The following is a 44687-nucleotide window of genomic DNA, read 5'->3' on the forward strand; positions in this document are numbered from 1 at the left end:
ACCACGCTGCGCTCGATCTCGTCGTCGATGAACCAGCTCGATGCCGCAACCCAGCAGAACGCCGCCATGGCCGAAGAGACCACCGCATCGGCAGAAACGCTTGCAGCCGATACCGAGGACCTCCTCGACCTCATCCGCGGCTTCCGCGTCAACAATGGCAGCGGTGCTGCTCAGGCGCCGCAGCAGAGACGCAGGGCGGCTTAATCACGCAGAACACTCAAGGCGATTTCAGCACGAAACAATTAAGGGGCCGCTGGAGAAATCCGGCGGCCTTGCCTTTTGGGGCGATCCCTTGTGCCGGCGATCGGCGAACTCATCTTCACGGAATGGGGTCTGCCATCAGGTCTCAATAAAAACGACAGAACGATCGGCCGTCTCCAGAAGCGTATCTGCGACTGCACCGTAAGATAGATTGTCACCGGCACGCTTGCTGACGCCAAGGACAATCAGATTAAATCGCCCGTTGCGCGCATGTTTAAGAATTGCAAGCTCCGGCGACGAACCCTGGGATGCGACTTTTTCCACCTCGACGTCATAGAATGACGCGATCTGGTCGAGCTGATGAAAGGCGGCACGATGGGCGTTGCTCGTATCGCTCACTCTCGAAGGCGATGCTGCCAGGCTGGGGTCACGAAAATAGACGGCAGTGATATCGGCGCCACTCGCTTTCCCAACGACAAAGGCGAATTCCGCGGCCTTCATCGACCGCTCGGTCCCGCTGACAGGGACGAGAATCCGCAGCTGCTGATCGTCATCGGGCAGACGACCGCGGGCAGCGACGATTGCCGATGTGCCCTTGAATGCCGAGATCATTGCGGCAAGCCGAGGGCTGTAGCCGCCCCGCTCGCCGGTTGTCGGCTCAATTCCGACGAACATGATGTCATGTCCCTTTTCGGCGCTCTCGGAAAGCACTTCCCTGAGATCACCATCCCTCTTTTTCACGGAGACATGGATAATGTCATCCTCACCGGGTTCCTTTGTCTCCGCTTGAGCTTCCGCCGCCTTTTCCGCGCTCGATTGAACGCGTTCGCTGATCTCGTGGGCGCGGCTGTCCGCGGATTTTTCAGCACTGGCATCGGGGCCTTCGCTCTCGTCTTCTGCCAGAACATCGAGGACAGTGACAGGCATCTTTCTGACGGCTGCGAAGTGACCGGATATCCTTGCGGCCAATTCGCTCGAGGCGGAGTGATCGATGGCGAGCAGGATGCGTTCGAATCTGGACAGAAAGCTCTTCTCTTCGAAGGCTTCCAGCTCGAGACGGTCCTTTTCCTCCTCACGCATTGGAAGTCTCGCCAGCGCCCAGCGCAATGTCGGCGGCATGGCCATTGTGGTGACCACCGCCATCGCGACAATCACGGAAAACAGGCGTTCGTCCAAAACACCAACGGAGAGGCCGATCGACGCAACAATGACTTCGGTTGAGCCGCGGGCATTCATGCCGCATCCGAGTGCAATCGCTTCCGGGTTGGAAAAACCACTGAGCCTGGCGCCGGCAAACGCTCCGCCGAATTTTCCGAGGCTGGCAATCAGGATGAGCCCGACGGCGAGAAGCAAAGTCGATGGATCGCCGAGAACGCTGAGATCGGTTTGAAGTCCCGTAAGCCCGAAAAATACCGGCATGAACAGTGCAGTTGTCAGGGCGCGCAGCTGACCCTCGATCTGTCGGGTCAGAATGGGCGACTGCCCGACCAGGATACCCGCCACAAAGGCCCCGAGCACCGTGTGGACGCCGATGGCATCAGTGACAATCGCCATACCGCCCATGATCGCGATGATGGCGCTTAAAACAGGCAGGTCACTTTTGAACTTGTCGTTTGTCCAGCGAATGATCTCAAAGACGATGCGGCGGCCGATCGTGAAACTGAAAGTCATGAAGAGGACGGTGCCGATCACGCTTTGCGCCAGGGTGGCAAGATCGACTGCACCGTTCTTGGCAAGGCCGAACGTCACCGCGATGATCACCCAACCGAGCGTGTCATCGATAATGGCTGAAGCCACGATGAGCTGGCCGATATTGCGCCGCATGAAATCCATTTCCCGAACGACCGACGCAACGATTTTCACGGACGAGATCGAAAGGGCGGTGCCTAGGAAGAGCGATGTCACCAGTCTCGTGTCGGGGTTGGGAAGCAGGCTCGATGGGATGAGCTCGCCAAGGCCAAAACCTAGCGCAAAGGGGACTGCGATGCCGGTCAATGACACACCTGCGGCGGCTCGCCGCAATCGAAGTGCGAGGGCCAGGTCTGTTTCCATGCCAGCCAGCAAGAGCAGGAAAAGAATGCCGAGCTGCGCCACCGCATCGGCCATTGACTTTTGCGTATCCAGCTGCGGGAACAGCGCCGACTGAGCTGCTGGCGCCAGCAGACCGAACACCGACGGTCCAAGGATAATGCCGCCGATGATCTGCCCCATGATCGAGGGCTGGCCGAGACGGACCATGGCTTCGCCGAGCAGCCTGCCGACGACGACGAGAACAATGATCTGGACGAGGAACAACGCCTCGGAGGGACCGGCTGATTTGCCCCCGGCGGCGAACGCCACATCACAGGTGATGAAAGTGCAGGAAGCCAGCGACAATGCCCATGGAAAGGCCCGCGCACTCATCATCTTCGTTGCCATAAATGACGATACCCCTCGTGAATGTCGCGGAGAAACGAGCCAAAACGGCTTTCTGTTCCTGCTCTGCTGCCTCTTCCTCGAAACGCCATCTGATCGAGCTGACGACATGAACAGGGCATTCTGACCGCAGTCGATCTGCAATCAAAAGGCCGATTGCACGCATGCGCTGATGGACCTTTGCGGGAACCATCCTCGCTCGCGCGGGTTCTTAGGGTGTGCGCCAACGGAGGTAGAGATGAAAAATGTTTTGACCACAGCCGTTATGATGTTTGCTCTTTCGGCCCCTGTATTTGCCCAGCAGAGCGTGATCGTTACCAATCCACAGCCGACCGGCTCTACGGTCGTCGTGCCGGGTGACGTGCGGACCTATGTGACACAGCAGAGCATCCCGTCGATCGTCTATGATGGTGACATTGCAGTCGGTGATACGTTGCCGGGCGCTGTTGTCGTTCACACCGTTCCTGATAGCGACGGCTACGCTTATACGATCGTCAATAAGCGCCGTGTCATCGTCGATCCGCAAACACATCGCATCGTGGATGTCCTGAACTAGACGCGGCACTGTCAATATTGAGGCCGGGCCGCCTTCGAGCGGCCCGGTCTTTTCGTGTGGCTCCAATTGCGTGAATTTCCGTATCGGTTGCAATATATGGGGCCACCTGGCCAATAGCTAATATCGCCCAATGCGTCATCCGAGACAGCAGCACGTCGCCGGCGAGCCGTTTCCGATACCGCTGGCGTCGCCACGATAGCAACAGACTGGCGTCGGGACGCTTGCAGCGAAGCGAGACGATAAGCCGTGGTCCCAAAGCGTCTGCTCCAGCTCCGAGTTGTTCTTCTCGCCTTGGTTGCTGACCGATCTCGCGTGGACGAGCAAGGGGAGTTTCTCCATGGAGACTTGCGTGGTTGCCGGCCAAGGGGGCACGGCGGTCAAAACTCCCGATTGACAGATCGCGCCTCGCTTGTTATTTAACAAGTATGTTAAATAACTTAATGGCTAAATATGATGGATCGACTGAACGAAACCTTTGCTGCCTTGGCCGACCCGACGCGCCGCGCAATCGTCATGCGGCTTGCCGAGGGCGAAGCGACGGTCAATGAGCTCGCCGCGCCGTTCGACATCAGTCTTCCGGCAATTTCCCGCCATCTCAAGGTTCTTGAAACAGCGGGGCTGATTACGCGCGGTCGGTCGGCCCAGCTGCGCCCCTGCAGGATCGAGGCGGGGCCGTTGAAGGAGATCGCCGATTGGGTGGAACGCTATCGTGGGTTCTGGGATCAGAGCTTTGATCGCCTGGATACCTATCTTTCTGAACTTAAAGGGAAAGGTGATGACAATGCTGACCGGTAATCGCCAAGAAAGACATGAACTTCTTATTCTGCGAATCTTCGCTGCTCCCCGAGATCTGGTGTTCAAAGCGTGGACCGAACCGGAATGCATGCTGCACTGGGCCGGGCCGAAGGGCTTCACGGCGAAGGGAGACCAGCTCGATGTCCGCCCCGGCGGCAATCACCGGGCCTGTCTGATTGCCCAAACGGTGAGGAACATTGGGTCAGCGGCAAATATCTGGAAGTGCTTCCACCTCGCCGGCTTGTCTTTACCCATGCCTGGGAGCTCGCGAACGGGGAGCGCAGCCCGGAAACGGTCGTCACTGTCGATCTCACGGAGAAGGATGGCGCTACTCAGATGAGATTCCACCAGGCATTCTTCGAGAGCGTAGCCTCTCGAGACGGTCATGAAGGTGGTTGGACCGAGAGCTTTGAGCGGTTGGCACGGTTCCTGGACACCGATTTTAGCGGAGCAAGCAAACCATGACGGCGCCGATGAAGCTCTTTTATTGCGAAACGCTCAATCCGAGAAAAGCCTGTGCGGCCGCCCGATTTCTGAATGCGGACGTCGAGTTTGTTCGGATCGATCTCGGCCGTGGGGAACAGAGGACGACGGAATTTCTGGCGCTCAACCCGAATGGCAAGGTTCCGGTCTTGCGGGATGGGGAGAAAACGCTTTGGGAAGCAAACGCGATCATGTGTCGCCTTTCCGACAGTGTCGGCGCGGACTTCTGGCCTCACGACGAGCGCCAGATCGACGTGATGCGTTGGTTGAGCTGGGACGCGAACCATTTCACGCGGTACGGTGCTGAACTCTGGTTCGAAAAAGAGATCAAGCCGCTCTTCGGGCAGGCGCCCGATCGGAAAGTCGTGGAAGATGCCGAAAACAATCTTAGATTGTATGCTCGGGTATTGAATGACCATCTGGCCGAACGCCGCTACGTCGTCGCAGAGAGCGTCAGCGTTGCCGATTTCGCGCTGGCGGCGGCACTGCCCTATGCTGCCTCGTCGCAACTACCGCTCGATGAATTCGGCCACATCATGCAGTGGCACGATCGATTGAACGAGCTCGAAGCGTGGCGCGAGCCTTTTCCGGTCTCCGATCGGTGAGAAGCACAAGAAAGGGGCGGTGATGGAGAACCGAACCGGCATCCAACAGCGAAGCATAACGGCCCGCCGACCCAAGTCGCCGCGAATACCGTCACTTCCGGGCTGCTAAATGCTAAGCGATCGAGATGATCTCCAGCTCATTTTCGCCGACCACGACGAAGTCACCGACCGATTTGCCGGCAAGCGAGCGAGCAACAGGTGAAACATAGGAGATCGTTCCCTGCTTGGGTTCGGCTTCGTCTTCTCCAACGATACGATAAGTCTGCACGCGCCCGTCATCACGGTTGAAGGTGACGGTGCTGCCGAAGGCGACAGTCTCGTTTGACGCCGGCTTTGCTATCACCTCAGCGCTTCGAACACGCTCGGAGAAATAGCGCAGATCACGAAGCGGGACCGCCGATTGACGCCGCCTCTCATTCACATCGTCAATAGCATTTGCGGCTTGGTACTGTTCGCGAGCGTCCTGCATCGCAACGTTCAACGCCTTCCATCCTTCTTCAGTGACCAGGTTGGGATGGGAGGAAATCGCGCGGTCCGGAAGCTGCGTTTCCGCCGCGGTTTCCGCACTTTCCTCTTTTGTGAACGCGACTGCCAAAGCAAACTCCGTAAAACAACTGCCCGATCGAATGGATATAGTCCGGGATGTCATGAGTGCAACAGTGACCGCGAAATGACCGCAGGCTTTAACTCCCTCCTTGGCTCTAGGCCTTGGAAGGGTGGTCATGATCCTTCCAATTGTCATGCCTCGTAGCCCCAATCGTCAGAGATTTGGAAAAGCAGGCAGGTACGAGCGGCTCGTCGAGCGTCGGGAGAGTAAGCCCTTCTGGCAACCGATGCCAGCAGGAGGTTGCCTCAGATCGGAAGCAGGCGCGTTGCATGCCGTAGAAAAACGTCATGCAATGCGAGCGAGACCGTTATACTTGCCGGAATGGTAGAGCAGCGGTGCCTTGTCCGCGGCCGAATTGGCCTCATGCAGAGCGCAGACGCATATGATGTGGTCGCCGGCAGGTATAAGGGTTTCGACGGCCGCTGAGATAACGGCCATCGAGCCGGCCACCACAGGTGCTCCGGCTACTCGGTCTATTTTTATCTGCCCACATTCGCCGAATGGCCGGTTGGAAGCGAAAAATCGGGCCTGCTCCGCTTGATCTTCGCCAAGAAACGAAAAACCAACCTTCCGACCCGGTTCGAGGTAGAGCCTGCTTCTCGATTGGTTGGCAACGCAGAACAAGGCAAGAGGCGGATCCATTGAAACCGATGTCAGCGATGTCGCGGTGAAACCATGGACGTCGGAACCGGCATCAAAGGTGATGATGGCGATCCCCGAGGCAAGGGCGCGGAAAGCCTGCTTGAACGGATGTGCTATTCCGTTGTTTGGAATGTTCAATTCCTGGCTGTTTCGTCCGATCGAATTTGTCCCGCTAGAATCGCAGACTATGTTCGGATCTGTCAGCACCTCGGACATGGACGTGGTTTCCTCAAGAGGCGGCCTTCCGAAAACCGCCTGCGACGTTGTTGAGCTGGACGGGCCCGTGCAGGGTGCGGGTCCGTCCAGTCCTGCGCGTGACCTAGATGATCTGATCCTGGGAGGACAGGACGCTTTGCAACTTGCTCATCGGCAGTTCGCGCGGTGTGCCGTTACCTTTGACAGACAGAGCTGCCGCCGTGCCGACTGCTTGTCCCGTCACCATGCTGGCGGCCTGGGAGCGGACACTGCCGAGTGCGTTGTATTCGGCAGAAATGCAGCGACCGGCCACCAGGAGATTTTCGATGCCCTTCGGAATAAGGCTGCGGAAGGGAATATGGAACCAGCCGGAGCCGCCGACCGCGACCAGGCTGACCGACTTCTTGCCCGACTTGTCATGTACATCCATGACGCTGCCGTAGCGTCCAATACCGTCCTCGAAGGTCCTGCCGTTCAACACGTCGTCATCCGTCAGGGTGTAGTCGCATACGATGCGACGCGTATCGCGAACGCCGACGGATTGGGCTGTATAGGCAAGATAGGAATCTTCGTAGCCGGGAACATATTTGCGATAAAAGATCGCCATCTTATTGGCTAGTTCGCGCATTGCCAGTGTCGCCTTCGACATCTCGACGCGGTCGGTCCCGTCGATGTTATAGGCCATGTCCATGTTGTGATAGGTGAAGTCGTAGCGGAATTTGCCGTTGCGGAACATGGTGCGCGTCACATACATGATGGCATCGGGATCAACGGTCTTCAGCCCATAGGGAATGGGGTATTCGCCGTTGGCGAGCGCCTTGCGGATCTGCTCCTTGAAGGCAATCATGGTGAAGGGCTTTTGTTCGCTGTGAAGCTGCAGCGACTTTTCGACGTAGTCCCGGCCGAATTCATCCGGATGCTCGCGCATATAGGCGAGCGTCTTGTCGAGATTGACGCCGCCGATGGCGAAATACAGGCTGAGCGGCTGATGCTTGCCGTCTTCGGGCGATCCCATTTCATATTGCGCGCCGGCCGCAGCGGCGATCTCTCCGTCACCCGTCGTGTCGATGGTGACGCCTGCATGGATTTCGATGCTGTCGTGCAGGCTTTCGACGGTGACGCCGACGATCCTGTTGCCATCCATCAGTACGTCGCTTGCCTGTGTATTCAGCCAGACCTCGACGCCCGCCTCCTGAACCATCTGCTCGATGACCCACTTGGCAATTTCCGGGTCGAACATCTGGCGGGTGGCGGCCTGACCTTTTTGACCCCATGCGGAACCGATGGCGAGCATGCGGTCGATATATTCCTGGGCGATCGAGCGGACCAGCTGCTCGTCTTCGAAAGAGCTTTCATAGCCGGTGACCATGAGCTTCTTTTCCTGAAACGTACTGGGCGCCCGCATGTGGCGCATCGAGCGGATCATCATCACCATGCCGCCGGAATGCGTTCCGCCGAGGTGATCGTGCGCTTCGAGAAGCAGAACGCTGGCGCCATTCCGCGCGGCCGCGATCGCCGCCACGAAGCCGGCTGTTCCGCCGCCGACGACGAGAACATCCTTACGCACGACCTGCTTTTCCTTATTCATCTTAATGGGCATGTTCGCTCCTCTCGAGTTGCCTTTATGAGATGAAGGCGCCGCGCCCGATCATTGTTCGGATCATTGGACGGGCACGACCTTGCAAAGAACATTGGGAAGAGAAAATTGTTTATTTCTGTTCCAGACAACGTTATCTTGAATAAGACAACGTTGTCTCAGTTGAATTTGTTTGTCAAGGTTCATTTGGCCGCAGCGACTGGGATAAGATACAAGGCGATCGAGCCCCGTTTGATCGCGACGGGTTAGCAGCTAAGAGTCGAACCGGAATGGCAAACGCGGGAGCAGACCGAGTGGGACGAGACAACGCCAGAAAAGGAAATGCACCGACGCTTGCCGACATAGCGCGCGTGGCGGGCGTTTCCGTGAGTACGGCGGGTAGGGTGATGCGGCAGCAGGATTGGCCGGTCGACGAAGAGCTTAAGAAACGCGTGCTGCAAGCCGCAGCCGAACTGGCCTATGTCCCGAACGTCATGGCCCGAACGTTGAGGGCCGGCGCTCCGGCCCTGGTTGGCCTGGTCGTCGGGAATATGCTCGATCCCTATTACGGCGAAATCGCCGAGGCGGTCACCAAGCACGGCGAGGCGACCAACAAGATGTTGGTGATGGTCTGCAACATGCAGCGCGATCCGATGCTCGAACTCGATTATTGCCGGCGCCTGTGGGAGCATCGCGTCGCCGGCCTCATTCTGGCGGGAGGTGGTTTCGACCAATTCAGCCACAACGGAGAACTGCTGGATCTGCTCGACCGGATGGAAAGGAGCGGGGTCGTCATTACCACGCTCAGCCCCCGCGACATTCCCGTTCCGGCCTTCTGTATCGATAATGAGGAGGCGGGCAGGATCGCGGCCACCGATCTCGTCGGGCATGGCCATCGTCGCATCGGGATTTTGACGGGCGCAATCCAGAACAGGGTCGTCGAGCAGCGTCTGAGCGGCATTAGATCGGTCTTTTCCAAGAGCGGCGTCGATTATCGAATCGCAGATAGCGGCTCTGGAGCCGAATGGGCCATTTCGTCCGTTGGTCATCTGTTTGATGCCGATCCCGATATCACCGGCATTGTCGCCGTCTCGAGCGCGACGTCCGCCAACGTCCTGCATGCCGTCGAAGCGACGGGGCGGACGGTGCCGGACGATGTCTCGGTCGTAAGCATCGGCGGCTCGATGCTCGGCGAATGGAGCACGCCGAAATTGACGCGGGTCGATATCGCTCTTGATGAATGTGGCCGCGGTGCGCTGGACTATATCGCAGCGCGGGTCAACGAGGACGACGCCCCCGTCGCGGGACCTTATCTTCCCCGGCTCATTCGCGGCGGATCGGTGACCTCACGACACTGAGGTGGCAAGCCTGCCAGCCGCCATTATCTCGACGCTCCGATATCCGTGGCCAAGCCAGCTATTCAGCTGGCTTGGCCACAGAAACGGAATGGCGCAGCGAGCGCATCCAGAAGAACAGCTGCGCGAGCACGAGAAACAGGGCAATCGCCAGCACCGTCGCACTGATCGGTCCTTCGATGAAGGTCAGGAAGTTGCCACCGGAAATCTCAAGCGCGCGACGGAAGTTTTCCTCGATGAGCGGCCCAAGCACATAACCAAGCAGGATCGGCGAGATCGGAAAGTCCAGGGCCATGAGAATTGCGCCGGCGACACCGAATACCAGGACCTCGTTCACTTCGAACAGGCTGTTGTTGGTGCTGTAGACGCCGATGTAGATGAAGAACATAGCAACCGGAAAGAGATAGCGGTAAGGAACCCGCAAGAGCCTGACCCAGACTCCGATCAAAGGTACATTGAGTAGAATGAGGAAGACATTGCCGACCCAGAAGCTCGCAATCAGCCCCCAGAACAAATCCGCATGTTCGGTGATCAATTGCGGCCCCGGCTGGATGCCTTGAACGAGCAGCCCGCCAAGAATGAGAGCCATGACCGGATCGCCCGGGATGCCAAGGCTCATGGTTGGAATAAAGTCGATCTGCGTCTTTGAATGCGAGGACGCTTCAGGGGCGGCGACCCCCTCCAGAGCACCCTTGCCGAAACGCTCGGGCGTTCTCGATACCCGCTTCTCGAGAGCATAGGCGATGAATGTCGTAATCGTCGCTCCCGTTCCGGGCATGGCGCCGAACAACGTGCCGACCAGGGTTCCCCGCAGCATCGGGAAAAAGGCCTGCTTCAGATCCGCCATGCTCGGGCGCATATCACGCATTGACAGCTTGCCTGTGGTTATGACCTCCATATTGTTGATATTGCGAAGAAATTCTGCAACGCCGAAAAGGCCGAGCGCGAGTGCGACCAGTTGCACACCGCTAAACAGCATCGGAAAACCGAATGTGAAGCGCATCGTGCCCGTGTTGATGTCGGTCCCGACCATGCCGATCAGCAATCCCAGCGTGGTCATTGCCACACCTTTCAAGGGTGTTCCGCGTGCCATCGTCCCACCGCAGATCAAGCCGAGCAGCATGATGGAGAAAATCTCCGCCGGCCCGAACTTGAAGGCGACGCTGACCAGCAACGGAGAGGCAAAGACCATCACGATGATGCCGATCGATGCGGCGAAGAACGAGCAGAGCATGGTAATGCCGAGCGCGACGCCGCCCTTACCCTGCTTTGTCATTGGATAGCCATCGAGACAGGTGACGGCATGTGGCGGATGGCAGGGCAGATTGAGAAGGATAGCTCCGATCGCCCCGCCATATTGCGAACCATAGAAGATGCCCGCCAACATCAGGATCGCCGGGATCGGCGACATGACATAAGTCAACGGCAACAGGATCGACATGGCCGAAAGCGGCCCCAGACCGGGCAACACGCCGATGAGGTTACCGATGAGGACACCGACGAACGACCAGAGGAGATTGTGAGGCTCGAGCGCGACGCTAAAGCCGTGAGAGAGATCGAGAAGCGACTGGATCATGGTCAACCCCAGCTAAAGAGAGGAAACTGCACTTGCAGCGCCCACCAGAAGACGACGGTTGCGACGACGACCATGCCGAGCGCCACGACGAGTGCATTGAGCAGCGAATTCTGGCGATCACCGAGAGCCGCGATGAATACGCTTGCGAAAGTGGCCGGCACCAGGCCGCCATATTCGCCAAACACAACGAACGCGATGACGCTGAGCAGAATGCAGATCCACCCCCGCCACTGTGGGCGCGACGCGGGAGCCGTCATCTGGTTGATCGTCTCGCCGATACTGTCGTTTCTGCCTCGCAATGCGATCGCGATTCCGATCAACGCCAGAACGACCCCAAGCGCAGCCGGAAAGAAGCCCGAGCCCATTTCCGACAGCGACCCGACCTTATACTGGATGCTCTGGATGATGGCGGCGATCCCTATCAGGAACATGAGGCCGCCGCCAATGTAGTCCTTTATATGCTGCTTCATCGATCAATCGCTCCCGTGAGCCCATCCACTGCTTCCGCGACAGGGAAAGCCTTGCTGGGACATGGTCGTTTCAGTCCGGAGGAGCCGGGTTTGATTCAAGGCGTCGAGCGGCGACTTGGATCGGCGATCCCGGCTCGTCGCAGTATCAGTTCTCGGATGGCGCCTTGGCGAGAACGGCGCTGTCGATCTTGAATTCTTCCTCGATCATCTGGTGGAAATGGTCGGGCGTGTCGGCGGCAATGATGTCGTCGATCTTATTCAGATCGGTCTTGACCGGATCCTTGGTCAGGATATCGACGATATTCTGGTTGAGCTTGTCGATGATGTCCTTGGGCGTTCCCTTCGGCGCGACGAAACCATACCAGCTCGAGAAATCAAATCCATCGACGCCGGCTTCCTTGAGGGTCGGTACATCAGGCAGTTCGGTCAGCCGTTCGTCGGCGCCGACACCCAGTGCCCGCAGCTGACCACTCTTGATGAAGGGCAAAAGAGCGAGCGGGCCTGTCATGAATACTTGGATACGACCGGCAACCAGGTCAGGAACCGGGGCCGCGCCGCTCTTGTAGGCGACCTCGACCATCTTGGTTCCGGTCAGCTTCTGAAACAGCATCGAGGCGACGAATTGCGACGAGCCCAGACCGCCATTACCGACTTTCAATTCGCCCGGATGCGCCTTGGCGTAACTGATGAGTTCAGCCACCGTCTTCACCGGCAGGCTTGGATTGATGACAAGAATTTCCGGCGTGTGGATCGCCATGGTGATGGCTTCGAAATCCGTCTTCGGATCATAGGGGAGGTCGGGCTGCAGCAGCTTGTTGGTCGACAGCGTACCGGGTGTGCCGATCCCTATCGTATAGCCGTCCGGCTTTGCCTGGGCGATCATCGTGGTGCCGATGGCGCCGTCTGCGCCGGTGTTGTTTTCGACGACGATCGGTTGCCCCAGTCGCTGGCTGAGTATGGTCGCGACCTTGCGGGCAACGAAGTCCTCGTTGCCGCCGGGAAGCGACGGGACAATCAGGCGGATCTGGCGCGACGGATACCCATCCTCGGCGTGCGTGCTTCCCGCAATCGCCAGTCCGCTCATAAAGGTGCAGGCTAACAAAACGACGCTATAGTTCGATTTCATCGAATTCTCCTCCCTGGTTTTTGCTCCATGCTGCGGCAGCTGAATAGCCGCCTCCAAGCTGCGACCATCTCGGCCTCGCTTGCCGCGAAACCGACTCCTCCTGGTCGTTCCAAAGACCAATCCGCTCCTACTCGGATGGCAAAATCACCAATTGCGATTGTACCCGGCCTCTGAAAATCAATGTATCGAATTAAATTTTACACGCAAGGCAAAAGTTTTGAATTCAAAATATGGATGCATCATCGATTCAGGCTTGCTGCAATCTTCAGCCAATTGCGACGATTGTCTATGAATGGGCAGATCACTCCGCCGAATTCGAAAAACCGAGATGCTCGAACACCGCATAGCGCTTGTTGCGAAGGTGATTGAATAAAATGTCGCTGAGCTCGCGACCTGCCTTGCGACGCAGCGCATCGAGGATGGCTTCGTGCTCCCGCATCGCCTCGCTCCACCTGTCGTGATGCTGGTCGAGATTGGCAATATAGCGGACCCGGCGGATGCGGTTGCCGAAGCTGAAATAGGTGGCGGTCAGGATCTTGTTGCCGGCGATCTCGACGATGCGCCGGTGGATCGCCTGATTGCAGCGGAAATATCCGTCCAACTCGCGGCGCAGATAATAGCCGTACATCTCGTAGTGGATCTGTTCGATTTCATTGATCTCGTCCGCAGAGATATTTTCGCAGGCGAGCCGGCCGGCCAGCGATTCGAACCCGCCCATAACATCGAAAAGCTCGCGCAATTCATTGGCATCAAGTCCCTTCACGCGTGCGCCGCGGTTGGGCAGCAGTTCAACGAAACCCTCGGAGGCCAGCACCTTCAGCGCCTCCCGCAAGGGCGTTCTCGACACTCCGAAGAGGTCGCAGAGTTCCCGCTCGGGAACGCGCGCACCATCCTTAAGATGGCCTTCGATAATATAATCGCGCAATCGGCACAGGACTTCGCCGTGCAGCGATTGCCCGGCCAAGGACGACTCGGCATCTGCCGCGTCGGGGCTCGGCGCGCGCTCTGAAAGGCCGGAAGCTGGTTTGAGCGACGGTTGGATGTTGGTCATTGTCCCTCATGCATAGGACAGGATCTGCATTATGTCGAGAGGCGATGCCGGCATACGGAATTCATCTGTGATATTGCAACGGCAAAAAATGAATGCAATATTGCCGTCAGCCGTCGCGTTGACCATAGGATGGCAGGGAGGATTTTCACATGAACAGCCAAGGTCGTCATTTCCTGCAGATTCCTGGACCGAGCCCGGTGCCCGAGCGCGTGCTGCGGGCCATCGGTATGCCGGTAATCGACCATCGCGGTCCGGAATTTCAAAAGCTTGGACGCGAAGTCCTGGACGGGTGCAAGTCGATCTTCAAGACGTCCGGACCCGTCATCATCTATCCGTCGTCGGGCACGGGCGCCTGGGAGGCGGCCATCGTCAATACCCTATCGCCAGGAGACCGGGTTCTCATGGTCGAGACCGGTCATTTCGCGACGCAATGGCGGCAAATGGCCGCTCGATGGGGGCTCGAGGTCGACTTCGTCGATGGAGACTGGCGTCACGGCGTTGATCCTTCCGTCGTAGAAGCCCGCCTTGCCGAGGATCGCGCGCACGCGATCAAGGCCGTGATGGTCGTCCACAACGAGACCTCGACGGGCGCGACCAGCCGCATCGCCGACGTTCGGAAGACTATGGATCAGGCGCATCATCCCGCTCTTCTGATGGTGGATACCATCTCCTCGCTCGGCTCGTGCGAATACAAGCACGATGAATGGAATGTCGACGTGACCGTCAGCTGCTCGCAAAAAGGCCTGATGCTGCCACCGGGCCTCGGCTTCACGGCGGTCTCGAAGAAGGCACTCGCTGCCTCGAAGAGCAACAAGCTGCCGCGCTCCTATTGGGATTGGGAGGATATGCTGAAGGCGAATGCTGGCGGCTCGTTTCCCTATACGCCGTCAACCAACCTGCTTTACGGGCTGCGCGAAGCAATCGCTTTGCTGCTGGAGGAGGGCCTCGACGCCGTCTTTGACCGGCATCAGCGCCTTGCGGCCGCAACCCGCGCCGCCGTTCGCGCCTGGGGGCTTGAGGTCCTCTGCCAGGAGCCGCTGGACTACTCGCCGGTGCTGACGGCCGTGCTTTTGCCTGATGGACACGATGCCGACAGATTTCGAAAGATCGTGCTCGATAAATTCAACATGTCGCTGGGTGCAGGGCTTTCCAAACTTGCCGGCAAGGTGTTTCGCATCGGCCATCTCGGAGAATGTAACGAATTGACCCTGATGGCGGCGCTGTCCGGCATCGAGATGGGACTGGATCTGGCCGGCATCCCACATCAGGCAGGCGGTGTGACGGCCGCGATGGCCTCCCTGAGGGAGCTCGGAAATACCCGGGAGAATACGCTCAAGGTGGCGATGGCCTGACGCCATCGTCGCCGACATTCCGATCGCCCGGGTCACTGCGACGAGCCCAATTTTACAGTGAGGCAATTGTGCATGTTCTGGTAACCGGCGCAGCCGGGATGATCGGGGGCAAGCTCGCCGATCGACTTTTATCTGATGGCAGCATCGGACCGGCCGAGATGACGTCGCTGAAGCTGACGGATGTGGTCCGTCCTCCCGGGATCTATGCCAGTCACGTTCGCGTCGAGACCGCCGCCGCAGATATAACGGTTCCTGCGGAGGTCGAGACGCTTATCGCCGCGCGGCCTGATGTCATTTTTCATCTGGCCGCGATCGTATCGGGAGAGGCCGAGGCTGATTTCGACAAAGGCTACCGCATCAATCTGGAAGGCACACGCAATCTCTTCGAGGCAATCCGTCTGGCGGGACTTCGCGAGCCCTACCGGCCGCGGCTCGTCTTTGCCTCATCGCTCGCCGTCTTCGGCGCTCCATTTCCCGACAGGATCGGCGACGAGTTTCATCAGACCCCGCAGACGAGCTACGGCACCCAGAAGACGATAGGAGAGCTGTTGTTGGCGGATTACAGCCGGCGCGGCATCTTCGACGGCATCGGCATCCGGTTGCCGACCATCTGCGTGCGTCCCGGCAAGCCGAACAAGGCAGCCTCGGGCTTCTTCTCAAGCATTCTTCGCGAACCATTGATCGGGCAGGAGGCGATATTGCCGGTTTCCGAGCATGTCCGCCACTGGTTCGCCAGCCCGCGCAGCGCCATCGGATTTCTGGTGCATGCAGCGACTATCGACCTTGAGGCGGTCGGCCCGCTGCGAAATCTCAACATGCCGGGCGTTTCCGCCACGGTCGGTGATCAGATTGCCGCCCTGCGGCGGATCGCCGGCGACAAGGCGGCCGGATTGATCCGCCGTCAATCGGATGAAACCGTATTGCGGATCGTCAGCGGTTGGCCGCGCGATTTCGACGCTACGCGCGCACGCGCCCTGGGGTTTACGACCGATGGATCCTTTGACGAAATTATCAGGGCTCACATCGAGGATGAACTCGGTGGAAAAATTGGGATGTGAAAGATGCTGTTCGGTGTCTTGCCTGCGTCCTTCAGGTCCACCAAGGTAAACGGGCGTCTCGGGCGTGGGGCGCAGCATCGCCGCGCCCCACCGATTGTGTGAAGCTCACCAGGATAATACGCCCTTGTCATTGATGAAGGTCGCCGTCCGACCATCGCTTGAGGCCACAAGCTGGACGATGATCTCCGCCGCCTGCTCGACCGTGCGGTAGCCCGTGTTGCCGTTGAAGTCCGTCTTCGTGTATCCCGGATCCGCGCTATTGACCGTGATGCCGAACGACGCAAGCGCCTTGGAAAATGACACTGTTACTGCGTTCAGGGCCGTCTTCGAGCTGTTGTATCCGAGACTATTGACCCCATAAAATTCGCTTTTCGGATCAGTCAGGGCACCGAGCGAACCCAGTTCACTGCTGACGTTGACGACATTTGCGGACCCGGCGGCTTTGAGCAACGGCAGGAGCGCTTGTATGATGCGGATTGGTCCGAACACGTTGATCTCATAGACCTGACGGATATCCTCCACGGTCTGCTCCGTCGGACCAACGAAGGTCCCCGGAATGCCCGCATTGTTGACGAGAGCATCCAGCTTTCCATCTTCCCCGCGAATGCGTTCGGCGGCGGCATTCACGCTTGCATCGTCTTCGACAGCGATCTCGATGAAGCGCACATCATGCCCGAGTGCACGCAGTGCCTGTGCCGCTGCCTCGCCGCGGCCAAAATCGCGCGCACCGAGCCATACGCGATAACCCATTTCTCCGAGCCGCCGGGCGGTTTCAAAGCCGATGCTCTTGTTGGCACCGGTGATCAATACATTCTTCGACACGATCGTTCTCCATTCTGATTGCCCCGCCAATATGAGATACCGGCCCGCCCATCGCGTGCCAAATACTACCGGACTCTTGCCCGATCCTGCCGAAAGCCTTGCGCAGATTGGAGCCCGTTACAATTTAACACCCATGGAAAACGGCGACGAACTGAAGTATCTGGTCAAACGGCATTCGCGCGGCAATCGCACGCCGACTGCGATTCCTCGTGTCGGTCTGATGTATGCAGAACGGACAACCGAGCCGACCGCGGGCATGACGGAACCCATCATGTGTCTGGTACTCCAGGGAGCAAAGGCGATCACCTGCGGCGAGAATGTCTTGCACTATGCGACGGGCAGCTACTTCGTCGCCTCTATCGAGGTACCTGTCTTCGGCAGAATTTCCGAAGCAAGCCACGTGAAACCCTTTCTCGGCGTCTCATTCAATTTTCATCCTCGCCAGATTGCCGACCTGGTGATCGAAATGCCGGAAATGGACGATCCGGAATTCCTGTGTGGCCTTGGCGTCAGTCCGTCCGATCCGCAACTCGAAGACGCCTTTCTACGAATGCTGCGGCTTCTCGACAGACCGGACGAAATTTCCATCATGGCACCCCTGATCGAGCGAGAGATCCTGTTTCGGCTGTTGCAGGGACCTCAAGGCGCGAAATTTCGGCAGATCGCACAGGTCGACGGGCGCCAATCTCAAGTCAGGCGGGCACTCGCCTGGATTCGCGACCACTTTACGGAACCATTCAAGGTCGAAGACCTGGCGCAGATGACAGGGATGAGCATCTCGGTGTTCCACCGCCATTTCAAGGCGGCGACGACAATGACACCCATTCAATATCAAAAACGGTTTCGCCTTCATGAGGCGCGTCGACGCCTTCTGGAGACCCCGGGCGACGCCGCTGGCGTCGCTTTCGCCGTCGGCTACGAAAGCGCGTCTCAATTCAGTCGGGAATACGCACGCCTATTTGGACTTCCGCCCGCCCGTGATGCAAGCCGACTTCGGGCAAAGGCGTCTGCACACTCGGCGTCGGAGACGTCCGATGATACTGAAAAGAAGGTAGAATTCGCAGATTAAGCGACCCGATCGTCTGCAAAGAGACTACAGTTCGAACTTTTCAGGACGCAGATTTGCTCTTGCTGCGCTTCAGCGCCGTCAGCAGATAATCCTGTATGACGGCCTGCAGATTGTCGGTCGAGTCGCGGACCTGCTTCATCGAGGCTTGGATCGCCGCCTCGTCGAGGGGCGAGGCGGCCATCGCAGACGCCAGACCGGCGCGGGCACGGCGGAGGTCCCGCAGCGCCGCGAAGGTGCGCGGCCGGTTTTCGCGCATGACGCGGCGAAATTCCTGCCTCACATCGGGCGGATAGATGCTGGCGACGCTATCGACGAGGCTGCCGGCTGATGCGCCTTCACGCAGGCCGTGAGCGGCATAGCCGACCAGGAATACGTTCAGCGCGACCGAAAGGCCGAGCAGGATGAGGACCACCGTCCAGATCGATCGCCGCGTCATAGCGCATTCTCCATGCCGTCATGGGTGGAAAGGTCAAGAAACTCGGCGCTTGCCGGCGCACCCGTTGCCAGCGCCAGCAGCTTCGCGTCGAAAGCATCACCCTCGGAGGCCGCTAGCTGATAGCCGCCAGCCGCGAGAGCCAGGACGAGCAGTGTGCTGCACGCCGTGATCGCTGCCGGCCGCAGCAGAAAAGTGGAAAGCCGCGTGCCGAGCCTCCGGTCGTGGTCGGCGTCGATGCGCGCGAGTACCTGGGTTGCCATGCGCCGCTCGTCGACATTGTTCAGCGCCGCTTCCAGAACCAGGTGATCGAGAGCCTCGTCTCGATCAGGCAAATCATGCGTTCCCGCGAGCAGAAAAAGCGCCTGCTGCCGGTAGGGCGCCGGCCATTCCGCAACGTCGTTGCCAAAGCGAAGCGTCAGTTGCTTGAATTCGTCCTCTGTCATCACACGTTCCTTTCGCGGCCGTCGGAGGCCGCCACATGATCCCGCAGACCGCGGCGGGCGCGGACGAGCAACTGTTCGGCCGAGCCAATACTGGTACCCATGACCTCGGCAATGGCCGGGACGTCAAGATCCGCCACCACCTTCAAGAGCAACGCCATGCGCTGCCGCTGCGGAAGCGCAGCGATGCCGTCGCGCACGGTCGACAATTCCTGCCGGTCCGCAACCCTTGCTTCGGCATCGGGCGCTTCCGACGCCGGATCGCTTTCAAGATCGTCGAGCCAGATGAAATTGCGCAGGAATCGCCTCCGGCGCTGGTCGATACAGCGGTTGGCAGCAATCTTGTAGAGCCATGTCGAGACGCGTGCCTTTTGCGGATCGTAGCGGCTGGCATTTTTCCAAGCGGTCACGAACACGTCCTGCACGACATCCTCCGCATCGCTGGAATTGCCGAGATAGCGTGCGGCAAAGCTTTGCAGGCCGCGGCCGTGGCGGGCAATAAGCTCTGCAAGCGATCGCTGACTGCCAGCCGCAATCCGCGCCATCAGGTCATCGTCTTCGCGTTGCATCGGTCTTTCCACGACGACAGATTCCTCGGCTTTAACGGCGAAAACGGCGAAAACCAACCCAGTGCCGACCGCCGGGACCAGTAAAACTGCCCACGGACCGTGTCCGGAATGGTCCATGCGCCGACAGCCGCTGGCCGGAAAAGGTCTTGCCATTTGCGGTGACACCGGAATAGCTCCTGGAGCAGCGTGTCACAATGCCCGCCCCACAGCTGGAGCTGGAGGTATAGCTGCCGCCCTTGGCGCCGGTCCGCGTCGTCATGCCCGAATAGACGCCGTTGCCCTCATTGGTCACGCTTCGACTAATCTGGCCGCCCGCTGCCGTCGTCCTCGTCCATTCCTCGGCACCGGCCGACCCCGCGGTCGAAACGACGAGAATCGTAGCGAGCAAGAGATGAGAGAATTTGAAATGGGTCAGCATGTTTGGAGCTCCTTCGTTTGAGACTCCTGCGGATCAGCGGTGCCGATCCGCAAAGAGATTGTGGACGAGGACGGCTTCATCCGGAGTGATCTTGCCATCGCCGTTCCGGTCGGCGAGATCGAAAAGAGACATGTCGGCTAAGAACTCGTCGGCCGAAACCTTGCCGTCGCCATTGGTATCCAGACGCCGCATCGCAATGCTGAGCCTTGCTTCTGCCGCCTCCGCCCGCGCCATGATGGCGTCGCTTGCGCCGTCGATTTCATCCTGGTCGATCACGCCGTCGCCATTGCGGTCGAGCCTGGAAAACAGGTGCTGGCGGGCGGCAAGAGCCTCCTCTTTCGAGATCACGCCGTCACCATTGGTATCGGCCGCTCGGAAGATGCGATCGCCGGTTGCGTCCTGCGCGTGGGCGCTAAGCGGCGCGAACCCGATGAGCAGCGCCGCGAGGATGGTCGAAGTCCTCATGATAACAATCCTTCCTATCGGTTTGGCCGCTCCGTCGGCGACCTCATCTGCCGATACGTCATCCCGCCGCTCCTCCTACGTCGTCATCAAAAAGAATCCCGCCCGACATTTCGGCAGCCTCGGCTTCCCCGCCGGTCAAAGTTCGGTCGCCGCGCGTAGGAGCAAGACCGGCGCTGCGTAGAGGCTTGCGGAAAGACGGACCGTGGTGGGCCGCCTCTCTTCGCAATGGAGACGAGAATGAGAAGAACGATCGCAATCCTTGGATCGCTGTTGCTTGCGAGCTGCAGTGCGATGGCCTCCGATCGGGAGCGTGCGCGGGACATGTTTCGCGAACTGGACACGAACGGCGACCACAAGCTCGAATTCAGCGAGATCGAAGCGGCGAGAGCGAGACTGTTTGATCGGCTGGATGTCAATCGCAACGGCATTCTCGATCCGCAGGAGATCCAGGCGGCGGTCGAGAGCGCGAAGTCTGCAAAGGGCGCCGGCGCCGGTATGCAACTCGCCGATCTGCAGCTGCGTAAAGCCATGATGGACAGAAATGGCGACGGAAAGATCTCGCGTGACGAATTCGCCAGCTTCATCCCCGACGGGTTGATCAAGGCCGATGCCGATGGCGACCAGGCACTCTCGCTGAGAGAATTGCGGTCGTTGCGCCGGTAACGGGCACGTCTCGTATTTTGGACAGGATCAGGACCATCACGATGATGAAAGTTTCAATGATGACCGGCGCGGCTCTGTTGACGCTGGCTACCTTAATGCGGCCCGCCGAGGCGACCCCACTGCCACTGATGCCGAACGTCGTCGTCGGCACGGGGAAAGTGACGGAGGTCTATTTTCGTCGCGGCTTCTATGCGGCCGGCGGCTTCTATTACTACAATGGATACAGAGGGGTCTACGGCTTTCGGCCGGGCTATCGTTACTATAACGGCTACTGGTTCCCAGCGACCGCCTTTGTCGCCGGCGTGGCGGCAGGAGTGGTCGCGGTGGCCCCGCCGCCGCCATTACCGCCGCGTCTCCCGGCGGCACATGTGCAATGGTGCTACGACCGCTATGCGTCCTATCGCGAATGGGATAACACCTATTTGCCCTATGGCGGACCTCGTCGACAATGCTGGTCACCCTACGATTGATCATCGATCTCCGGCAGACAAGAGCCGCACGACAGTTGCCTTCATCCCTTGATTTGTGAGGAATCGTCTCCGCGTAGGCGGATGGCAGATGCGACGTGGGCCGGGATAACCGGCCCATCCACCGCTAATCCTATTCCACCGGAGCCGATACGGCAGCCGCGCCGTTCCGGTGCCCGAGGCGATCTGCCACCAGCATCGACAGCATCATTTCCACGAGCCCATTGCTTGCGCCCTTCTCGCCGCCGGCACCTCCGACCTGGATTTGCGGGACAAGCGGCAGCCTGCCGTTTTCGATCGCTTCGGCGAAGCGCATGAGGACCTGCGAGTTGAGCTGGTAGTCCGGGCCACCGAAGGCTGCGACCTTTTTCTCAGTGGCTTCGGCTTCCGCCAGACCAACGGCGCGTGTCTTTTCGGCATCCGCAAAACCGGTCGCCTTGATGCGTTCGGCGTCGGCAAGCGCGATGGCCTTGATCCGGTCGGCCTCGCCGAGGCCGGCAAGGCGCACCTTTTCGGCTTCCGCCTTCGCGGTAACCTGAATGGTTTCCGCCTGCTGGCGAGTACGGGCGAGCTGCGCCTTGCCCTCGTTCTCGCTGATTTCGATAGCGAGCGCCGATGTGGTGATCTGGGTCTGCTGCTCGGCGAGCGCCTGCTTTTCGCGCAAGGTGCGCTCCTGGACGGCGGCTACCTCCTGCAGCTTGTAGGTCTCGACCTTCTCGACGGCGATCTGGCGCTCGCGCAGCTGGATCAGGATCTGCTCGATGCTGTTCTGGCCCTGGCTGGCGCGCGGCGTGCCGATGAGCACCTCCTGGAGTTCAAGGCTGTAGGAGGCGAATTTCTCCCGCATTTCCTCGCCCGATTTGCGTTGGATTTCGCTGCGCTCCTGCAGCAGCTGGATCAAGGTCTTGGTTTGGGCAATATTCTTGAAATAGGCCGAGACCATCGGATCGAGTGTCTGCTCGACCAGCCGCTTGATGTCCCCGAAACGCTGTACGACCAGCGGCGCCTTCATATAGTCGATATGCACGACGACCGAGAGCGGAAGCATCGGCTCGAAGGCGTCCTTGGTGATCAGCGAGACTTCGGATAGGTTTTCGTCGAGCCGGTGCTCACCGAACTGCTCCTTGGTCCATTTGAGAACGAAGTTGGTGGTGGGCACGATGACGATATTGCCGGCATAGGTATTGAAGGCATATTTGCCTGGCAGCAGCGGTGTCGACCAGACGCCTCGTGCACCGGTTTCCACCAGCTCGCCGTGGCGATAGGACTGGCCGGAAATATCGGCGCCGCGCTGGCCTGTATAAGAGACCACGACGCCTACCGTGCCGACCTCGACGATCGTTTTCTCGACCAGTTCCACGGTCGCGAAGATGCGATTGAGGAAATAACTGCCGTCGGCAAGAACCTGCAACTGCCGGCCGCGATAACCGCCGGCATTAAGAAACTTTTCCGGATCCTGGAAATTGTTGTGGAAGTTCGGATCCTTGGGATCGTCGGCGACGGTCGGCGCGATGATTTCTCCCACCGGCAGCGCCGGACCGTCATGGATGGTGACGATGCCGATCATGTCCTCGGCATTGTGAATGACAACAGGTTCGAAGCCGTTCCGCTCCGTGATGAGCTGCGACATATCCTCGAACAATCTCTGTTCGGAAGCGCTAAGATTGATGGAATGCGTTGATTGCGCGGTCAATACGATGAACTGCGCGAGATTGATGGCATAGGTTCCTTCGCGCAGAATCTTGCGCTGCGGTCCCTTCTGGCCACCCTTCGTCAGAAAGCCGCGCACGTCCTGAAAGTCGTCGGCTTCGACATTGGAGGCAAGCGTTTGGGTCGGAGGTAGCGGAACGCCGTCGCGGGCGAAGACATAGCCGATCTGACCTTGGGGGATCGTCACGAGATTGGCACGGTGCATCGAATACTGAAACGGCATGAAGAGATGCAGGCCGCCGCGCACGACTTCCGGCTGAAAACCAGCCTCGCCGTTGAGCGCAATGAAGCCGTTGCGAACGGAGCCGCGAAAGCTCCAGAGTTTTTCGAGGATGCCGAGCCGGTCATTGGGGATATAGCGGACCACGCCGCTCCATCGAAACAGGATTACCAACACCACGACCGCAACGGCGATCGCGATTGCCTTCCATTCCATCGCACTAAGATATTGTAGGGCTTCCATCTTTTCTGTCCTATAGGCGTACGGGTTCGTCCACCCGACAACCGCCCGGTTGGTGTTTCATAAGACGGGGAGATTGCGCACCTCAGCGTTCGACGCAGCATGACAATGTCGGACGACAGATCTGCTCAATGTTTGGGAAAGTTGCAGCGCGTCCCAGGTCCCCCGCCGGGACGCCGCAGGTCGTGAGTGTTCTCACATCGGTGTTGCCTTGATAGACATAACGATGAATGAGGTAAGGATTACGTCTTCAGGTTTAAAGATGTCCGGGGCGGAAAGCGAATAAATACTTCCAACTGCGTGATCATTTCGAGCATTCAATTCTATTGAGTTGCATCGCCTCAGCAGCATCGTCTCATCAGGCAGGGCGGCATGGTTCCGCATATTTCAATTCCCGTTCGCCCGCCGCAGAAAAGTTGCTGCGCAACTGGCTTGAGAATATCGTCTTCGAGTCCTTTTCGGGACATATCTTGCCCTTGGACGAGGTGGCATGGGGATCACACTCCTAAATCCGCGGGATCACGAGGCATAGCCACGGATCGAGGCCCTTCTTACCGGATTCGAAATCACTGTTCCTGACGCCAATACCCAAAGCATCTACTGCGCAACCTGATCCGCTAGGGGAGATTTCTCGAGCTCGTGCGGCTGACCCCTCGTAGGCCTGGATGGCTGGGAACGGTACGCACGGCTCGCCCGCGGCCTGATCCTCAGCGCCGAGGAAAGCGGCTATGTGCAATCCATGCAGATGATCGGAGCTTCCTCGCCGCGCATCTATATCGGCCAGATCCTCCCCAATATCGCCGGCGCCCTCGTCGTCCATCTGACGCTGAATTTTCCCCGCACCATCATCCTGGAGACGGCCTTGTCCTTCCTCGGCCTCGACGTCCAGCCGCCGTTGACCTCGCTCGGCCAGATGCTCGGCCAGGGGCGGACCTATCTGCTCAATGCCTGGTGGATGTCCGTCATGCCGGGCTTCGTCATCTTCGCCACGACCATTTCGGTCTGCATTATCGGCGACTGGCTGCGCGATCGGTTGGATTCCTACACGCTGACGCGCTGACAATCATCATCACCCGTAGTCATCTCGATCACGCCGCTTCCTCAAGTTCGCCGAACCTGCCACAATCGCGCCGATCGAATGGCGGCAAGGAAAGAAAATGCGCTCGTCCAAAATCATACATGTGGTTACGTGCCATGCCGAAGGCGAGGTCGGCGATGTGATCGTTGGCGGCGTCGCGCCTCCTCCAGGCGATACGATCTGGGAACAGTCGCGCTGGATCGCCGCCGATAAAACCTTGAGGAACTTCGTGCTCAACGAGCCGCGGGGAGGGGTCTTCCGCCACGTCAATCTTTTGGTCCCGCCGAAGAACCCGAAAGCCCAGATGGGCTGGATCATCATGGAACCGGAGGACACTCCGCCGATGTCCGGATCGAATTCGATCTGCGTTTCGACGGTGCTACTCGATAGCGGAATCATTGCGATGACGGAACCGGTGACGAGGATGGTTCTGGAAGCTCCCGCCGGGCTGGTCGAGGTCGAAGCCGAATGCCGGAATGGCAAGGCAGAGCGGATCACCGTCACCAACGTCAAGAGCTTTGCTCAGAAGCTCGATGCCAGCCTTGACGTGCCTGATATCGGAACTTTGAAAGTGGACACCGCCTATGGTGGCGACAGTTTCGTGGTGGTCGATCCGGAACAGGTCGGGATAGACCTCATCCCCGAGAACGCGCGTCTGATCGCCGAAACCGGGATCAAGATCACCAATGCTGCAAACCGGCAGCTCGGCTTTTCTCATCCGGAAGATACAGGCTGGAACCATATTTCCTTCTGCCTTTTACCGGGCAAGCCCTACCATGAAGGTGGCGAGTTGACTGCCAAGTCGGTCGTCGCCATTCAGCCCGGGAAGATCGACCGCTCGCCGACGGGCACCGCCGTATCGGCTCGCATGGCTATTCTGAACGCCCGTGGCGAACTGAAGGAAGGCGAAAGCCTGACCGGCATTTCGATCATCGGCACGAAGTTTGTCGGCAAAATCGTCAAGGAAACGACCATCGCCGACCAGAAGGCTATCGTTCCGTCGATCACCGGCCGGGCCTGGATCAGCGGGACATCGCAACTGATGCTCGATCCGTCCGATCCTTTCCCCGGCGGCTATAAGCTTTCGGACACCTGGCCGAAGCACACGTAGTCGGGTCGACGAGGGGATAATCCCTGGCCGCATGACCTTCTCCCAAACCGTTGGCCGGGCCTAGCGCGACGTCAAAATGAAACCGCGCGCTGGCGCTGCACTTTCCATCGGTGCACTGCACCCTAGCTCATGTTCCTATGAAGGACTTCTTCGTTGAGCTGGAAGAACGCATCACGTGGTTGCCGGAATGGGCGATCAGCTTGGTGCTCATCGTCTGCGCGATTGCCATAGGGTTTGTCGCGCATCGGATCTTTTACAATGTGCTGGCACGGGTCGTGGCCGAGTGGGACCTGTTCTGGCGCTCGCTCGTGGCGCGCACCAAGCGACCGGCCCGCTTCGCCATCGTTCTCGCCGCGCTTGCCTTTGCCGTTTCGGTTTCACCGCTGACCGATCTCCAGGCTTCCATAGTGCGTCATGTGTTGGTGATTTGCTTCATCGCGGCACTTGCCTGGATGACAAAGACCGCAAAGCATATCTGGATGACGGTCTATCTGAGGCGGTTCAAGCTGGACGCCGAAGACAATCTTCTGGCGCGCAAGCATGTAACGCAGTCGCGCATCATGGAACGGATCGTCGATCTCCTGATCATTACGATCGCGCTGGCGGCGATGCTGATGACGTTCGACGAAGTCCGCCAATATGGGGTCAGTCTGCTCGCTTCCGCCGGCGCTGCTGGCATCGTCGTCGGCCTGGCGCTGCAGCCGGTCCTGAAAAACCTGTTTGCGGGTATACAGCTAGCAATCACCCAGCCGATCCGCATCGATGATGCGCTGCTAGTCGAAGGCGAATGGGGGAACGTCGAGGAGATCACGTCGACCTACGTCGTCGTGAAGCTCTGGGACTGGAGGCGTCTGGTTCTGCCGCTCAGCTATTTCATCGAGAATCCGTTTCAGAACTGGACCAGGGAAAGCTCCGCTCTCATCGGAACGGTCATGATCTACCTGGACTACAGCATTCCCGTGGAAGCGGTCCGCAGGAAGGTCGAGGAAATCGTCAATGCCTCTCCTCGATGGGACCGGCGCGTCGTCAACGTCGCGGTGACCGATTTCAAGGATAGCGTCATGGAAATCCGTATCCTGGCGTCTTCCTTCAATTCCGGCAAAACCTTCGACCTGCGCTGCGAGATCCGCGAAAAACTGATCGACTTCATCCAGCGTGAATATCCCCATGCTCTGCCTCGCCTGCGTGCCGAGGTAGATCGTCGCGGCGCCGAGGTAGCCCGCGCCGCTGAATGATGTGCGCATTGCGCATGACATTCGGATGGTCTTCGGCAAGCCAGCGCAACAGCATGTCGAGCCTGCCCCGGCCTATGCTTCGGCCTTCAGCGCGTGTTTCACCCGCAATATTGCCATGCACACGGCACCGATGACGATAGGAATCGACACCAGCATCACCAGCGGGCTGATATGATATCCCGCATGATCGGCGGTCTCGAACACGACTTTCAGCAGGTTCAGCAGGTAATAGCTGATCGCGATGATCGAAAAACCTTCGACGGCACGCTGTATCTTCACTTGCGTTGCCGCCCGTTCGGCCATCGCTTGAATCTGGATCGCGTTCTGGTGCTCGATCTCGACCTGTATGCGGGTCTGGAGCAAATTGATCAGATGGCTCGTCGCTTGAGATAGTTGATCAAGGCGGAGCGCCGTCGCCTCGCAGGTTCGAACAGCGGGCTTGAATCTCCTGTCGACGAAAGTTCCGAAGCGCTGAAACCCGGGAACATGTGTCTCGCGCAGCAAGGCGATCCGTTCATCGACGATCTTGGCATAGGCCGCCGTTGCGCCAAACCGATTGCGGGTCTCGGCCGCAGCCGAGATGATCTGGGAGGCGAGAAGCGTAATGTCCGCCAGGAGTTGCTTGTGTCCATCCGGCGGTATGACGAGGTTTCGGTTGGTCAGCTCTACGAGTGTTTCGTCATAGGTGCGGATAAGTGGAGCAAGCCGGTGGGCTTCCGGCAGGCCGAGCAAAGCCATCGATCGATAGGTTTCGATCTCGAAAATGCGCCGGACCATTCTTCCCAATCGATGTGCGTTCAGGTCCCTGTTGAATAACAGAATTCGACTTGAGCGGTCGGAGCGCACGCGGAAATCCGAGCAAACCACGGCCGAACCGCCCCCTATCGTGGACGCGGCGGAGTCGCCAAAGTCGAACGAGGCAAGGACCGGACCCAACCTCGTGGGGGCATCACCCATGACAAGGATCCCCACCCGGCAGACGAAGCTCGGTGCAGCGATCCCGGTCAAGGCGGCAACATCGTCCTCCGACAGTCGCGATGTCGGCCATGCCCCGGCTTCACCATCCAGCTTTCGCAGGCAGGTGACGGTTAGGAATTCGGTGTGTCGTTCAACGCGAATTGAGAGATCGCCATCGTTCGAGCGGGAGTCGTGAAAACCATGATGGAAATTGGCTGCGGCTTTCTCCGGCATGACCGCAATATGCTCGACGAAGGCCGGACCATCGAAGTAAATCGAAGGGCGCGCGTGAAGCTCCGCGTTAAAATCCAACGGCATTTAGACAACATCCCCCACGATGCGATTCCTGCCAAACTACGGAAAGCAAAGTGGCAAGGAAAGCGAATACTGCTCAACGAATTGGCGCGGGCGGGGGCCAGCTAGCCGTGAAAGCCGGGGAGGGGTGGCTGCAACGAATTGCAGTGCTAACGCGGCTAGCTAATCGTTTAATCAAAGGATTTCTGTCGAAAACACAATCCCCCAATTCTGGCCCCTGATTTTCGGCCGTTGCCGATCGCGCCGTTATGACCAGACGCCTGCCAACAGGTTGCCAACCAGAGGCACGCTCTTCTCGTTTCCGTATTGATCGCGAACGGAGATCGCCGTCTTCATCTGCTTCGGTGAAGTCCGAAACCAGTTCGTCGCTACGGTGGCGAGGTCACCGATCATCGGGTTCTTGCGCCAGGCTGCAAAGCGCTCGGCCATGGCGTCCGGCTCGGCGTTGTAAAAGAAATCCCCGGACCGACCAAGATCGTTGATCGACGAGGCCATTGATGACAGCGGCCGCTGGAACATTTTTGAAGGAAGCCTCAGGTCCGGCGCGCTTTTGGGGAAGGCTGGTGCCATGAAATCGATCGCCCATCCGTCGGCCTCGACCCAGCAATGGAAATTCTCGCCCGCCCCGGTGACGTAACCATCTTCGCGATGATCGGCAAAGAGTATGCGCTTTCCGCCCAGATTATATGCCGCGAGCCCGCCTCTCGGCTTCGCCTCGATCTTGAAGTGATGTCCGAGAATGAATGCGCCGAATGTCGAGAAATACATCGATGCAGTCGCGGGATTGGCGTTCTCGTTGATCAGCAGGCTGTTGATGACACGATATATCCGATGATAGTCGCTCTGCTTGATCAGCATGTTGGTATCCTTGGGGGCTCGATTTCGGCCCTGCCTAAGCCACAGCGCCATGGATGTAAACGTCAGGCGATCGCGGCGCGTTGAATCTCGGTGGGATGCCGGATGGCGGCGAGACCATTGCCTGTCAGCGGGAATTGCAAACTCGCAGCACCTTGGATATTGGACCGCCCTCTGCCGTCCGTCTCAAAACACGGGTGAATTCTAGAATCCGGCTGCTGCTCTACCGGCGGCCGGCCAAATTATTATGTGTGTGTATGATCAGCGCAAGAAAACGCAAATTCCTTGAACAACAATATCGACAGATGCTCACTTCCGGTCATCCGGTCGACCCGCGTTGGCGGGAAAGCTTCGACGCATTTGAAGAGGATATGGATCCTTTCACCCCGAATTCGGGATCCAGGCGCCGCCTGGGACGGCGAAATAGCAGAATAGGCTTTGTACCCGGCAACGTGGAATGGCACTGGGAGTCTCGAGACATCAGTCCGCAAGAGAATTTCTAATCGCCGGATCCCGCTCGAAACGGCGAAAGAGGCCGTTCAGATGACCTCTTTTGCCGCCCCGACCGTCGATGAGGCTATGTCCCGGCAACTGCCTGCATGTCGGCAACATCGATCCCGTGGGTATCGAACCACCATTGCGGGCTCATGCGGAGATATTTGCTCCGAAGGCGCAGATACTTGGATCGCAATCGTTCCTGCCGCTCGACTTCCTGGTCAAAATAGGGATGGTCCAGCGTTCCGCCCATCACGTGGATGCGGCGAAGGAGCTTTCGCAACACGTATCCTTGCTCCTTGTTTCCCGGGTGGTAGCCGCTTTCCACTGTCGTCATGACGGTTTCGCGCAGCGTGGCAAGGGCGTCGGCGGGCGGCGTGCCATTCAGGATCATGTCGAGGCGTTCAGCACCGAAGCCGACGTCGATGCAGGTCCCAAGCGGATTGACGATGTTCCCGATCTCGATGCCGTCCTTGTAGAACTCGGTGCAATATCCGCTGATGCTGCCGTCGCTCCAGGTGCATTTGTCATCTGGGACGATGGGGACGCGACTACAATAGAGCCCGCTCCATTCTTCCAAACGGTCCGGATGGATCGTGACATGGTCAGGCACGAGGCCAAGGCTTCCTAGAAACTCAAGCCAGAAGTCGATGGCGTTACCAACAGTCATTTCCCTGAACGAGAAAAGCCCGAGCATGGTGAAGTGGAGGAAGTGCGTTCCGTCGCCGATATCGTCGAGGTCACCCATGCGCAGGCAGGCCTGGCTGTTGGCGACGGTTCCACTATGGGAGGGATCGGAGAAGAGGGATTTGTACTGCTGCATCCCGGCGCTGCAGAAGAGCGTGGTGTTATCGTGCGGCCGTACGGATTGTATGCGTGTGAAATCAATGCCTTTGGAAAGGCAGAAATCTTGGTATTCCTGGATCAGGCGTCCCGCGATGACATAGGCAACCTCCTTTGCTGTCTGTGTGCCTTAGGGAAATATAGTGGCTGGACTCTAAACCGCAATCGGGCGCAGTCGCGTCGGCGTTTCTAGCCTCGCGATCGATCTGGAGGCCCTGCGGTCAGCTAAATCACCTGCTGCCGATCGCGCGGGGTTCGATCATGATCGCGTCAATGCCTGCGGCCTCTTCTTCAAAGAACGTGCGCGGGCCTTTGCCCAATTTGTAGTCCATCCAACGATGCTCATAGCAAAACCACTGGGTTCCGGCAGGGTGCACGTCGTAGCCATGTGCGCCCCATTTGCTGCATCCGGGATATTCGCAAAAATGGTCGGTATGAACGGCCGAGCCCTCAGCCTCGCGTGCCTCGTCGGACATCGAAGTCTCCCTTCAGGAATCGCTTACAACAGGCTGAAGGGTAGGGGGCTTTAGGTTAATCAAAGATATCCATCGCCACATTGATATGCTGAAAGTGAAGACAGAGACCTCCGCCAGGCCGCAATCAGGTCAATGAGGTAGTTTCAGCAGGGGCAGCCGGCGAAGCTGAATGCGCCCACCATGACGCTCGCGACGACAAGAATGCCTGAAACATCGACCTGACGTTGATCGATTGTAGAGCAAACGTAAATATGCAAAAGCTGATGTTCGGCCAAATCGCGCTGGGGCCAGTGTAAGCCTCGGCACTATCCCAACCTTCGGATCAAGCAATGACAGCGACGACTCCCAGCGCGACCGGACCTGCGGACGCTCAAATCTCTTCACGTCCCAGGGTCTATCTTTCGGTCTTGGCTGCACTGGGCCTATCGCATCTCTGCAATGACACGATCCAATCGTTGATCCCGGCGGTCTATCCGATCCTGAAAACCGAATTCGCACTCGACTTCGTCCAGATCGGTGTCATTACCCTTGTCTTTCAGATTGCCGGAGCTTTGTTTCAGCCCGCGATCGGTCTTTACACTGATCGACGTCCGATGCCTTATTCCGCCGTTTTTGGAATGGCGTTCACGCTCGCTGGTCTTGTGAGCCTCGCCTATGCGTCGTCCTACGTGTCGATCCTCGCTTCGGTCACTTTGGTTGGCGTCGGGTCATCCATTTTCCATCCCGAGGCGACGCGCGCGGCGCGATACGCCTCCGGTGGAAGGCAGGGCTTGGCACAGGGGATTTTCCAGGTGGGCGGACAGGTCGGCGGCGCTCTCGGTCCGCTGTGTGCTGCGATCTTCATCGTCTCAAACGGGCGGCACAGCCTGGTCTTCTTCACGGCGATGGTTCTGCTGGCGATGATGCTGCTAACCTGGAGTGCGCGGCAATATTGGTCGATCCAGTCGCAGTTCGAGGCCCGCAGCAAGAATGGTCGGCATGCTCGATCCGAGTACCCGCGAAAGACGGTTATCATTGGCCTCGCAGTACTGACGCTTTTGATGACGTCAAAGCTGTCCTACCTGGAAAGCTTCCGCTCTTTCTATACGTTCTATCTCATCGACCGCTTCGGGGTGTCGGTCCCGACGTCGCAAATCATGCTGTTCGTGTTCTTCATTTCGTCGGCCGCCGGAGTTCTTCTGGGTGGCATTGTCGGCGATAGGATCGGTCGTTACCGAATAATCTGGATTTCGGTGCTCGGGCCGCTGCCCTTCACGCTGCTGCTGCCCTATGCAGACCTGTTCTGGACGGGCGTTCTCACTGTGGTGATCAATCTGATCATGGCAAGCGCGTTCGCATCGATCATGATCTATGCCATGGACCTGGTCCCCAAGAGGATCGGCCTGATCGGCGGCATGTTCTACGGCCTCAATTTCGCTATCGGTGGCGTGGCTGCCGCTTTTCTGGGAGGCCTGTCCGACAGCATCGGGATCGAGAGCGTCTATAAAATTTGCTCCGTTTTTCCGATCGCGGGACTGCTCGCCATTCTGTTGCCTAGGCTCGAAGCGACCCGATAACCACTGCAACCGGATGGCGCCCTCTCGGATCACGCTTCAGGGCAGGGGCACCGAAGGAGAGAGATGTCGGTGCTCCTCTGCATGGAGCGGGAGGGTGATCCCCTATATCCGGTGTGATCTCACTCATGAAGCGCTGTTGAATTTTAGTTAGTACTGAAATAACTATTCTCGGCGGGAGTTTGCTCGTCAGGAGGATGAAGTCATGTCGCATTCGAAGGACAATCGCCACGTCCACACACCCGGCCCCAAGGACCATAGCGTCTCCGATCATTGCCGGAGGTTGGGCATCTCGCCGGATGAGGAGCGCAAGCTTCGCAAGTTGCTCGGCAGCCACGCGCCTCTCCATGAGATACATGCGAACCACACGTCGAAGCAGCCGAAGTTTCGCTAGCGGCGTTCGATTCAGCTGCGGCCGATGATCTTTCTTAAAAGGGATCGGCCCCTGCCTGCCGCGCGCGAAGTATGGACGGCGGTCGCCCTCCATGTCTGTCTCTCACCTTTGTGATCCAGCGTATGTCAAATGCAATTGCGACGTCGCACGATAGGCATATGGTTTTTTCCATGCATGAACGCTCATGCGAGGAGAGTGCGATGTTTCAGGCATTCGACAGCCGCGGCGGGCAGCCGCTTGGACCGGAAGAGTTCTCCATGGTCCAGTCTCTCATCAGGGACTATTGCCGTGAACGGATGGTCGATCCATCAGGCGGAGAAGCAAAGGAAGCCGCTCGCGAGCTTCTGACCTGGTTTCAGATCGGCGTCACGGATCAGCACCGACTGAGAGAACTTCTGAACAGCAGAAATTGATTGCATCCGAAAGCTGGTCGACATCGCCCGTCGTTTCCCTGGGCGGCGACCTCCGAAGAGGCTGTTTTCTAATAAAGCACGTGTTCGATCCGGACGACATGCTGCTCGGGCGCCTCATTGCCCGGCTCTTCCGCCGCTGCGATCTCGGCGACCGTCAATCCGGTCGTGATTGCAAGTTCTTCAAGGGTATAGCCTCTGGCCAGGCGTGCTTGCCGACGACGCGAAGCAGCCGTGGTCAATTTCGTAGAGAATTGATCCATTTGAATCTCCGAATGGGGATATCGGACCTGGCGAAAACCGGGTCTTATTTCAGGGGGGTATTTCGAACTGCGGCAAGCCGTAGCTTGCGGAGCCGTTCATTCTTCTCCTCGCGGAGACGGCGTTCTTCTTGAACGGCGTCAACCGCGACCTTGTTGGTGTGTTCGAATGCTGCCGCGCGCTCCTGCACGGTCAGAGTCTTTCTGAGCCTGCTTACCATGACGACCATCTTTTAGGATTGCCTGATATGTGGGAGAGTGCACGAGCAACTTCAATATCGTGAGGCATGCATGTGCTGCAGAGGAGCTGCCCACCCATCGGAGTAGCGTTATGGCTCAGTTCATCGAACCGACCGGCCCCAAGCCGTTTTCAACGCTGTCTGTGAACCAGCGCGACCAGGTGCTGTTGGAAATCAGCAGAAGCCTGCACTTTACCGCGCTTGCATCGCGGGCTGCAAAAGATCGGCGATGGAAAAGCCTGGAGTCGCTTGGCGACAGGATCGACCGCGAGCACGAGACGATCGCCGCGGACTATTCGGATCGATCGTCGAAGCTGGTGTACCAAGCGTTGGACCTTCTAGCCAAATGACGAGCGGCAGCTGAAAGTTGACCGGCCGCATCGTCACAGGACGTGGGCGAAGGCTACAAATCCGACAGCACCCCAGCCGGCGGCGATTAAGATAGCAATACCGATCAGGCCCTTCTTCATCGAAACGTCCCCGACAAGAAAAATGTCCAAGCAAGACGGTTGTCGTTGCGGCGGCGACTTAAGCACGAAAGCGATGTGGCGTCGCGTGACAGCAAGCGTGACATGGGCTGATGCAATCCGGAATGAGCGATGTCCGCTACTCGCGGAATGTCAAGGCGCGGTCAATCGCGCGACGACTTCGAGTTTAGGCTGGCGTCAGCCAGTATCCGCTTGCATAAGACGGCAAAATTGACAGTATCGCCGACGTGTTTTCACCACGAACTTTGGGGACAAACTTGCGAGTAGATGTACGCGACAACAATGTCGAGCAGGCCATTCGTGTTCTGAAGAAGAAAATGCAGCGCGAGGGTCTCATCCGCGAAATGCGTGAGCGCGAACATTACGAAAAGCCATCCGAGAAGCGGGCGCGCCAGAAGGCAGAGTCCGTGCGTCGCGCCCGGAAGGCGATGCGGAAGCAAATGGAGCGCGAGGGATTGATTGCGAAGCCGAAGAGACCAAGCAAATCCAGGCGGTAGGCCAGGGATGGAGCTGGCGCGGCGATGATCGATGAAATCCACTGGTATTCGCCATTTGCAATGGAGCCAAGAGAATCTGGACGTTTATTAGCTGTCATTGATCGGTTACACAGGCGCCTTCCAAGGCGAAAGGATCAAGATGTCTGAACGTTCGCGCTCGCTGGAGTCGACGAGGCATTGCATAGCGGACCGAAAACCCAAAGGGACCGCAATCTACCTGGCGGTCGCAGTTCTCGCGGTCATTGCCGGCTTGACCTCCAGGGGTCACGTCGCCGCTGAGCCGCCCGAACCGCATATTTCAAAGCTGGTTCAATAAGTCGACAGGTTCCGCAGGCAATCCGCATCTGGCGTCCTCGATCTCGGATGGCCAAATGGTTGTGTCGTTACCCCGCGGCAAGCTCTCCGAGGTGCTGACGGACCCAATTCGCCTCCTGCGATGCAGTCCGGCGGAAGAGGCGTTTGAAATCACGGCTGAACTGGGCAGGGCTGACATAACCAACGGACAGAGCAACCTCTGCTATGGTCCTGTCCTGGCGCGCCATCATCAATCGTGCTTCGTGAAGTCGCATGGCCTTGACGTATTGCATCGGGCTGCTGCCTGTCAGCGCCTTGAAATGCGCGTGAAAGGACGGAACGCTCATGCCCGCTTCATTGGCCAGCGCAGCAACCGAGATCTCTAAGCAATAGGTCTCGCGCAGCCGGGCGAGGCTTTGCACGATTTTCCCCGACGTGCCCCTCTGCTGCAATGCGGAAATCATCGCGGCGCCCTGCGGGCCGACGAGAACCCGATAATGCAATTCGTGCAAAATGCCCGCGCCCAACAAGGCAGCCTCGACCGGATCGGCGAGCGCTTTTAGCAGGCGTAGCACGACGTCCTCGATCGCGGGCGCCATTCTACTGGACATCAGACTTTTAGCCTTGGCGGCCGACGGTCCCGGATTGCGCACCTGGACTTTTGAGGCGATCTCGGCAGCCAACGTCATATCGAACTCGACATAGACCGCAAGCAGGGGGCGCTCCGCACTGGCAACGGATTCCATGCGGAATGGAACAGGCACCGACACCGCCAGATAATGCTCCTCGTCGTAGAGATAGACTTCGCCTTCCAGCATGCCCTGCTTGCGGCCCTGCAGTACGAAGACCGCTCCCGGCCTATAGAGCACAGGAACATCATGAAGCACCGCGCTGGTCCTGAGGATGCGGACGCCATGAAGCCCTGTCGGATTGTATCCCTGATGTGGCGCAAGGCGCCCGGCCAGCTCCACCAGCTCCTGGCGCTTCGTATAATTGCTTTCCATATTCATAGAAATTGGCAAGCCTTTGATAGTTTTTGCAATCGATGCATCCGTATTCCAAGATTATTAGTCAAGGCCCAACCAATCAAGAAGAGAAGTCAAACATGTCTCACAAGACCTTCTTCATTACCGGCGCCAATTCGGGCTTCGGTCTTGCCATCGCTTCCGCAGCAAGCAACCAGGGCCACACGGTCGTGGGCACCGTCCGCTCCGAGGCATCGCGGACAAGCCTTGCGGAACGGCTTCCGGCGGTCCATTCCGTCCTCTGCGATGTTACCGAATTCGACCGGATACCCGACGTTGTCGACCAGGTAGAGAACGACCACGGACCTGTCCATGTTCTGATCAACAATGCCGGCTATGGCCACGAAGGGATCCTTGAAGAGTCATCGCTCGAAGAGATGCGGCGCCAGTTCGACGTGAATGTCTTCGGAGCCGTTGCGGTCGCCAAGGCCTTCCTGCCGCGCTTCCGGGAGCGGCGTCGCGGCTTCATCGTGAATGTCACATCAATGGGTGGGATGATCACCATGCCCGGCATTGCCTACTATTGCGGCAGCAAGTTTGCGCTGCAGGGCATTTCGGAAGTCATGCGATCGGAGATGGCACCATTTGGCGTGCATGTCTCCGCGCTCTGCCCCGGCTCCTTCCGAACGGATTGGGCCGGCCGCTCGATGATCCGCACGGAGAGGTCCATTGCGGATTACGATACGCTGTTCGATCCAATCCGGCGCACCCGCCAGGAAAAGAGCGGCAAGCAGCTCGGTGACCCTGAGAAGCTAGCGTCAGTTGTTTTGAATCTGATAGATTCTGACAATCCTCCACCGCAGCTTTTACTCGGAAGCGATGCGCTGCAGCACGTCTCGGACCGTATAGACCGCCTCAAGCAGGAGATCGAGGCGTGGAAATCTGTGACCATCTCGACTGACGGCTGACTGCGTAAAGTGCTTCGACCAGTGCGATTGGCAGCCGCGCCATGATCCCCAAACCCGATCGGGCCAATCGTGTTCGGGACGGGGCGTTGGAGCCCTTCAGCCGTGACATGCTGGCTCAGAATTGCTGATCGGCTGGGCGCTTCCAGCCTGAGGTGTTCCAAAGGCCCTTTCGCCGTTCTCGTCGTCCAGCTTCAGTGGGCGTGCACATAGAGGTCGCTTGCACACCCGCTCGCTCTTTAAAGTGAACCGGCAGAGGCTTAATTGGAAGCGCCTGCCTGCCACGATTACTTTGTTGCGTGAGCTTCCGTAGAGATATCGACGCTGAGTTCATCGCCGATATAGGGAAGATAGGTCTCGATACCGAAATCCGAGCGCTTGAATGTCGCCGTGGCATCAAAGCCTACCGCATCGTACTTGGTCATCGGATGGACGCCGGCCTTGTTGAGCGTGACGTTGAGGGTCACCGGCTTGCTGACGCCGCGAATGGTCAGGGCCATGCGACCGCCCGTGGTCGTTTATGCCTCAGGGGCAGCGAGGTACCGCTGCGCCGGCGCGTTCAAGGAAATCTTGGGGATCAGGTTCCGTCGTTCTCTACACGGCAAAGACACACGTTACCGGCGGGCGCGAACATGGGGTGGCATAGCCAATTGTCAGCATGCCGACAAACGTGACGAATGCGAAGATATCCACAGCGCGTTGGCGCACCAAAACGGGCCTCCATTTGATGGGGCTTTATCGGCTTTGCCCATAGGGGTAGACCTTTCAGAGAGTTCGTTTGACACTCAAGCGTCGGACGGACTGAGGCCACGGCCATCAGTATCGTCGTCGCAGCGTTGCCCGCTATCGCATGTAAGAGAGCATCTCGCGAGCCTCGCTGAGCGCTTGTTCTTGCGTCTTGAATTTTCGACTAGGGAGGCTTCGGTGCTCCGTGAGATGAATGATGTAAAACCATCGACCGAACCAGGTTCGCCGGGTTTCGATCCGATATCGCAAGACATCGTTGGCAGAAGGCGTTGTCGAGCTGTCGTCGAGTGCCCCGACTGCGCGGCGGAGGTGAACGTCGGGCGCTCCATAGACCGTCATTGTGTAAACTCCCTCATCCCCTCGATGACAACAGTCGCGCAAAATTCGAGATAGGCGTCCTTTTCCGACGCAAACGGTGCGTCCCACCGCGTCAGACGCCCGTTCGTATCGATGACCTCCAGCCACCAATGGTCGGTGCCGGCGATTTGAAAAATCTCCACGCGCACCGACAACCCCTCGTGTGTCTCATAGCCGGAAAGGCTCGACATTTTGATATCAGGCTCCTCGACCATCGTTGTTTCGGTCAGATACGCGCTGCAGTATCGCGGTGTCCCCGAGACGTTGCGATTTCGGCCGGTGAGGATGAAAGCGGGTGAGAAAAATGCAACAAGATAAGCGGTACTTCTCGTTGTTGCCGTTTTGAAGAGGGGGCTAGGAGGGTGGACTTCATGGATGCTTTCGACACTTCGCGACGAGCTAGGGTGACGGTTTCCACTCGAAGTGTACGTCGTCAATCCCAAAGAGAATGACCGGGCAAGTTGATCTATTTTTTCTGCGCGAATAGGATGATTTGCCCTGTTAAGTGGACAATGGACTCATGTCTTCGACGCCTCGCCATATGTTTCTCCAACTCGATCGGAACAACACGAGCCCCGCTGAGCGGCTCGCCTTATGGCAAGACCTGATGAGCGCTGCAGGCAAGGTACATATTCCCGACCCGGAAACGTTCACCGGCTACTTCACCTCCCTCGCTCTTGGTGATTTACGCACTATGCGAGTGCGATCCGGCGAGTTTCGTTACGTGCGCGACAGGCAGATGGCACGCAACGTCAGCCGAGATCACGTCATGATCAATTTGACCGAGAGCGGTCGAATTGCCGGAGAGGTTGCCGGTCGCAGGGTCATGGCGGGTGCAGGAGCGGTCGTGATCTCGCGACTGGCTTCGCCGATGGATGTGATTCTGCAAGAAGAAGCCGAGTGGTTGGCATTGATTATTCCTCGGGCCATACTCGACAAATACATGGCTTGGTCGCCGAGGTTCGACGCTCGCGTGCTCCAGCCCGAATCAACTCAGGCGATTCTGATAGGTGGGCTCCTGCGGTCGCTCGATAGGCTGTCGGAATCAGTTTCACCGCGGGAGACCACGTGTGCGGCACGTGCGAGCCTTGTGTTTCTGGCTACGTGCCTCGGCGGGGCGACCCCGGCGCTCCCGAGAGTCGAAACAACGGAAGATCTCGTTCGATCGATACGACGCTATATGGCGCAACGGCTGGCCGATCCGGACCTTGGCCCTGACCTCATTTGTCGCGAGTTCGCCATGTCGCGTTCGAAGCTTTATCGGGTCATGGGCGACACCACGAATATCGCAAGCGTCATCAAACGAACACGACTGCGCGCAGTTCGCAGCGACATCCTTTCAGGCAAACACGCATCACGATCGCTAGCCGACATTGCGAAGGGGCGGGGTCTGACAGATGAACGAAACTTCCGACGCTCGTTCGTAAGCGAGTTTGGCTATCCTCCATCCGCCTTGCGCAAACAGGTGGGTGCGAATGGCAACTCACGGCACGCCGAGCTGGAAGCAGGTGGTTCCGATCTCGAACGTTGGTTCCAGGGATTGGATGACCACGATTAGTCGAAGTTGGACGAGGCGTCTGCGCCAACCCGAGAGCATCGACATATCGTGCGGGTAATGCTTTGGAAATGGCAACGTTGCCTGACAATCCCGTCTCCTTTCGGCTAGGACCTAAAGGGTTACCATGAGCCGCTGTGCGTTCGGGGCCTGCCAGCAGTAACCGAGTACCGAGAGGATGGATTTCGGAGAGGCAACCGCAAAGTTGATCCCGCCTGCTGCCGCGTAATCGAGCCCACAGGCGTTCAACGTCCGGAGCACATTCTAGATCCGCTCGGCATCAGGCACTTCGAGAAGGGATCAAGTCGGAAGTGCATCATCAATCTCCAGTCTGTTCGGTCGCGGTAATGATCCGGCGCCTCCAAGGCTGGTCGATGAGTGTTGTTGGCGCTTTTCGAGATGTCTCAAAATGAAATATGTTGCTCCGGCCGCACTGTGCGGTGCTGGCGCATCGTTGCTGGCGCGAACGGTGCAGGTGTGCGAGGCTGTCTCCGCGCCAAGCGGGGAGGGGCACATGTCCGAATTCAACATCGGCTTTCTGATTTTTCCAGGCATCACACAGCTTGATTTCACTGGTCCCTTTGAAGTTCTGAGCAGGCTTGGCACGCCTCCGTCGCTTTCAGCGACGAGCAAGTCTTCGCATGCAAGGACCCACGTTGTCGCGAAGACTATGCAGCCTGTATCCAGTGATCGTGGTCTTGGCTTCCTGCCCACTTGCACGTTCCAGAATTGTCCACCGCTTGATCTAATCTGTGTTCCCGGCGGAGCGGGTGTGGTGGACGCCTTGGCGGATTTGGAGACAGTCGATTTCATTCGTCGGCAAGGCAGCCAAGCTAGCTATATCACCGCGGTGTGCGTCGGTTCGTTCCTTCTAGGTGCTGCCGGGTTGTTGAAGGGACGTCGGGCGACGACGCATTGGGCCTATGCCGACCTTCTCCCTCTGACTGGTGCGGTCCGCGAAAAAGCACGTGTCGTACGGGACGGCAACGTTTTCACCTCCGGCGGCGTCACGGCTGGTATTGATTTCGCATTCAGCATTGTGGCCGAACTTGCCGGGCAGGACGTCGCTCAGGCCATTCAGCTCGGGATCGAATACGATCCATCACCTCCCTTCGAGGCCGGCCATCCTGACAAAGCATCGGATGCGGCCATTTCGCTGATGGTTCAGAGAAACGAAAATGCCCGCGCCGGGATCAAGAGGGCACTTGAGGCTTTGACCAATGAGCGCAAAAGCTAGGCACCAACGGCGATCCACGTGGTGGAAAGAGATTGAGTGGGCAAGGCCGCGGATTTGACTGAGGTTGCATATGATCGGCGAGAAGCAGCGTTCGGGATGCTCATGGGAAAACGAATGGGAAACGCTGGATCGCTTTGCTTTTGGCGACGAACCAGTTCTTGCTGATCGGTTACTCGATCTCGTTTTACGCGGTATGAAGACCGCGACGTGCTGGTCTGTCGAGGAAGGAAAGCAGACGGAAGTCGGTTGCCGATCTGTTGTCTGTGATGGCAGCGATCGTCCCAGAGCCGTGTTGGAGACAATCTCGATTGAGCAAATGGCGTTTGATCAGGTCAACCAAGACTTTGCAGCACGGGAAGGAGAGGGAGATTTAAGCCTCGGCAATTGGCGGACCTCGCACCGCGAGTATTTCGAGCGGGCAGGAGTCTATCGCCCTGGCATGTTGCTGTGGTGCGAAACATTTCGGTTGATCTCGATAATCGAAACGCCGCCCTATTCCGCTGATGTCGGCTGAGTGCCGAGGCGCTTCGCACCAATCAGACTGCTCTAGTGGACCTAACCTGTGGTTTGCTGAGTTGTTAAACTAGCAAAGCTCTTTAACATCCGTGTGGCAGGTATTCGGGGGCATCGATGAGACTTACCAGAAAGCAGTTTGGTCTCGGAATGATCGCTGCCGGGATGGGGGCGGGAATGAGTGTAAGAACGACCACTGCCGAAGCCCAGGGGGTTGCTCGGCAATCAACCAACCTGCCAACAACCCCCTTAGCGCCTCATCAAACGAGCTATTTCTTCAAGAACTCCGCCTTCGAGTTCGTGCTTCTGACCAGCCTCGGGCGCGCCTATCACCAGGGCGGAAACGTCGGCAAGGTGCTCTATCTCATCAAGCAAATCGAGGACGGCAACTTCGAGAGCGCGTACCAGGCTATGATCGCGGCGGGAGATGAAGCCCGCGCCTTGGCCGAGGATTCGGAAAAAGGGGGACATGTCGAAAGCGCCCGGCAAGCGTATCTTTGGGCGCAGAACTACTATGACAGCGCCACCTATTTCGCGGACGGCACAGGCGATCCGACACGTATCACGACTGCATGGCACTTGATGGACGATTGCTGGCTAACGTCGATCTCTCTTTTCGATCCGCCGATCGAACAGGTTAGTATTCCATATGAAGGCATCGCTCTGCGCGGGTTCTATTTTCGTGGAAAGAGCAGCCGCGAGAAGCGCCCGCTGCTGATCCTTGTCAATGGAAGCGATGGCTCCGCTCTCGACATGTGGATGCTTGGAGCGGCCGGAGCGACAGTCCGGGGCTACGACTGCCTGACTTTCGATGGGCCTGGGCAAGGCTACGCGCTGTGGAAGCAGGGCTTGAGCTTCCGGCCGGATTGGGAACATGTCCTCACCCCAGTCGTCGACTTTGCGCTCAGCCGTGACGGCGTCGATCCGAAGAGGATCGCTGTTCAGGGCATCAGCCAGGGTGGATACTGGGTGCCGCGCGCGGTCGCTTTTGAAAAAAGGATCGCAGCCGCCATCGCTGATCCGGGCGTCATCGACGTTTCCGCTTCATGGACTGCCACTTTGCCGCCGCCGATGATGGAACTCCTGAAGGCTGGGCGCAAGGATGAGTTCGATGGCTACATGAACAGGATGCTGGACCCGGCGACCAAGAATTCCCTGGCCTTCCGCATGCGGCCCTATGGGTCGACATCGTACTTCGACGTTTTCAAAGCGACGATGGAATATGATCTCACTGAGGTGATCGGAAAGATTGAATGCCCGATGCTGATCACCGAGCCAGCTAACGAGGCGTTCTGGCCCGGGCAGTCGCGTCGGCTCTACGATCTCCTGACTTGCCCCAAGACACTGGTCCCATTCTCGGCATCCGATGGGGCGGATCTACACTGCGAGCCAGCAGGATACGGGCTGAGAGACCTGCGTGTGTTTAACTGGCTAGACGAGACCCTAGCGTGACACACTCTCGTAATGGATCAGTTCCTTTAGGGCGCGCTTCAGCACCCTCCGCTGTTGACGCGATATTGCCGGAATAGTCTTTATGTTTTGCTCTGCGCGAGTATGTCAATTCGTTCACAGAATTCGGTCTTTGCGTGGGAATACGAAAGGGTGTCCGATACAAAGCGCTTCGCCAGTTCGCGTTTTAACACTTCGTAAGCGCGCGCCTCGTCCGGATGCGATCTGAGGTAGTTCCTAAAACGCAGATGCCTTTCGATGTCCGGGTGGCTCTCTACCCACATGTGAACATGATGGGTACGTGGATTGCCCTTTCGGTAATAGTGGCGTCCAGGAATGCCTCCATCGGCGCGATACTCATAGCCCAATTCCTGCATTGCCTCGGCGCAGGCACGGCCGCATTCATCATCCTCAAGCGCGACGAGAATGTCGATGATTGGCTTAGCGGCGATACCCGCAATGGACGTACTGCCGATATGGTGGATTGCCTTGAACCATAGCTGATTCACTCTCTCCATAGCGACTCGTTCCGCTTGAAACAGAGCGGCCCAGTTCGCGTCATGCGGAGCGAGAACTATCGGAGATTTCACTTACATCAGATAACCAGCATGCGTGAAAATTTTGCGACATTGCGTTAGCTTAGCTGCTTTGGAGCCCTGACCGCTTTTAGTGCCGAAAGCGGTCAGGAATGGAGGCGAAAGGTGATGCAGACAGTGAGCTTTGATAGTTCTATTCGCCTGTACACCGAACACCTCGTGCTGCGTGCAACGGCCCCAGCCGATGTCGAACGCGCGATTGAGATCAGATCCAATCACGAGGTCGCCCGCAATCTCGCGTCGGCAACAATCCCGCCTGACATCGCGAAAATGACCAACTGGTTCGCGGGTCACGCCGAGGAGTGGCGCACGGGATCCGCCTATCGGCTGGCTATTATTCTTGATGGCCATTTGATCGGCATCTGTGACGTCTTCGACGTATCCGAACGACAGGGCGAAATCGGCTATTGGCTCGATGAAGAAGTATGGGGACGCGGGTTTGGCCAGGGGGCTGCAGAGCGGCTAGTCCGGTTCGCTGTCGGATGTCGGCCTGACCTCTTTGCGAGCTGGGTGTGCGGACGACAACGTCGCTTCGGCGGCGATCCTTACGCGCCTCAGCTTCACCCGCCTGGAGGATGTTCGGATTTTTTCGAGATCCAGGGGTGAGGAGATCATCCAGCGACGTTTTCGACTTGCTGTCTGACCGCCGTGGCCGTTCTTCTCAAGCTCTTGTGGTGCCGTTGCCCTGCGGCGACGACTTGAGCAGTCTTTCTGCACAGTGCCAGCAAAGCTGCCGTGCGTGCAATTTGCGCGCAGTTGGACGATGGAGCTTAAGGACCGCAACATTCGGGTCAATGTGATCAGTCCGGGAGCGATTGATACACCGTTCACGCAGCCGGCACCATCGGGGCCCCGCCCGTGCCGTTACGTGCCAAGCACCGCAGGAATGGAAGGATGCCACGGCCACCATGGTGCCGTTGGGCGTTTCGGGCGCCCTGGGGAGATCGCGACGGCGGCGCTCTTCCTGGCGTCCGAGGACTCCAGCTTCATAACGGGCGTCGATCTTTGCGTCGACGGTGAGCTAACGTAGGTTTGATCAGAGTTGTCGGTTGCGAATGGCCACTGAAGGCAATATGTGCGAAAGATGGCGCCTGGAGTTCCTGTGGCAGCGGAACATCGGTTACCGCTAAGAGCCTGACCGAAAAAGAGTTGAGTGATTTCAGTAGGATGTGATTCCGTCGGATTTGTTCAAGATTCGAAGGAGTTCACGATGGCCTGGAC

47 protein-coding genes and 2 pseudogenes are annotated in these 44687 nt (G+C 58.2%); 25 read left to right on the forward strand and 24 right to left on the reverse strand.

Annotated elements, in window-relative coordinates; genetic code table 11:
* A pseudogene (locus EV561_RS32905) lies at positions 1-204 on the forward strand (chemotaxis protein); the annotation flags it as partial.
* A 135-nt stretch (positions 205-339) separates the two neighbouring features.
* Here the strand turns inward: EV561_RS32905 and EV561_RS32910 are convergent.
* Positions 340-2619 (reverse strand): cation:proton antiporter, encoded by a 2280-nt coding sequence (locus EV561_RS32910; protein ID WP_132528098.1) that lies wholly within the window; start codon positions 2617-2619, stop codon positions 340-342.
* A gap of 235 nt (positions 2620-2854) precedes the next feature.
* On the opposite strand from EV561_RS32910, the gene EV561_RS32915 reads away from it, so the two are divergent.
* The 4 genes and pseudogenes from EV561_RS32915 (at position 2855) to EV561_RS32930 (ending at position 5055) form a co-directional block, all read left to right on the forward strand.
* Positions 2855-3172, forward strand: a complete 318-nt coding sequence (locus EV561_RS32915; RefSeq protein WP_132528099.1) for a DUF1236 domain-containing protein — start codon at positions 2855-2857, stop codon at positions 3170-3172.
* Positions 3173-3625: 453 nt separating this feature from the next.
* Positions 3626-3967, forward strand: a complete 342-nt coding sequence (locus tag EV561_RS32920; RefSeq protein WP_132528100.1) for a metalloregulator ArsR/SmtB family transcription factor — start codon at positions 3626-3628, stop codon at positions 3965-3967.
* Positions 3948-4432 (forward strand): annotated as a pseudogene (locus tag EV561_RS32925) (SRPBCC domain-containing protein). Before EV561_RS32920 ends, EV561_RS32925 begins: the two are co-directional and overlap by 20 nt.
* A gap of 8 nt (positions 4433-4440) precedes the next feature.
* Positions 4441-5055: a glutathione S-transferase family protein gene (locus EV561_RS32930; protein WP_132528143.1), complete on the forward strand. Its 615-nt coding sequence runs from the start codon at positions 4441-4443 to the stop codon at positions 5053-5055.
* Between the two features lie 112 nt (positions 5056-5167).
* Here the strand turns inward: EV561_RS32930 and greA are convergent, their stop codons facing one another.
* The 3 genes from greA to EV561_RS32945 form a co-directional block, all read right to left on the reverse strand.
* Positions 5168-5650, reverse strand: a complete 483-nt coding sequence (gene greA, locus EV561_RS32935; protein WP_132528101.1) for a transcription elongation factor GreA — start codon at positions 5648-5650, stop codon at positions 5168-5170.
* A 297-nt stretch (positions 5651-5947) separates the two neighbouring features.
* The gene (locus EV561_RS32940; protein WP_132528102.1) at positions 5948-6520 is read right to left on the reverse strand and encodes a flavin reductase family protein; all 573 of its coding nucleotides are present in this window, start codon (positions 6518-6520) and stop codon (positions 5948-5950) included.
* A gap of 103 nt (positions 6521-6623) precedes the next feature.
* Positions 6624-8099 carry an FAD-dependent oxidoreductase gene (locus EV561_RS32945; RefSeq protein WP_132528103.1) on the reverse strand — a complete coding sequence of 492 codons (1476 nt, stop codon included), beginning with the start codon at positions 8097-8099 and terminating at the stop codon, positions 6624-6626.
* Between the two features lie 290 nt (positions 8100-8389).
* Here EV561_RS32945 and EV561_RS32950 point away from each other — a divergent pair, with 290 nt between their 5' ends.
* Positions 8390-9433, forward strand: a complete 1044-nt coding sequence (locus tag EV561_RS32950) for a LacI family DNA-binding transcriptional regulator (protein WP_149344490.1) — start codon at positions 8390-8392, stop codon at positions 9431-9433.
* A gap of 58 nt (positions 9434-9491) precedes the next feature.
* Here the strand turns inward: EV561_RS32950 and EV561_RS32955 are convergent, their stop codons facing one another.
* The 4 genes from EV561_RS32955 to EV561_RS32970 form a co-directional block, all read right to left on the reverse strand.
* Entirely contained in the window at positions 9492-11006 is a 1515-nt protein-coding gene (locus tag EV561_RS32955) for a tripartite tricarboxylate transporter permease (protein ID WP_132528105.1), read from the reverse strand.
* A 2-nt stretch (positions 11007-11008) separates the two neighbouring features.
* Positions 11009-11476, reverse strand: a complete 468-nt coding sequence (locus EV561_RS32960; RefSeq protein ID WP_132528106.1) for a tripartite tricarboxylate transporter TctB family protein — start codon at positions 11474-11476, stop codon at positions 11009-11011.
* A gap of 145 nt (positions 11477-11621) precedes the next feature.
* The gene (locus tag EV561_RS32965) at positions 11622-12602 is read right to left on the reverse strand and encodes a tripartite tricarboxylate transporter substrate binding protein (RefSeq protein WP_132528107.1); all 981 of its coding nucleotides are present in this window, start codon (positions 12600-12602) and stop codon (positions 11622-11624) included.
* 301 nt (positions 12603-12903) lie between these two features.
* On the reverse strand, positions 12904-13653 hold the full coding sequence (locus tag EV561_RS32970) for a GntR family transcriptional regulator (protein ID WP_132528108.1): 750 nt from the start codon (positions 13651-13653) through the stop codon (positions 12904-12906).
* Positions 13654-13802: 149 nt separating this feature from the next.
* Between EV561_RS32970 and EV561_RS32975 the strand changes: the two genes are divergently transcribed.
* Together EV561_RS32975 and denD are read left to right on the forward strand one after the other, a co-directional pair.
* The gene (locus EV561_RS32975) at positions 13803-15005 is read left to right on the forward strand and encodes an aminotransferase class V-fold PLP-dependent enzyme (RefSeq protein ID WP_132528109.1); all 1203 of its coding nucleotides are present in this window, start codon (positions 13803-13805) and stop codon (positions 15003-15005) included.
* Positions 15006-15073: 68 nt separating this feature from the next.
* The gene (denD, locus tag EV561_RS32980) at positions 15074-16063 is read left to right on the forward strand and encodes a D-erythronate dehydrogenase (protein ID WP_132528110.1); all 990 of its coding nucleotides are present in this window, start codon (positions 15074-15076) and stop codon (positions 16061-16063) included.
* A 105-nt stretch (positions 16064-16168) separates the two neighbouring features.
* Here the strand turns inward: denD and EV561_RS32985 are convergent, their stop codons facing one another.
* A complete protein-coding gene (locus EV561_RS32985) occupies positions 16169-16885 on the reverse strand; it encodes an SDR family oxidoreductase (RefSeq protein ID WP_207910640.1) in 717 nt (238 codons plus the stop codon).
* Between EV561_RS32985 and EV561_RS32990 the strand changes: the two genes are divergently transcribed.
* On the forward strand, positions 16863-17954 hold the full coding sequence (locus EV561_RS32990; protein ID WP_245513154.1) for an AraC family transcriptional regulator: 1092 nt from the start codon (positions 16863-16865) through the stop codon (positions 17952-17954). The two genes, EV561_RS32985 and EV561_RS32990, sit on opposite strands and share 23 nt — an antisense overlap.
* A gap of 40 nt (positions 17955-17994) precedes the next feature.
* Here the strand turns inward: EV561_RS32990 and EV561_RS32995 are convergent, their stop codons facing one another.
* Genes EV561_RS32995 through EV561_RS33015 form a run of 5 tightly spaced genes read right to left on the reverse strand, consistent with a single transcriptional unit; the run spans position 17995 to position 20282 of the window.
* Positions 17995-18390, reverse strand: a complete 396-nt coding sequence (locus EV561_RS32995; protein WP_132528112.1) for a periplasmic heavy metal sensor — start codon at positions 18388-18390, stop codon at positions 17995-17997.
* A complete protein-coding gene (locus EV561_RS33000) occupies positions 18387-18833 on the reverse strand; it encodes a hypothetical protein (protein ID WP_132528113.1) in 447 nt (148 codons plus the stop codon). Before EV561_RS33000 ends, EV561_RS32995 begins: the two co-directional genes overlap by 4 nt.
* Positions 18833-19399 (reverse strand): sigma-70 family RNA polymerase sigma factor, encoded by a 567-nt coding sequence (locus EV561_RS33005; RefSeq protein ID WP_132528114.1) that lies wholly within the window; start codon positions 19397-19399, stop codon positions 18833-18835. The genes EV561_RS33000 and EV561_RS33005 overlap by 1 nt, the downstream gene beginning before the upstream one ends.
* 31 nt (positions 19400-19430) lie before the next feature.
* Complete coding sequence (locus EV561_RS33010; protein WP_132528115.1) at positions 19431-19817, reverse strand: hypothetical protein; 387 nt, start codon at positions 19815-19817, stop codon at positions 19431-19433.
* A 33-nt stretch (positions 19818-19850) separates the two neighbouring features.
* Positions 19851-20282 (reverse strand): EF-hand domain-containing protein, encoded by a 432-nt coding sequence (locus EV561_RS33015; RefSeq protein ID WP_132528116.1) that lies wholly within the window; start codon positions 20280-20282, stop codon positions 19851-19853.
* A gap of 237 nt (positions 20283-20519) precedes the next feature.
* On the opposite strand from EV561_RS33015, the gene EV561_RS33020 reads away from it, so the two are divergent.
* Together EV561_RS33020 and EV561_RS33025 are read left to right on the forward strand one after the other, a co-directional pair.
* Positions 20520-20945 (forward strand): EF-hand domain-containing protein, encoded by a 426-nt coding sequence (locus EV561_RS33020; RefSeq protein WP_132528117.1) that lies wholly within the window; start codon positions 20520-20522, stop codon positions 20943-20945.
* Positions 20946-20989: 44 nt separating this feature from the next.
* A complete protein-coding gene (locus tag EV561_RS33025; RefSeq protein WP_132528145.1) occupies positions 20990-21415 on the forward strand; it encodes a BA14K family protein in 426 nt (141 codons plus the stop codon).
* A 130-nt stretch (positions 21416-21545) separates the two neighbouring features.
* Here EV561_RS33025 and EV561_RS33030 read toward each other — a convergent pair whose 3' ends face one another.
* The gene (locus EV561_RS33030; protein WP_132528118.1) at positions 21546-23585 is read right to left on the reverse strand and encodes a flotillin family protein; all 2040 of its coding nucleotides are present in this window, start codon (positions 23583-23585) and stop codon (positions 21546-21548) included.
* A gap of 658 nt (positions 23586-24243) precedes the next feature.
* Between EV561_RS33030 and EV561_RS33040 the strand changes: the two genes are divergently transcribed.
* The 3 genes from EV561_RS33040 (at position 24244) to EV561_RS33050 (ending at position 27006) form a co-directional block, all read left to right on the forward strand.
* Positions 24244-24642 carry an ABC transporter permease gene (locus EV561_RS33040; protein ID WP_132528119.1) on the forward strand — a complete coding sequence of 133 codons (399 nt, stop codon included), beginning with the start codon at positions 24244-24246 and terminating at the stop codon, positions 24640-24642.
* A 97-nt stretch (positions 24643-24739) separates the two neighbouring features.
* On the forward strand, positions 24740-25771 hold the full coding sequence (locus EV561_RS33045; RefSeq protein ID WP_132528120.1) for a proline racemase family protein: 1032 nt from the start codon (positions 24740-24742) through the stop codon (positions 25769-25771).
* Between the two features lie 137 nt (positions 25772-25908).
* Entirely contained in the window at positions 25909-27006 is a 1098-nt protein-coding gene (locus EV561_RS33050; protein ID WP_132528121.1) for a mechanosensitive ion channel domain-containing protein, read from the forward strand.
* Positions 27007-27078: 72 nt separating this feature from the next.
* On the opposite strand, the gene EV561_RS33055 is transcribed toward EV561_RS33050, so the two are convergent.
* The 4 genes from EV561_RS33055 to EV561_RS33070 all read right to left on the reverse strand — a co-directional run bounded on the left by EV561_RS33055 (position 27079) and on the right by EV561_RS33070 (position 30947).
* Positions 27079-28281: a DUF3422 domain-containing protein gene (locus EV561_RS33055; protein ID WP_132528122.1), complete on the reverse strand. Its 1203-nt coding sequence runs from the start codon at positions 28279-28281 to the stop codon at positions 27079-27081.
* A 243-nt stretch (positions 28282-28524) separates the two neighbouring features.
* On the reverse strand, positions 28525-29136 hold the full coding sequence (locus EV561_RS33060) for a DUF2026 family protein (protein ID WP_132528123.1): 612 nt from the start codon (positions 29134-29136) through the stop codon (positions 28525-28527).
* A gap of 574 nt (positions 29137-29710) precedes the next feature.
* Positions 29711-30568 (reverse strand): alanine--tRNA ligase-related protein, encoded by an 858-nt coding sequence (locus EV561_RS33065; RefSeq protein ID WP_132528124.1) that lies wholly within the window; start codon positions 30566-30568, stop codon positions 29711-29713.
* 133 nt (positions 30569-30701) lie between these two features.
* A complete protein-coding gene (locus tag EV561_RS33070; protein ID WP_132528125.1) occupies positions 30702-30947 on the reverse strand; it encodes a hypothetical protein in 246 nt (81 codons plus the stop codon).
* A 329-nt stretch (positions 30948-31276) separates the two neighbouring features.
* Between EV561_RS33070 and EV561_RS33075 the strand changes: the two genes are divergently transcribed.
* The 3 genes from EV561_RS33075 to EV561_RS33085 all read left to right on the forward strand — a co-directional run bounded on the left by EV561_RS33075 (position 31277) and on the right by EV561_RS33085 (position 33307).
* Positions 31277-32503 carry an MFS transporter gene (locus tag EV561_RS33075; protein WP_132528126.1) on the forward strand — a complete coding sequence of 409 codons (1227 nt, stop codon included), beginning with the start codon at positions 31277-31279 and terminating at the stop codon, positions 32501-32503.
* A 202-nt stretch (positions 32504-32705) separates the two neighbouring features.
* Positions 32706-32894 (forward strand): hypothetical protein, encoded by a 189-nt coding sequence (locus EV561_RS33080; RefSeq protein ID WP_132528127.1) that lies wholly within the window; start codon positions 32706-32708, stop codon positions 32892-32894.
* 200 nt (positions 32895-33094) lie between these two features.
* Positions 33095-33307 (forward strand): acetyltransferase, encoded by a 213-nt coding sequence (locus tag EV561_RS33085; protein WP_132528128.1) that lies wholly within the window; start codon positions 33095-33097, stop codon positions 33305-33307.
* A gap of 68 nt (positions 33308-33375) precedes the next feature.
* Here the strand turns inward: EV561_RS33085 and EV561_RS33090 are convergent, their stop codons facing one another.
* Positions 33376-33567: a helix-turn-helix transcriptional regulator gene (locus EV561_RS33090; RefSeq protein ID WP_132528129.1), complete on the reverse strand. Its 192-nt coding sequence runs from the start codon at positions 33565-33567 to the stop codon at positions 33376-33378.
* Between the two features lie 328 nt (positions 33568-33895).
* Between EV561_RS33090 and EV561_RS33100 the strand changes: the two genes are divergently transcribed.
* Positions 33896-34153: a hypothetical protein gene (locus tag EV561_RS33100; protein WP_132528131.1), complete on the forward strand. Its 258-nt coding sequence runs from the start codon at positions 33896-33898 to the stop codon at positions 34151-34153.
* Positions 34154-34548: 395 nt separating this feature from the next.
* Positions 34549-34788, forward strand: coding sequence for a 30S ribosomal protein S21 (gene rpsU, locus EV561_RS33105; RefSeq protein ID WP_132528132.1), 240 nt, complete (start codon positions 34549-34551; stop codon positions 34786-34788).
* A gap of 383 nt (positions 34789-35171) precedes the next feature.
* Here the strand turns inward: rpsU and EV561_RS33110 are convergent, their stop codons facing one another.
* Positions 35172-36092: an AraC family transcriptional regulator gene (locus EV561_RS33110; protein WP_132528133.1), complete on the reverse strand. Its 921-nt coding sequence runs from the start codon at positions 36090-36092 to the stop codon at positions 35172-35174.
* 95 nt (positions 36093-36187) lie between these two features.
* Between EV561_RS33110 and EV561_RS33115 the strand changes: the two genes are divergently transcribed.
* Positions 36188-37015: an oxidoreductase gene (locus EV561_RS33115; protein WP_132528134.1), complete on the forward strand. Its 828-nt coding sequence runs from the start codon at positions 36188-36190 to the stop codon at positions 37013-37015.
* Between the two features lie 284 nt (positions 37016-37299).
* On the opposite strand, the gene EV561_RS33120 is transcribed toward EV561_RS33115, so the two are convergent.
* A complete protein-coding gene (locus EV561_RS33120) occupies positions 37300-37512 on the reverse strand; it encodes a YceI family protein (RefSeq protein ID WP_132528135.1) in 213 nt (70 codons plus the stop codon).
* Between the two features lie 582 nt (positions 37513-38094).
* A complete protein-coding gene (locus EV561_RS33125) occupies positions 38095-38307 on the reverse strand; it encodes a hypothetical protein (RefSeq protein WP_132528136.1) in 213 nt (70 codons plus the stop codon).
* Positions 38308-38636: 329 nt separating this feature from the next.
* On the opposite strand from EV561_RS33125, the gene EV561_RS33130 reads away from it, so the two are divergent.
* From EV561_RS33130 to EV561_RS33145, 4 genes are all read left to right on the forward strand, one after another.
* Entirely contained in the window at positions 38637-39674 is a 1038-nt protein-coding gene (locus EV561_RS33130; RefSeq protein WP_132528137.1) for a helix-turn-helix domain-containing protein, read from the forward strand.
* 511 nt (positions 39675-40185) lie between these two features.
* On the forward strand, positions 40186-40908 hold the full coding sequence (locus EV561_RS33135; protein WP_132528138.1) for a DJ-1/PfpI family protein: 723 nt from the start codon (positions 40186-40188) through the stop codon (positions 40906-40908).
* Positions 40909-40978: 70 nt separating this feature from the next.
* Positions 40979-41422: an ASCH domain-containing protein gene (locus EV561_RS33140; protein ID WP_132528139.1), complete on the forward strand. Its 444-nt coding sequence runs from the start codon at positions 40979-40981 to the stop codon at positions 41420-41422.
* A 116-nt stretch (positions 41423-41538) separates the two neighbouring features.
* Entirely contained in the window at positions 41539-42873 is a 1335-nt protein-coding gene (locus EV561_RS33145; RefSeq protein WP_132528140.1) for a prolyl oligopeptidase family serine peptidase, read from the forward strand.
* Between the two features lie 80 nt (positions 42874-42953).
* Here the strand turns inward: EV561_RS33145 and EV561_RS33150 are convergent, their stop codons facing one another.
* Positions 42954-43460 (reverse strand): GrpB family protein, encoded by a 507-nt coding sequence (locus EV561_RS33150; protein ID WP_132528141.1) that lies wholly within the window; start codon positions 43458-43460, stop codon positions 42954-42956.
* Between the two features lie 114 nt (positions 43461-43574).
* Here EV561_RS33150 and EV561_RS33155 point away from each other — a divergent pair, with 114 nt between their 5' ends.
* The gene (locus tag EV561_RS33155; RefSeq protein WP_245513156.1) at positions 43575-44072 is read left to right on the forward strand and encodes a GNAT family N-acetyltransferase; all 498 of its coding nucleotides are present in this window, start codon (positions 43575-43577) and stop codon (positions 44070-44072) included.
* Positions 44073-44687: the final 615 nt, after the last annotated feature.

This window comes from Rhizobium sp. BK376 (assembly GCF_004341625.1).
GTDB lineage: Bacteria > Pseudomonadota > Alphaproteobacteria > Rhizobiales > Rhizobiaceae > Rhizobium.

Coding starts and splice junctions, on each gene's coding strand:
- EV561_RS32955 (WP_132528105.1), bottom strand. CDS start 11,006: ATGATCCAGTCGCTTCTCGATCTCTCTCACGGCTTTAGCGTCGCGCTC.
- EV561_RS32965 (WP_132528107.1), bottom strand. CDS start 12,602: ATGAAATCGAACTATAGCGTCGTTTTGTTAGCCTGCACCTTTATGAGC.
- EV561_RS32920 (WP_132528100.1), top strand. CDS start 3,626: ATGGATCGACTGAACGAAACCTTTGCTGCCTTGGCCGACCCGACGCGC.
- EV561_RS33000 (WP_132528113.1), bottom strand. CDS start 18,833: ATGACAGAGGACGAATTCAAGCAACTGACGCTTCGCTTTGGCAACGAC.
- EV561_RS33050 (WP_132528121.1), top strand. CDS start 25,909: ATGAAGGACTTCTTCGTTGAGCTGGAAGAACGCATCACGTGGTTGCCG.
- EV561_RS33030 (WP_132528118.1), bottom strand. CDS start 23,585: ATGGAAGCCCTACAATATCTTAGTGCGATGGAATGGAAGGCAATCGCG.
- EV561_RS33120 (WP_132528135.1), bottom strand. CDS start 37,512: ATGGCCCTGACCATTCGCGGCGTCAGCAAGCCGGTGACCCTCAACGTC.
- EV561_RS33005 (WP_132528114.1), bottom strand. CDS start 19,399: ATGCAACGCGAAGACGATGACCTGATGGCGCGGATTGCGGCTGGCAGT.
- EV561_RS33010 (WP_132528115.1), bottom strand. CDS start 19,817: ATGCTGACCCATTTCAAATTCTCTCATCTCTTGCTCGCTACGATTCTC.
- EV561_RS32910 (WP_132528098.1), bottom strand. CDS start 2,619: ATGGCAACGAAGATGATGAGTGCGCGGGCCTTTCCATGGGCATTGTCG.
- EV561_RS33085 (WP_132528128.1), top strand. CDS start 33,095: ATGTTTCAGGCATTCGACAGCCGCGGCGGGCAGCCGCTTGGACCGGAA.
- EV561_RS33115 (WP_132528134.1), top strand. CDS start 36,188: ATGTCTCACAAGACCTTCTTCATTACCGGCGCCAATTCGGGCTTCGGT.
- EV561_RS33090 (WP_132528129.1), bottom strand. CDS start 33,567: ATGGATCAATTCTCTACGAAATTGACCACGGCTGCTTCGCGTCGTCGG.
- EV561_RS32940 (WP_132528102.1), bottom strand. CDS start 6,520: ATGTCCGAGGTGCTGACAGATCCGAACATAGTCTGCGATTCTAGCGGG.
- EV561_RS33070 (WP_132528125.1), bottom strand. CDS start 30,947: ATGTCCGACGAGGCACGCGAGGCTGAGGGCTCGGCCGTTCATACCGAC.
- EV561_RS33045 (WP_132528120.1), top strand. CDS start 24,740: ATGCGCTCGTCCAAAATCATACATGTGGTTACGTGCCATGCCGAAGGC.
- EV561_RS32960 (WP_132528106.1), bottom strand. CDS start 11,476: ATGAAGCAGCATATAAAGGACTACATTGGCGGCGGCCTCATGTTCCTG.
- EV561_RS32915 (WP_132528099.1), top strand. CDS start 2,855: ATGAAAAATGTTTTGACCACAGCCGTTATGATGTTTGCTCTTTCGGCC.
- EV561_RS32975 (WP_132528109.1), top strand. CDS start 13,803: ATGAACAGCCAAGGTCGTCATTTCCTGCAGATTCCTGGACCGAGCCCG.
- EV561_RS32970 (WP_132528108.1), bottom strand. CDS start 13,653: ATGACCAACATCCAACCGTCGCTCAAACCAGCTTCCGGCCTTTCAGAG.
- EV561_RS33140 (WP_132528139.1), top strand. CDS start 40,979: ATGATCGGCGAGAAGCAGCGTTCGGGATGCTCATGGGAAAACGAATGG.
- EV561_RS33145 (WP_132528140.1), top strand. CDS start 41,539: ATGAGACTTACCAGAAAGCAGTTTGGTCTCGGAATGATCGCTGCCGGG.
- EV561_RS33135 (WP_132528138.1), top strand. CDS start 40,186: ATGTCCGAATTCAACATCGGCTTTCTGATTTTTCCAGGCATCACACAG.
- EV561_RS32930 (WP_132528143.1), top strand. CDS start 4,441: ATGAAGCTCTTTTATTGCGAAACGCTCAATCCGAGAAAAGCCTGTGCG.
- EV561_RS33100 (WP_132528131.1), top strand. CDS start 33,896: ATGGCTCAGTTCATCGAACCGACCGGCCCCAAGCCGTTTTCAACGCTG.
- EV561_RS33110 (WP_132528133.1), bottom strand. CDS start 36,092: ATGAATATGGAAAGCAATTATACGAAGCGCCAGGAGCTGGTGGAGCTG.
- EV561_RS33075 (WP_132528126.1), top strand. CDS start 31,277: ATGACAGCGACGACTCCCAGCGCGACCGGACCTGCGGACGCTCAAATC.
- EV561_RS33080 (WP_132528127.1), top strand. CDS start 32,706: ATGTCGCATTCGAAGGACAATCGCCACGTCCACACACCCGGCCCCAAG.
- EV561_RS32995 (WP_132528112.1), bottom strand. CDS start 18,390: ATGACGCGGCGATCGATCTGGACGGTGGTCCTCATCCTGCTCGGCCTT.
- EV561_RS33015 (WP_132528116.1), bottom strand. CDS start 20,282: ATGAGGACTTCGACCATCCTCGCGGCGCTGCTCATCGGGTTCGCGCCG.
- EV561_RS33060 (WP_132528123.1), bottom strand. CDS start 29,136: ATGCTGATCAAGCAGAGCGACTATCATCGGATATATCGTGTCATCAAC.
- EV561_RS33055 (WP_132528122.1), bottom strand. CDS start 28,281: ATGCCGTTGGATTTTAACGCGGAGCTTCACGCGCGCCCTTCGATTTAC.
- EV561_RS32945 (WP_132528103.1), bottom strand. CDS start 8,099: ATGCCCATTAAGATGAATAAGGAAAAGCAGGTCGTGCGTAAGGATGTT.
- EV561_RS33020 (WP_132528117.1), top strand. CDS start 20,520: ATGAGAAGAACGATCGCAATCCTTGGATCGCTGTTGCTTGCGAGCTGC.
- EV561_RS33125 (WP_132528136.1), bottom strand. CDS start 38,307: ATGTCGAGCCTTTCCGGCTATGAGACACACGAGGGGTTGTCGGTGCGC.
- EV561_RS33025 (WP_132528145.1), top strand. CDS start 20,990: ATGAAAGTTTCAATGATGACCGGCGCGGCTCTGTTGACGCTGGCTACC.
- EV561_RS33130 (WP_132528137.1), top strand. CDS start 38,637: ATGTCTTCGACGCCTCGCCATATGTTTCTCCAACTCGATCGGAACAAC.
- EV561_RS33155 (WP_245513156.1), top strand. CDS start 43,575: ATGCAGACAGTGAGCTTTGATAGTTCTATTCGCCTGTACACCGAACAC.